The sequence below is a fragment of the Flavobacterium sp. H122 genome, from assembly GCF_004959765.1.
In the GTDB taxonomy this organism is placed as follows: Bacteria; Bacteroidota; Bacteroidia; order Flavobacteriales; family Flavobacteriaceae; genus Flavobacterium.
Genome location: NZ_SJZD01000010.1, coordinates 1 through 57,671 on the forward strand (window position 1 = coordinate 1; position 57,671 = coordinate 57,671).

General features: G+C 35.8%; 40 protein-coding genes and 3 tRNA genes (1 of these 43 running past the window's edge). 13 read left to right on the plus strand and 30 right to left on the minus strand.

Annotated features, from left to right (window positions below):
- Positions 1-739 precede the first annotated feature (739 nt).
- The 9 genes from EZM65_RS13500 to EZM65_RS13535 form a co-directional block, all read right to left on the minus strand.
- Positions 740-813, minus strand: a tRNA-Asn gene (locus EZM65_RS13500).
- A gap of 37 nt (positions 814-850) precedes the next feature.
- Positions 851-924 (minus strand) — tRNA-Asn (locus tag EZM65_RS13505).
- Between the two features lie 229 nt (positions 925-1,153).
- Positions 1,154-1,227 (minus strand) — tRNA-Asn (locus EZM65_RS13510).
- A gap of 71 nt (positions 1,228-1,298) precedes the next feature.
- Complete coding sequence (gene rseP, locus EZM65_RS13515) at positions 1,299-2,633, minus strand: RIP metalloprotease RseP (RefSeq protein ID WP_136669088.1); 1,335 nt, start codon at positions 2,631-2,633, stop codon at positions 1,299-1,301.
- 77 nt (positions 2,634-2,710) lie between these two features.
- Positions 2,711-4,681: a M1 family aminopeptidase gene (locus tag EZM65_RS13520; RefSeq protein WP_136669089.1), complete on the minus strand. Its 1,971-nt coding sequence runs from the start codon at positions 4,679-4,681 to the stop codon at positions 2,711-2,713.
- 201 nt (positions 4,682-4,882) lie between these two features.
- Positions 4,883-5,899 (minus strand): M1 family aminopeptidase, encoded by a 1,017-nt coding sequence (locus EZM65_RS15755; protein ID WP_248574872.1) that lies wholly within the window; start codon positions 5,897-5,899, stop codon positions 4,883-4,885.
- Positions 5,900-6,071: 172 nt separating this feature from the next.
- Positions 6,072-6,830: a hypothetical protein gene (locus EZM65_RS15760; RefSeq protein ID WP_248574873.1), complete on the minus strand. Its 759-nt coding sequence runs from the start codon at positions 6,828-6,830 to the stop codon at positions 6,072-6,074.
- 351 nt (positions 6,831-7,181) lie between these two features.
- Positions 7,182-7,934, minus strand: coding sequence for a hypothetical protein (locus EZM65_RS13530; protein ID WP_136669090.1), 753 nt, complete (start codon positions 7,932-7,934; stop codon positions 7,182-7,184).
- A gap of 241 nt (positions 7,935-8,175) precedes the next feature.
- The gene (locus EZM65_RS13535) at positions 8,176-8,508 is read right to left on the minus strand and encodes a single-stranded DNA-binding protein (protein WP_136669091.1); all 333 of its coding nucleotides are present in this window, start codon (positions 8,506-8,508) and stop codon (positions 8,176-8,178) included.
- Between the two features lie 177 nt (positions 8,509-8,685).
- On the opposite strand from EZM65_RS13535, the gene EZM65_RS13540 reads away from it, so the two are divergent.
- From EZM65_RS13540 to EZM65_RS13570, 7 genes are all read left to right on the plus strand, one after another.
- Positions 8,686-9,234: a YfiT family bacillithiol transferase gene (locus EZM65_RS13540; protein ID WP_136669092.1), complete on the plus strand. Its 549-nt coding sequence runs from the start codon at positions 8,686-8,688 to the stop codon at positions 9,232-9,234.
- A 74-nt stretch (positions 9,235-9,308) separates the two neighbouring features.
- Complete coding sequence (locus tag EZM65_RS13545; RefSeq protein ID WP_136669093.1) at positions 9,309-9,656, plus strand: hypothetical protein; 348 nt, start codon at positions 9,309-9,311, stop codon at positions 9,654-9,656.
- A gap of 11 nt (positions 9,657-9,667) precedes the next feature.
- Entirely contained in the window at positions 9,668-11,974 is a 2,307-nt protein-coding gene (locus tag EZM65_RS13550; protein WP_136669094.1) for a M20/M25/M40 family metallo-hydrolase, read from the plus strand.
- Positions 11,961-12,785: an NAD(P)-binding domain-containing protein gene (locus tag EZM65_RS13555; RefSeq protein ID WP_136669095.1), complete on the plus strand. Its 825-nt coding sequence runs from the start codon at positions 11,961-11,963 to the stop codon at positions 12,783-12,785. The genes EZM65_RS13550 and EZM65_RS13555 overlap by 14 nt, the downstream gene beginning before the upstream one ends.
- A gap of 43 nt (positions 12,786-12,828) precedes the next feature.
- A complete protein-coding gene (locus tag EZM65_RS13560; protein ID WP_136669096.1) occupies positions 12,829-13,755 on the plus strand; it encodes a DUF2167 domain-containing protein in 927 nt (308 codons plus the stop codon).
- A 42-nt stretch (positions 13,756-13,797) separates the two neighbouring features.
- Positions 13,798-14,727 (plus strand): DMT family transporter, encoded by a 930-nt coding sequence (locus EZM65_RS13565; protein WP_136669097.1) that lies wholly within the window; start codon positions 13,798-13,800, stop codon positions 14,725-14,727.
- A gap of 50 nt (positions 14,728-14,777) precedes the next feature.
- Positions 14,778-16,721, plus strand: coding sequence for a prolyl oligopeptidase family serine peptidase (locus EZM65_RS13570; RefSeq protein WP_136669098.1), 1,944 nt, complete (start codon positions 14,778-14,780; stop codon positions 16,719-16,721).
- Positions 16,722-16,777: 56 nt separating this feature from the next.
- On the opposite strand, the gene EZM65_RS13575 is transcribed toward EZM65_RS13570, so the two are convergent.
- The gene (locus tag EZM65_RS13575) at positions 16,778-18,817 is read right to left on the minus strand and encodes a M13 family metallopeptidase (protein ID WP_136669099.1); all 2,040 of its coding nucleotides are present in this window, start codon (positions 18,815-18,817) and stop codon (positions 16,778-16,780) included.
- 162 nt (positions 18,818-18,979) lie between these two features.
- Here EZM65_RS13575 and EZM65_RS13580 point away from each other — a divergent pair, with 162 nt between their 5' ends.
- From EZM65_RS13580 to EZM65_RS13590, 3 genes are all read left to right on the plus strand, one after another.
- The gene (locus EZM65_RS13580) at positions 18,980-19,648 is read left to right on the plus strand and encodes an SCO family protein (RefSeq protein WP_136669100.1); all 669 of its coding nucleotides are present in this window, start codon (positions 18,980-18,982) and stop codon (positions 19,646-19,648) included.
- Between the two features lie 65 nt (positions 19,649-19,713).
- Entirely contained in the window at positions 19,714-20,727 is a 1,014-nt protein-coding gene (locus EZM65_RS13585; RefSeq protein WP_136669101.1) for a leucine-rich repeat domain-containing protein, read from the plus strand.
- Positions 20,728-20,811: 84 nt separating this feature from the next.
- Positions 20,812-22,419 (plus strand): fumarate hydratase, encoded by a 1,608-nt coding sequence (locus EZM65_RS13590; RefSeq protein WP_136669102.1) that lies wholly within the window; start codon positions 20,812-20,814, stop codon positions 22,417-22,419.
- Positions 22,420-22,519: 100 nt separating this feature from the next.
- Here EZM65_RS13590 and EZM65_RS13595 read toward each other — a convergent pair whose 3' ends face one another.
- The 16 genes from EZM65_RS13595 to dprA all read right to left on the minus strand — a co-directional run bounded on the left by EZM65_RS13595 (position 22,520) and on the right by dprA (position 50,386).
- Entirely contained in the window at positions 22,520-23,779 is a 1,260-nt protein-coding gene (locus EZM65_RS13595) for an aminotransferase class I/II-fold pyridoxal phosphate-dependent enzyme (protein WP_211196219.1), read from the minus strand.
- Positions 23,780-23,922: 143 nt separating this feature from the next.
- On the minus strand, positions 23,923-25,692 hold the full coding sequence (locus EZM65_RS13600; RefSeq protein WP_136669103.1) for a DNA mismatch repair protein: 1,770 nt from the start codon (positions 25,690-25,692) through the stop codon (positions 23,923-23,925).
- Positions 25,693-25,973: 281 nt separating this feature from the next.
- Positions 25,974-27,137, minus strand: coding sequence for a class I SAM-dependent rRNA methyltransferase (locus tag EZM65_RS13605; protein WP_136669104.1), 1,164 nt, complete (start codon positions 27,135-27,137; stop codon positions 25,974-25,976).
- 91 nt (positions 27,138-27,228) lie between these two features.
- Positions 27,229-29,250, minus strand: coding sequence for a M4 family metallopeptidase (locus tag EZM65_RS13610; protein WP_136669105.1), 2,022 nt, complete (start codon positions 29,248-29,250; stop codon positions 27,229-27,231).
- Between the two features lie 152 nt (positions 29,251-29,402).
- Positions 29,403-32,627 (minus strand): GEVED domain-containing protein, encoded by a 3,225-nt coding sequence (locus EZM65_RS13615; RefSeq protein WP_248574874.1) that lies wholly within the window; start codon positions 32,625-32,627, stop codon positions 29,403-29,405.
- Positions 32,628-32,697: 70 nt separating this feature from the next.
- The gene (locus tag EZM65_RS13620; protein ID WP_136669106.1) at positions 32,698-36,330 is read right to left on the minus strand and encodes a GEVED domain-containing protein; all 3,633 of its coding nucleotides are present in this window, start codon (positions 36,328-36,330) and stop codon (positions 32,698-32,700) included.
- A gap of 666 nt (positions 36,331-36,996) precedes the next feature.
- Positions 36,997-40,443 carry a M4 family metallopeptidase gene (locus EZM65_RS13625; protein ID WP_136669107.1) on the minus strand — a complete coding sequence of 1,149 codons (3,447 nt, stop codon included), beginning with the start codon at positions 40,441-40,443 and terminating at the stop codon, positions 36,997-36,999.
- Positions 40,444-40,686: 243 nt separating this feature from the next.
- The gene (locus EZM65_RS13630) at positions 40,687-41,343 is read right to left on the minus strand and encodes a CoA transferase subunit B (protein WP_136669108.1); all 657 of its coding nucleotides are present in this window, start codon (positions 41,341-41,343) and stop codon (positions 40,687-40,689) included.
- A 2-nt stretch (positions 41,344-41,345) separates the two neighbouring features.
- The gene (locus tag EZM65_RS13635) at positions 41,346-42,047 is read right to left on the minus strand and encodes a CoA transferase subunit A (RefSeq protein WP_136669109.1); all 702 of its coding nucleotides are present in this window, start codon (positions 42,045-42,047) and stop codon (positions 41,346-41,348) included.
- A gap of 5 nt (positions 42,048-42,052) precedes the next feature.
- Positions 42,053-44,386 (minus strand): penicillin-binding protein 1A, encoded by a 2,334-nt coding sequence (locus EZM65_RS13640; protein WP_136669110.1) that lies wholly within the window; start codon positions 44,384-44,386, stop codon positions 42,053-42,055.
- A 2-nt stretch (positions 44,387-44,388) separates the two neighbouring features.
- Complete coding sequence (locus tag EZM65_RS13645; RefSeq protein WP_136669111.1) at positions 44,389-44,892, minus strand: gliding motility lipoprotein GldH; 504 nt, start codon at positions 44,890-44,892, stop codon at positions 44,389-44,391.
- The gene (locus EZM65_RS13650; RefSeq protein ID WP_136669112.1) at positions 44,867-46,108 is read right to left on the minus strand and encodes a regulatory iron-sulfur-containing complex subunit RicT; all 1,242 of its coding nucleotides are present in this window, start codon (positions 46,106-46,108) and stop codon (positions 44,867-44,869) included. The genes EZM65_RS13645 and EZM65_RS13650 overlap by 26 nt, the downstream gene beginning before the upstream one ends.
- Positions 46,109-46,335: 227 nt before the next feature.
- On the minus strand, positions 46,336-46,566 hold the full coding sequence (locus tag EZM65_RS13655) for a ferredoxin (protein ID WP_136669113.1): 231 nt from the start codon (positions 46,564-46,566) through the stop codon (positions 46,336-46,338).
- The gene (locus EZM65_RS13660) at positions 46,566-47,807 is read right to left on the minus strand and encodes a peptidase U32 family protein (protein ID WP_136669114.1); all 1,242 of its coding nucleotides are present in this window, start codon (positions 47,805-47,807) and stop codon (positions 46,566-46,568) included. The genes EZM65_RS13655 and EZM65_RS13660 overlap by 1 nt, the downstream gene beginning before the upstream one ends.
- 1 nt (position 47,808) lies before the next feature.
- Positions 47,809-49,203, minus strand: coding sequence for a rhodanese-related sulfurtransferase (locus EZM65_RS13665; RefSeq protein WP_136669115.1), 1,395 nt, complete (start codon positions 49,201-49,203; stop codon positions 47,809-47,811).
- 79 nt (positions 49,204-49,282) lie between these two features.
- Complete coding sequence (gene dprA / locus EZM65_RS13670; RefSeq protein ID WP_136669116.1) at positions 49,283-50,386, minus strand: DNA-processing protein DprA; 1,104 nt, start codon at positions 50,384-50,386, stop codon at positions 49,283-49,285.
- Between the two features lie 100 nt (positions 50,387-50,486).
- Between dprA and EZM65_RS13675 the strand changes: the two genes are divergently transcribed.
- Together EZM65_RS13675 and EZM65_RS13680 are read left to right on the plus strand one after the other, a co-directional pair.
- Positions 50,487-51,434 (plus strand): SPOR domain-containing protein, encoded by a 948-nt coding sequence (locus EZM65_RS13675; protein ID WP_136669117.1) that lies wholly within the window; start codon positions 50,487-50,489, stop codon positions 51,432-51,434.
- Between the two features lie 83 nt (positions 51,435-51,517).
- Positions 51,518-52,030 (plus strand): acyl-CoA thioesterase, encoded by a 513-nt coding sequence (locus EZM65_RS13680; protein WP_136669118.1) that lies wholly within the window; start codon positions 51,518-51,520, stop codon positions 52,028-52,030.
- Between the two features lie 34 nt (positions 52,031-52,064).
- Here EZM65_RS13680 and purD read toward each other — a convergent pair whose 3' ends face one another.
- Entirely contained in the window at positions 52,065-53,339 is a 1,275-nt protein-coding gene (gene purD, locus EZM65_RS13685) for a phosphoribosylamine--glycine ligase (RefSeq protein ID WP_136669119.1), read from the minus strand.
- A gap of 126 nt (positions 53,340-53,465) precedes the next feature.
- On the opposite strand from purD, the gene EZM65_RS13690 reads away from it, so the two are divergent.
- Positions 53,466-54,776: a phenylacetate--CoA ligase family protein gene (locus EZM65_RS13690; RefSeq protein ID WP_136669120.1), complete on the plus strand. Its 1,311-nt coding sequence runs from the start codon at positions 53,466-53,468 to the stop codon at positions 54,774-54,776.
- On the opposite strand, the gene EZM65_RS13695 is transcribed toward EZM65_RS13690, so the two are convergent.
- The 3 genes in view from EZM65_RS13695 to EZM65_RS13705 are tightly spaced (at most 2 nt apart) and all read right to left on the minus strand, a layout consistent with a single transcriptional unit that may run on beyond the window.
- On the minus strand, positions 54,773-55,525 hold the full coding sequence (locus tag EZM65_RS13695; RefSeq protein WP_136669121.1) for a glycosyltransferase family 2 protein: 753 nt from the start codon (positions 55,523-55,525) through the stop codon (positions 54,773-54,775). The genes EZM65_RS13690 and EZM65_RS13695 overlap by 4 nt on opposite strands.
- Positions 55,526-56,857 (minus strand): exopolysaccharide biosynthesis polyprenyl glycosylphosphotransferase, encoded by a 1,332-nt coding sequence (locus EZM65_RS13700; protein WP_136669122.1) that lies wholly within the window; start codon positions 56,855-56,857, stop codon positions 55,526-55,528.
- 2 nt (positions 56,858-56,859) lie between these two features.
- Positions 56,860-57,671, minus strand: partial view of a UDP-glucuronic acid decarboxylase family protein gene (locus EZM65_RS13705; protein WP_136669123.1) — the 3' portion only. The gene runs 172 nt beyond the window's last position; 812 of the gene's 984 nt are visible here — the last part of the coding sequence; the start codon falls outside the window, past its right edge; its stop codon occupies positions 56,860-56,862.

The following is a 57,671-nucleotide window of genomic DNA, read 5'->3' on the forward strand; positions in this document are numbered from 1 at the left end:
AAGTTTTTTGCTTTGTAGTTTCAGAGTCGCAAAACAGCAGAGTTGCCAAGTGGTTTTACTCTATTATATATATAGTGTACCTGCAAAAGTGTCCTTTCTCTATACCGGGGCTTGCGCGTGAGCGGCATTTCGGCTCCGCTCAATGGACTTAGAAAAGATATAGCGGAACGCGTGGTCCGGAGGAACGGAGAGAAACGCACAAATTGGATTGTTGGATTATTACACCTCCTAGAATGTTGGACTGATTAGACTGCCGGCTCATGGACCGATAAGTGGTGCGGCTGAATTTTAAAGAGCAGAAACAAACATAATAAATAAGTGCTCACAGGATTTTCAGAGTAATCATTCAAAAGCAGCAGTAAAAAGGTTTGTTTTATTGAAAATCAGAAATTAATGAGGCTTAACTCAAAACAAGAAGAACAGACAGGCTTAATAAACTCAATACAAAAGTTGTGAAGATATTAGAAAAGTTTTATTTGGTAATTAAAACCGGTTTTTTAATATCTTAAATAAGCAATTACTCCTTAAAATATATTAATATTAAAGGGTATTTTAATTAACTTAAAGCTGGAAGGTAAAGTAATTATTTTATGTGCGGAGGAAATCAATATGACACCCTAAGATTATTCTCAAGACAAAACTGCAGCCAAAAGATTATCGAAAGTATGCAGCTCAGGCTACTTATCATCCGGGACTATAAAATAAAAAAAGCCTGACAGTGCTGTCAGGCTTTTTTAAGCTCCCCCTCTTGGGCTCGAACCAAGGACCCTCTGATTAACAGTCAGATGCTCTAACCAACTGAGCTAAGGAGGAATCACCTAAAAAGGTTTATGTGTTTGCTAAAAAGTCGCTCCCCCTCTTGGGCTCGAACCAAGGACCCTCTGATTAACAGTCAGATGCTCTAACCAACTGAGCTAAGGAGGAAGATATCTATCTTTTTAGCGAGTGCAAATATAGGCGAATTTTTAAAATTGTCAAGAGTTTTTATAAAAAATTTAGAAAAATTTCTTTGAAATAATTTCCCAAATATCTTTCCCGAATGTTAATGCCATTAAACTCAACAATATAACCATTCCGATAGTCTGCACAATTTCGGCAGCTTTGTCGTTTAATTTTNTCACCTAAAAAGGTTTATGTGTTTGCTAAAAAGTCGCTCCCCCTCTTGGGCTCGAACCAAGGACCCTCTGATTAACAGTCAGATGCTCTAACCAACTGAGCTAAGGAGGAAGATATCTATCTTTTTAGCGAGTGCAAATATAGGCGAATTTTTAAAATTGTCAAGAGTTTTTATAAAAAATTTAGAAAAATTTCTTTGAAATAATTTCCCAAATATCTTTCCCGAATGTTAATGCCATTAAACTCAACAATATAACCATTCCGATAGTCTGCACAATTTCGGCAGCTTTGTCGTTTAATTTTTTACCGGTAACCATCTCTGCAATGGTGAAAATAGCATGTCCGCCGTCAAGTCCAGGAATAGGCAGCAGATTCATAAACGCCAATCCAATTGAGAACATAGCTGTAAATCCCCAAACAAATTCCCAATCCCATGTGGTAGGTAATTTTTGTGTGATACCTATAGGACTCATAACTTGTTTGTAAGCTTCTGTTTTAGGTCTTAAAATTAATTTAAACTGTTTTATATTATAGATAAACTGTGTATAGGATTCGTTGATGGCTTCCGGGATTGCCTGGAAGAAACTTAAATTATTAGTTATAATAAAATTTTCTTTGCTTCCGAAAACCGGTGCAAAACCGATTTTTCCTTCTTTGGATACATTTGGGTGCAAAACAAGCTCCTTGTTGTTTCTTGTTATTGTCAAATCAATTTTTTGGGATTTATTGGCTTTAAGAGCTTCTACCAGTTCATCATAAAACGTGATTGATTTCCCGTTTATTTTATTGATTTTATCGCCTTTTAAAAGACCTGCCTTAATAGCTTCTCCTTCAGGAAGTATAGAATCTACTTTAATATTGGATAACCTTGGAGAAATGAAACCTTTACCTTCGGAACCTAAAATTTTACTTTTTTGTTCATCAGTTATAATCAGCGTCTGTTTTTGCCCTTCTCTTTCAATTTCAACTTTATCGCTTAACAGCACATCAATAACCATTCTGTTGAACTTTGGCTGTACCTGCCCATCGACAGTTAAAATCTTGTCTCCGTTTTTAAATCCTGCATTAAGACCGGATTCTCCGAACATTAATCCGTTTTTTTGATACAGTTCTGTTGAGGCATATTTTTGCCCTACAGTAATATACATTACCGCATAAATTGCGATGGCCAGCAATATATTAATTGTAATCCCTCCCAACATAATAATTAAACGCTGCCATGCCGGTTTAGAACGGAATTCCCATGGCTGAGCCGGTTGCGCCATTTGCTCTTTATCCATGCTTTCATCCATCATTCCTGACAGTTTTACGTAACCTCCTATTGGCAGCCAGCCGATACCCCACTCAGTTTCTCCTATTTTCTTTTTAACCAGAGAAAACCATGGATCCATAAAAAGATAGAATTTTTCTACTTTAACCTTGAATAATTTTGCTGGTAAATAATGTCCAAATTCATGTAAAATAACTAAAACCGAAAGTATAAATATGATCTGGCCAATTTGTATTAATGTATCCATTTGTATTATTAGTATTTCTATGAAAAAAGCAAAAGTAAGACTTTCGCCTTACTTTTCTAACAATATACGTGCCTTGTTTATTTTTTTATAATTTTTTTATGAAAGTTGCCTTCATTCGTTTCAACTATTACTTCATAAGTACCACTTTTCAAACCAACTAAATCAATGGTTTCTTTTTTGGACTCTTTAACTTTTTGGCCTAACAAATCATATACTGTAACTTTTTCCAAAACCAGTGAACCACCAACATTCACAGTGACCAATTCGTCGTTTCCTGATGGGTTAGGGTAAATACTCACCAGATTTTCAGAGAGTCTGGCTGTTCCTGACGTTAATGCTGCAGTGCTGTATCTTGAAATGATATCTTTTTTAGGGTCAAAAACAATGCTTGATACGCTTGTTCCTGCTGGCAGGGAAATATTAAAAAGCTGACCGCTAAAAGTATTGTTTAGTTTCAAATCCAGAACACTGCCGTTACTCAAAGTAAGTCTGACAGGTACAGGCATCTCAAAATACGAAACGTAACCTATATGAGAAGTGTTGGTTATAGACCGTGTTTGTTTTACCTGGACTGTTGCCTGATTTGTACCAGAATTTGATACAGTGATGTTATATGTAGGATACCCCTCTTTATATACCCAGTCATTAAAAAATTCTTGAAGGCTACTACCATGAACGGCTTCAAGATGCGCTTGAAATTGCGGGGTAAGTGCGTATTTGTAAGCAAGTGCCGGATCGTTCAGGTAATTTCGTAATGCCTGATAAAAATTAGTGTCTCCCATTATATACCGCAGCATATGCACCACCATTGCCCCCTTATTGTATGTCATCTGACTGCTGAATATCCTGTTTGCATCTGTCAGTTGTGAGTCGTATAAATATAGATTACCGGTGGAAGTTGATGTTACACTGCTGATTTTAGAAGATTTCCAGCTTACAAAACTGGATGCCCCATCAAAATTCTCAACTACCGCTCCAGTCATATACTCTGACAATCCTTCATTCAGCCAAATGTCTTTCCAGGAACCGCAAGTAATCTTATCTCCAAACCATTGGTGCGCTAATTCGTGTGCTATCAGGCTTCTTCCAAAACTATTCATAAATGATACCGTTGTATGTTCCATGCCGCCACCCCAGCCAAATTGGGCATGACCATATTTTTCAGTATTGTAAGGATAAGCTCCCAACTTGGTTTCAAAAAAATTCAAAACCGGTATAGTCCGTGCCAGATTAGTGGCATTTGTTGTCGTATTGCTTTCAGGATAAATATAATCAATGATTGGAAAGGTTGGTGTTGCCGGAACATTGTTTCCCCCTGCAATCCCTGTATTTTTAACCACATAATTAGTCACCGCTATAGCAATCAAATAAGCCGGTATAGGATAATTATGCTTAAAATGGGTGGTCTTTTTTGAACCGCTTAAAACTTCAGATTGTTTTAAACCATTAGCCACACTCACATAGGTAGACGGGGCAGTGATGTATATGTCCACAGCATCTATTTTATCGTTCAAATCCTGCTTGCATGGCCACCAATCACGGGCACCGTAAGGTTCAGATAAAGTATACAGGACAGGTGTACCACTGTGTGTGCTTGTTGTAAAGGCCTGTTCGGCAGTAGATGGAGCGCCACCGTATGTTATTTCTGCACTTGCTGAATTTCCAATATTTAATGGAGATGGCAGATTAATAACCAGTTCATGTGAAGAATTATGGCTGAAAGTGGTTGAAATACCATTTATTTTTACCGATGTTATTGTAAACGGTGTTGTTTTTTTATACAAATCAAAAGTGACTGTATTCATGCTGGCCAGTGCCTTAAAAGTTAAAGTTACTTTTCCGGATATATTATACACAGCCGGATCTACTGTAAATTCAAGTTTCCCATAAGTCAAATCATAGTTTTGGGTGTTGGGATTGACCTTGAAATTCATTTTTTTTTCAGCCAAATGGCTTTCTATTTGGGCAATTCTCTCGGATTTGAATTCTTCGTGTTGCGAAAAAGCAATGGAAGAAAAAAGCAATAGTGCTTTTGTCAGTTTTTTCATTTGTTTATTTTTTTGAATAAAGCAGCTTAATATTTTAATCTGTTTTATTCGGGTTAGGTGGTTCAAATATATAAAAATTACATAGGTAATTTCTTACATTTATATTTTAAAAACCTATCAAATAAACACTTACAAAATCAGCATTGCGTAAAACAAAAAGGTAAGACAATTGTCTTACCCTTAAAAATAGATTTTATTCTTTTAGTTTTTTATAATCTTTTTAGAGGCCCTGCCTTTATCTGTTTCAACAATCAAATTATAAATACCAACTCCAATTTTTGAAACGTTAATTTTATTACTTACGCTTTCAATGATTTTTTTTCCTAATAAATCGTAGATAATAATTTTGTTCAGTTTCAAATTTGAAGGAATATCAATAGAAATTATTTCATTTACAGGATTTGGGTAAATCACAACCTCATCATTCAAAATAATATAATTATTGCTTAACGTAACCGCAGAACTGCCTGAAACTATCAAATCACTATTTGTGTTAAACTCTACTTTGGTTGCCTGTAAACCTTCAGGTAAATCCAAAACAAAAATCTGATCGTTTGAAGTGTTATTCACTTTTCTGTAAATCACAGAATTATCAGACAAGGTTATTTTAAACTCTAAGGGCATTTCAAAAAAAGAAACAGAAGGATCTGTCTGCGTTTGATTTACAACAATTCGTAATTGGCTTTCAGGAAGATTAGAAACAGAAATAGAATATACAGGCAATCCTTTACCGTACACCCAATCATTAAAAAACTCATTTAACGTTCCTATTCCATTCAAATTTTCCATCTCAGCCTTAAATTGCTCAGTTGTAGCATATTTATAAGCATATGAAGTGTTACTTAAATAGTTTCTCAAGCCATGAAAGAAATTATCATCACCCATTATATAACGCAGCATATGAGCTACGAGAGCTCCTTTATCATAGGTAATACGTCCACTAAAAATTCTATTTACATCCGACAATTGAGCATCTGTCAGATACAAATTACTATCAGATGCAGGCTGGAGATTAACATTTGCTATTTTGTTCTTTTTCCAATTAGTAAATGCTGAAGGATTTGTTGGAACATCGAAATTTTCGATAACACATCCAGACATATATTCTGTTATTCCTTCATTAAGCCAAATATCTTTCCAAGTCCCGCAAGTTACTTTATCGCCAAACCACTGGTGTGCTAATTCATGTGACAATAATTCCCTGCCATAATTTATCATAAAAGAATTGGTAGCATGCTCCATTCCACCTCCCCAGCCCCACTGGGTATGACCATATTTTTCTGTGTTGTATGGATATGGGCCTATTTTTGATTCGAAAAAATTGATAATAGGTGCAGTTCTGGCTAAGTTAATTGCATTTGCAGCCGTATCGCTTTCAGGATATATGTAATCAATTATTGGAAACGTAACACCTGTTCCTGCCGTTCCTGTATTTTTTTTTTGTATAGTTGGTAACTGCTATTGCCACTAAATAAGCAGGTATAGGGTAATTATGTTTAAAATGGGTAGTAGCATCGGAACCATTAATGGTTCTTGATACTTCAATACCATTGGAAGCACCCAGATATTGTGAAGGAGCAGTAATATAGACATCTATAGAATCTAATTTGTCTGTTAAATCCTGCTTGCATGGCCACCAGTCTCGGGCTCCGTATGGCTCGGATAAGGTGTAAATAACAGGAGTGGCCGGGCTTCCATGAGTACTCTTTGTAAATGCCTGTTCTCCTGTAGCAGGTGAACCACTATAATTTATTTCAATAGTTTCTGTGCTATCTGTTAATAATACAGAAGGCAATGTAATTACCAGTTCATTATTGGCATTTTGAATAAAAGAAAGATCGGTTACTCCTTTCTTAACTGATGATACTACTAATTGGTTAGTTAAATCAAAAGTAACCGTATTCATATCAGTCAGAGCCTTAAAAGTAAATGTTACTTTACCGGTTATATTATACACGGAAGGGTTTACGGTAAACTCTAATTTACCATGAGTCAAATCGTAATTTTGAGTATTTGGGTTTACTCTAAAATTCATTTTTTTTGCCGCCGACTTCATCTCAGCCTCGGAAATATGTCCTCCTTTAAATTCCACAACTTGTGAAAAACATAAAGATGTAAATATCAGTAATAAGCAGGTAATTTTTTTCATTACAAAAGAATTTCAGTAAAAATAAGAAATATTGTGAATTCTTTTAGAAACAAAAAAGCCTGTCTATAAAACAGGTTAAAAAACTTATAAAAGAATCAATTGATTTTTTTATTCATTCTATTCTTAACTCCTGAGAAAAACAAAATACATGTACGATGAGTGTCAGAATTACGAATTAACGAATTTTTATTTTTTACAGTTTATTTGTTTGTCTAATTTATGACGCAAAGCTAAACAAATTAGAATTCTTACTCATTATTAAGCAAACTAATTTACTGGTATACAATTAAAAAGAGGCTGTTCCGCATATGAAACAGCCTCTTTAAAGCGGCATGACCACTAAATTATCAACTATATTTTACCGTCAGTTTTCTTAATGATTTTTTCCATTCTGCCATCTAAGTCTTTTAACAATTGTTCCAAAGCACTCTCGCACATTGGCTGAATTTTTTCTACAGACATTACCGGTATTCCACCTACCATTACACTTGTCTCTTTAGAATTAGCTCCTTCAGTAATTGACCAAACTTTTTTACCTGTACTGTCATACAAAGCCATACGGACAAAAGCTCTCATTTTTACAGTAGCCATTCCTCCTATCCCGAAGTTTTTCACTAAACTGAAATGGATTTGTGTAAATAAAACACCATTTGCCTGAGTACTGAATACTTTAGCAATTCCTTCCTCATTAACCTTCCCGAACATCCCTTCATAAATATGCTTGTATCCGTTGTAATTGATGATACCGTTAATGCTTTCAGTATCTTTTTCTTCAAATCTTGGCTTAAAATCAATATATTCTTTATTACCTGTTACTTCTGCTTCCGGTAAAATTGCAAAAGGGAATTTTTTGGAATAATTATCAAAAAATGCCGTATGGTATTTTTCTAAAAGTGGCGTAAGATTAAAATTAGGATTGTTTTTTAAATCGAAAATTTTGTCTGCAAGTCCTTTAACCCCTTCCAAACCTAGTTCAGAAACTCCTATTGTTTTATCTGTATAAAAAGATACTACAGCTACTTTTTTATCCGTTTTGTCCTGCGCCTGAACAATAAAGCCAAAATTTAAACAGAATAACATTAAAAGTAAATTGATTTTTTTCATTTTTGAAAATTTTATAGTTTATAATTTGTATTCGCTAAGCATAAATAAAGCAACAAACCAAATAATGGTTTGCTGCTTTATTTTCATTTTTTTGTTTGCTAAAGTATTTACATATTTTTAGTTATCCTATCATTAAATTTAGTGATTAACATTTTTTTAACAAGTAAAAATAACTTACTCAAAACCAGATCCTTAATGCGTTTTTAGGGAAAAATATCTCAAAGTCAAGCCTTTATTTCAACTATTTTCCCAGCAAAAGCAATTCACTTACTACAACTTCGGTACTAGAACGTTTATCTCCGTTTTTATCTTCCCAATTGTTATAGGTCAATTTGCCTTCAATCATAATTTCTTTGCCTTTGTTTACAAAACTTTCAATGATTTCTGCTGTTTTCCCCCAGGCAGTAATGCTGTGCCATTGTGTCTCAGTTACTTTTTCCTTTTTATCGTTATAATAAACCTCGTTAGTTGCCAATGTCAGTTTAGCTAATTTTTTTCCTCCCTCTAGGATTTTAATTTCCGGCTCTTGTCCTACGTGTCCGATTAATTGTACTTTGTTTCTTAATGCATTCATGGCGTTTAAAATTTAAATGTTATTGTTAATTAAAATTGTTTAGTCATTCATTTTGACACTGCAAAGATGTATTCGTTCAAAAAAATTATTCGGTTATAAGTCGTTTAATTTCGATTGTAAGTGTTTGTTGTCGTTTGTAAGTAGGAATTTTATTATCTTTAAATCAAATAACAGACTATGAATCTTGAAGCACTTAAATTTCCGATAGGAAAATTTCAGTTTGATCCTGATGTATCAAACGAACAGGTACAGCAATGGATCAACACAATTGCTTCATTTCCTGAAAAAATTGAGGCAATCACAAAACCACTTTCTACTGAACAATTGAACTGGCGTTATCGTCCGGAAGGCTGGTCCATCAAGCAGGTAATACATCATTTGGCAGACAGCCACATGAATGCTTTAATACGAATCAAATTAGCATTGACAGAGAATGCACCTGTTATACGACCATATGAAGAATCACTTTGGGCACAATTGAATGACGGTTTAAATAATGATATTGGCGCTTCGGTAAAAATTATTGATGGTGTGCATGAAAAATGGGCATTCCTTTTAAATCATCTGATTGATCAGGATTGGAATAAGATGTATTTTCATCCACAGCATCAAAGATTGTTTTCAGTAAAAGAAGGCTTAGGTATATACGACTGGCATTGCAATCATCATTTTGCACATATCCAACAGGCTTTGGATACTCAAGGAAGTTTTGGCAGTACTGAATAACATCAAAAGACAAAATCAACTAAAACAAACTAAAAGTATTGGTTACTTTTAAGCGATCAATCAAAAAATGACAAATGAAAAATTGTTTAGAATGCGGGGAAAAAATTGTAGGCCGGGAAGATAAAAAATTTTGCAGCGATGGCTGCCGGAATGCCTACAATAACAAAATGAATAAAGATAGTACCAACTTAATGCGGAATATCAACAACAAACTACGGAAAAACTATCGGATTTTATGTGATATGAATCCCGAAGGAAAAGCCAAAACCAACCGGACAAAACTCACGGCAAAAGGTTTTGACTTTGATTTCTTCACTTCCATTTACACCACAAAAGCCGGAAACGTATATTATTTCTTATATGATCAAGGCTATATGGCAATCGAAAACGAACATTTTGTTTTAGTTAAAAAAGAATCCTAAACCCTACCACAATGCAAAAAACTACCAACTTCTCTTTTTTAAAACTTTTATTGTTAGTAAGTATAACCTTTTTAATTTTTTATGTGATGGTTCCTCAAACCGAGGAAACAAACACACCTATTAATGAATTCTCTACAGAAAGAGCTTTAGCTCACGTAAAGGCAATTACAAAAAAACCTCACTATATAGGTTCGAAAGGACATGAAGAAGCTGCCAATTATTTATATAACGAATTAAAAAAACTTGGCTTAAATCCGCAATTTCAGGAAGGTTTTACCTTATCTGACGGTGGAATTTTAGTGAATTCCAAAAATGTTTTGGCCAGAATTAAAGGAAAAGAACAAGGAAAAGCATTGTTATTACTTTCCCACTATGACAGTGCTCCTCATTCTAAATCGCTTGGTGCCAGTGATGATGCCAGCGGAATAGCAACAATTTTGGAAAGCGCAAGAGCTTTTTTAGTAAATAAACAAACACCTAAAAATGACATCATCATCCTTTTTACTGACGCAGAAGAAATAGGACTGAATGGTGCCGCTCTATTTGTTCAAAATCATCCTTGGGCTAAGAATGTTGGTGCAGTAATTAATCTTGAAGCCAGAGGCAGTTCAGGTCCGGGTTATATGCTTATGGAGACTAACGAAGGTAATGCAAAAATGGTGAATGCCTTCAGTCAAAGCAATCTTACAAGACCTAACTCCAACTCTTTGATGTACAGCATTTACAAAATGCTCCCTAATGATACCGACTTGACCGTTTTTAGAGAATTGGGAAAAATCCAGGGGTTTAATTTTGCATTTATTGACAACCATTTCAACTATCATACCGCACAGGACAGTTATCAAAATTTAGATAAAAGAACATTGGCACATCAAGGCTCCAACTTTTATCCTTTGATGGTTCATTTGGCTAATGCCGATTTATCAGAGTTGGATTCTCCAGAAGATAAAGTATATTTTTCTATTCCGTTTGGTTTTATCAGTTATCCTTTTGACTGGATACTGCCTATGCTGCTTATTGCAACTGCAATTTTTCTTTTTTTAATTTTTCTGGGATATTCAAAACGTGTCCTGGATCCTTCAGAAATCGCAAAGGGATTTTTAACCTTTTTTATAGCATTGGTTGTTACAGGTGGCATAGCTTTTTTTGGATGGAAGCTGTTATTAAAAGTTTATCCGCAATACAACGATATTCAGCAAGGATTCACTTACAATGGCCACGATTATATCTATGGTTTTGTAAGTATTGCATTGGCCATTTGTTTTCTATTATATCACAGTAAAAAAAGCAAACCGCAAGAGTACAATCAACTTATTGCTCCCCTATTCTTTTGGCTGTTAATTAATCTGGGTATTGCTTTACAACTTAAAGGAGCAGGATTTTTCATCATTCCTGTCTTATCAAGTTTACTTATGCTGGCTTGTTTTGTAGTAACACAAAAATCTAAATCTATACTTAATCTATTATTATCCATTCCTACATTGGTCATTTTAGTTCCTTTTGTAGAAATGTTCCCTATTGGACTTGGTCTGAAAATAGTATTTGTGAGCACCCTATTTGTAACACTTATTTTTGGTTTATTATTACCTGTTGTAGGTTCGTTCCAAAACAAAAAAGCCTATTTCTATTTATTTCTTGTCCTTGGAATCTGCTTTTTGGGAAAAGCGCATTATACTTCTGACTATAAAGAAAACAAAGCTAAACCTAACAGTTTGGTTTACATCCAAAAAGCAGACGAACGTAAAGCCTATTGGGCAACGTATGATAAAAATTTAGATGAATGGACTAAAGGATATTTAGGGGAAAAACCTTTAAATGCTACTATTTTAAATACCAACAAAATATACAGCAAATACAAATCTGAGTTTACTTTAATGACTCCTGCTCCCTATAAAAACATTCCTAAATCAACGGTAAATTTTGTACAGGATTCCATTATAGGAAATCATAGATATTTCAATATTGAATTGGTTCCTGCCAGAAAATTAAACCGAATTGATATATTTTTCAATTCCGGAAAATTAGATAATTTAAAAGCTAATGGTGTGATATCTTTAGATCTAAAAAGTGCTATCGGGAATGCTAAAGAAGATAAAGTACTTACTTATTATGTAGTTGACAGCACCTCTTTACAACTTAAATTCAGAATTCCAGCCAAAGCAAAACTGGATTTAAACATCAAAGAAAGTTCGTTTGATTTGCTAGAACACCCTAAATTCAGCATCGCAAAACGCAAATCATGGATGATGCCTACCCCTTTTGTTTTAAATGATGCTGTTATTGTTGAACACCGAATTTTTAGAAATGCAAAAAATTAGTATCCTGGGTTGTGGGTGGCTTGGCTTTCCATTAGCCCAAAAACTTGTAAAATCTGGGTTCAATGTTAAAGGTTCAACAACTTCGGAAGAAAAATTAAGTCAACTCAAAGAAGCTGGAATAAATCCTTTTCTTATTGCTGTAACAGAAAATAAAATAGAAGGAAATATGTCTGAATTTTTAAAAGATTCAGACATATTGATTATAAATATTCCGCCAAAATTAAGAAGTTCGAACATTGAAAATTTTGTGGATAAAATCAAGAATCTGATTCCGTTTATTGAACAGTCTACAATTGAGAAAGTACTCTTTGTGAGTTCCACTTCGGTATACGGAGATTTACCCCTTGAAAATAATCAGAAAGCTGTAGTTTTTTCTGAAGAATCAAATCCAAAACCTGATACCGAAGGTGGCAGACAGTTACTCGAAACAGAAAATCTTTTACTTAACAACAATCATTTTTCCACAACTGTATTGCGTTTTGGCGGATTGATTGGAGCTGAAAGGCAGCCTGTAAAACATTTGGCCGGCAGACAAAACCTAGAAAATTCAGATGCTCCGGTCAACTTGATTCATCAAACAGATTGTATTGCAGTTATCGAAAAAATAATTCTCAACAACAGTTTCGGGGAAGTTTTCAATGCAGTGGCACCATTTCATCCCAGTAGAAAAGAATATTACATTTCAAAAGCGAAGATGTTAGGCTTAACTGCCCCGCATTTTAATGAGAATACTATTTCGGAAGGAAAAATTATTAGTGCAGAAAAGATTACAAATTTGTTGAAATATAATTTCAATACAGAAAAATATTAGCCTTATTGTTTTCTATATTTGAAGAAACCAAAAACAAAACCTGATGAAAAAATTATTCACATTAGCTATTTCGCTAATTGTAACTTTAAGTGCATTTGCACAAACCGAAGAAGCCTATCTAAAGCAATTGGATTCCATAGAAAAAACTTTAAAATATGAACATGGAACCATTCAACTTGCCAATGGTATAGGTACCCTTAAAGTTCCTTCCGGTTTTAAATATTTGAATGGAGCTCAAGCTGAAAAAATATTAGTAGATGTTTGGGGAAACCCTAAATCTGAAAGCCCGTCATTGGGAATGATTTTACCAGATGCTAAAGGGGTAACTTCTTTAAACAGTTATGTTTTCAATATTGAATACGAAGAAATGGGGTATGTAAAAGATGATGATGCAAATGACATTGACTATCAGGAGTTACTAACTCAAATGAAGGAAGATTCAAAAACTGAAAACGAGGAAAGAAAAAAAGCAGGCTATGAGCCAATTGCGATTGTAGGATGGGCAGCAACGCCTTTTTATGATAAAGAGAGAAAAATTTTACATTGGGCTAAAAATTTAAAATTTGGTAAGGATCCAGTAAACACACTTAACTACAACATACGTATTTTAGGAAGAAAAGGAGTTTTAGTTCTTAACGCAATTAGTACAATGAATGAGCTTCCTTTAGTAAAAAAGGATATCAGCAAAGTTTTAGATATTGTTCAGTTTAATGATGGCTTTAAGTATGATCAATTTGATGCCAGTATAGACGAAGTGGCTGCCTGGTCTTTAGGAGGACTTGTAGCTGGGAAAGTATTGGCAAAAGCCGGTATACTGGCTGTGTTTTTAAAATTCTGGAAAATTTTAGCCGTTGCTGTTATTGCTTTATTTGCTAAATTTAAAAATCTGATTTTTAGAAAAAAAGAAGAAGTTATTCCACAAGTTGTAGAAAACAACGAAGATACGGACGAAGCTGATAAAAATTTATAAAATGATAAATTTTAAAGGTTGCCGGAAGCAACCTTTTTTTATATGAAAAAAATCAAATCACTAATTCAAAAGAAAAGCGAAAGCTTAGGACTTCCTTTTCTTGCTTTATTATGGGTATGTTTCTTTTGGGGCACCACTTGGTTAGCGTCAAAAGAAGGTGTAAAACACATGCCTGCCTTACAGCTTGCGGCAATTAGACAATTCTTAGGTGCGGCGTGCTATCTCACTTATTTTATGTTTAAAAAAACGCCTTGGCCCAAAGGCAAACAATGGAAAGCAATTTTCATTTTAAGCATTTTAAATTTTGTACTGAGTAATGGTTTGAGTACCTGGGGCGTAAAATACATCTCAAGTGGTTTGGGAGCGGTGATTGGCGCTATATTTCCGTTATGGATTGTGATAATCAGTTTATTTAATGGTGAAAAACTATCCCGATTATCAGTTTTAGGTTTATTGGTTAGTTTTGCAGGGGTATGTGTTGTTTTCTCTGATTATTTAGGAGATTTAATCAAACCTGATTTCCAGTTTGGCATCATCCTTTCAGTCATAGCAACATTTACATGGGCTGCCGGAAGTCTGTACACTAAAAAGAAAGCTAAAAACTTCAACCCCTATTTCAGTTTAGGACTGCAAATGCTTATTTCCAGCATTTTACTTTTTGCTTATACCGGTGCTACCGGGACTTCGGTCTCCGTTTTGCAGATACCTTCACAGGCATGGTGGTCTATAGCTTACTTAGTCCTTTTCGGTTCGATAACGACTTTTATAGCATTTATTTATGCCCTACAGCATTTACCCACAGAAGTCAGCAGTATTTATGCTTATATCAATCCAATTATAGCTGTGATACTAGGCGCAATTATTTTTAATGAACCTCTAACAGTGCCACTTGCTATAGGTGTTGCAGTAGTTTTAGCAGGAATCTATTTGGTTAATAAAGGAATAACAACCAGTTCTAAAGATAAACTGTAACAATTTGATTTACAACCATACTAATACAAAATAACATCAATCGATCAGCTATGAAAAAATTATCATTAAGTCTTTTGGCACTTACTTTCATTTGGAATGTGAGCGCACAAGACAAAAAAAACGCTGTACAGCCTAATGAAAACTTAATTGCAGAAAACATCGCTGCTATTCCAAAAGAACTTGCTCAAAAAGTAAAAAAATATGCTGAAACACGTGGTGCCTCTCTTGTTACTGTCAATCCGGTTAAAGACGAAATTATTGTAAGTACCCGTTTCGGTTCAACAAATCAATTGCACAAACTGGTACAACCCTTAGGCGCAAGAAAACAAATTACGTTTTTTGATGAACCTGTAGGAGGAGCAATTTATGAGCCTACAAAAGGGGAATATTTGATTTATTCAAGAGATGCCGGAGGCAATGAATTCGGACAGTTGTATAAATTGGATTTAAAGACACTGCAATCCACTTTGTTAACTGATGGCGGCCGTTCACAAAATGGAGGGGTAACCTGGAAAAAAGACGGCTCAGGATTTTACTTCTCCTCCACCAAAAGAAACGGTGGCGACCGTGACATTTATTTCATGAATCCCAATGATCCGTCATCGGTGAAACTTGTTTTGGAAGTAAAAGGTGGTGGCTGGGGAATACAGGATATTTCTGAAGACGGTAAAAAATTATTAATTGGCGAATATATTTCTGCCAACGAATCACATATCTGGGTATTAGACACCGCAACAGGAAAATTAACCGAAGTTACCAACAGAAACGATAAAAGCATAGTCCAAAGCGATGCCTCATTTTCTAAAAACCCAAATGAAATTTGGTTTACAACTGACAGAGACAACGAATTTCAGCGTTTAGCCACTTTTAATTTACAATCCAAAAAGATTACCTATTATACCTCTTCAATCCTTTGGGATGTTGAAGGGTATCAGTTAACCGAAGACAAATCAAAATTAGGATTCATTACCAATGAAGGCGGCTTACATAAAGTGTATATTATGGATACCGCTGCAAAAAAATTCAAGGAAGTCCCTAATCTGCCGATTGGTTTGTTTGGTGGTATGACGTTTACCAAAGACGGAAAAAGTGCCTTTTTTGCACAATCAACATACGACAGCACCAGCGATGTGTACAAGCTGGATTTACAGACCAATAAAGTAACACGCTGGACAGAAAGCGAATTAGGTGAAATTCAAAAAGCGGACATTTCAAAGCCTAAACTGATAGAGTGGAAAAGTTTTGACGGAATGAAAATATCTGGATTTTATTATCCTGCCGCAACTAAATTCACCGGTAAAAGACCTGTACTGATTAACATTCATGGCGGTCCGGAAGGACAATCGCTCGCTTCCTTTTTAGGTTCAAACAATTACTTTACCAGTGAAATGGGTGTAGCCCTGATCTTTCCTAATGTGCGCGGTTCGTCAGGTTTTGGAAAAACGTATCTGGCAAAAGACAATGGTTTTTTACGGGAAGATTCGGTAAAAGACATTGGTGCTTTACTGGACTGGATTGCACAACAGCCTGAACTGGACAAAGACCGTATTATGATTATGGGCGGAAGCTACGGAGGTTACATGACACTGGCAACCGCTTTCCATTATGCCGACCGAATCCGATGCAGTGTTGATGTTGTGGGAATTTCCAACTTTAATACTTTCCTGAAAAATACAGAGGATTACCGTCGTGATTTGCGCCGTGTGGAATATGGAGATGAACGTGATCCTAAGATGTATGCTTTCCTGGATAAAATTTCTCCTTTAAACAATACGGATAAGATAAAAAAACCAATGTTTATCATTCAGGGAACAAACGATCCCCGCGTACCGGTAACTGAAGCTACCCAAATGCGTGATAAATTAAAAGCACAGGGAAATGTGGTTTGGTATCTGGAAGCTAAGGATGAAGGACATGGTTTTAGAAAAAAAGCCAATGTGGATTTTCAGAGATTAGCTGTTATCAGATATATGGAAGAATATTTGTTGAAGTAATAAATCATAAAAAAACCCGGGCATTGCTCGGGTTTCTCTTTAGTAGTAATAAATAATTACCAAATTTTAATTCTATTTTCTTCTTTTACAAAAAGCTTATCTCCTTCTTTAATATCAAAAGCTTTATAAAAAGATTCCACATTTTGCAACGGTACATAAGCACGGTACATTCCAGGTGAATGAGGGTCAGTTTTTACCTGGTTTTTAATAGCCTCTTCTCTCATTTTTGAACGCCATATCGTTGCCCATGAGATAAAGAAACGTTGTTCCGGAGTGAAACCGTCAATATTTTCAGGTCTTCCGTTTTTCTTTAAGAACAATTGTAAACCATCATAAGCCGCATTTACCCCGCCTAAGTCACCAATATTTTCTCCTAAAGTAAATTTACCATCTACAAAAACTCCCGGTAATGGTTGCAACGCACTGTATTGAGCTGCGAAAGCTTCACCCAAACCAGTAAATTGTTTTAAATCGGCGTCAGTCCACCAGTTTACTAAGTTACCATCAGCATTATAACGAGAACCCGAATCATCAAAACCATGAGAAATTTCGTGTCCGATAACAGCTCCAATTCCACCATAATTTACAGCTTCATCAGCTTTATAATCATAAAAAGGAGGTTGTAAAATAGCAGCAGGGAATACGATTTCGTTGTATGATGGATTGTAATACGCATTAACTGTTTGAGGTGACATACCCCAACGGGTTTTGTCTACAGGTTTTTTAAGATCAGCTAAGTTTTCAGCATAGGCCCAACGAGATATATTTTTCATATTAGTAAAATAATCACCCCCGTTTTCTTTAGCCGCAATTTCTAATTTAGAATAGTCTTTCCATTTGTCAGGATAACCAATTTTTACGGTCGATTTTCTTAATTTTTCAATTGCTCCTTTACGTGTTTCCGGAGTCATCCATGGTAAATTGTTGATACGGTTTTCAAAAGCCAAAAATACATTATCGATCATCGCTTTTGCTTTTGCTTTAGCCTCTGCTGGAAATTTTTTCTCAACATATAATTTGCCTAGAGCCTCTCCTACAGTTCCATTTACAACCTGTAATGCTCTTTCTTCTCTTGGACGCTGTTTTAATGCACCTGTTAACGTTTTGCTGTAGAACTCCCAGTTTGCAGTTTCAATATCAGTAGTTAAAACACCTGTAGATTTATTTAGTAATGTCCAACGAAGATACGCCTTCCAGTCTTCTACTTTATTAGCTTTAAAGATACCGTCTAAAGCCTCCATGTATCTGGGTTGTGAAACAATTACTGAATCTATTTTCCCAATTCCAACACCTTGTAAGTATGCATCCCAATTTACAGAAGGAGTCAACTTTTGCAAATCAGCAACTGACTTTGGATTGTACGTTTTTCTTCGGTCACGACGTTCCACTCTGTCTAATCTTGGACGAGCCATTTCGGTTTCAAGCGCTAATACTTTTTCGGCTTGAACTTTTGCATCTGCAGGCTTCATACCTAAAAATTGTAACATTCTTGCTACATGTAGCAGATATTTTTCTCTCTTTTCTTTAGAATCTTTATCATCAGAAACATAATAATCACGATCTGGCAAACCTAAAGATCCTAAACCAATATAAACTACATTGCGATTACTATTTTTAGCATCAGGTCCCACACCAGCACCATAAAATCCTATACCTCCTTGCGGTTCCATTTCAATTAATAGTTTATTCACGTCATTAATTGACTTGACAGCATCAATTTTTGCTAAATAAGGTTTTAGTGGTTTTATGCCTAGTTTATTTCTTGAAATAGTATCCATGTACGTTCTGTACACATTTACTGCTTTTGCTTGGTCAGATTTTGGATCAAGATTTTTGTTTGCAACTGCTTCCTTCAAAATTGCTAAAGCGTCCTTATCTGTATTTTGACGCAATTCATCAAAACTACCCCAACGTGTTTTATCACTAGGTATTTCTGTTTTGTCAAACCAAGTTCCGTTTACATAACGGAAAAAATCATCACCAGGTTTTACGGACTTGTCCATAAAATTCAGATTAATCCCTGGCTTTTCTTGTGCTAAACCTGATGCTGAGGCTAAACTCAGTAAAGCGATAACACTCCAAGTAACTTTTTTCATTTTTTTATTTTTGATGGTTAGAGTTTTATATTTGTATCCAAATAAATTGAACCGTTACAATATTTGCCAAATTTAACACTTTCATTAAACCTTAAAATTAATTTAACACTGTATTGATAATTATAAGTCGGTTTTGATTTTTACCTTTGCAAAAAAATAATTATGCTGGAAAGATTAAAAAAATATAAAACCTTTATTATTACGCTTACAATAATATCAATTACCTGTATCTCTTTGTTTTATATTGCTTTAAAGCCCAAAAAAGCATTACCGGTTTATACCCCTTCCATGGTTAATCCAGAGTTGGTTGATACCACTATTCAATATGTAGCCAACAATCATTTTATCGCAGATTTTTCTTTTACGAATCAAAACGGAAAAACCATTACCCAAAAAGATTATGAAGGAAAAATTTATGTAGCCGATTTCTTTTTTACCACCTGCAAAACAATTTGCCCGTTAATGACAGATAATATGTCTTGGTTACAAGGGCAAATAAAGAACAATCCAGAAGTGATGCTGCTTTCTCACTCGGTTACGCCGGATATTGACAGTGTTCCTGTTCTAAAAAAATATGCAGTTGAAAAAGGAGCCATTGATGGAAAATGGAATCTGGTAACGGGAAATAAAAAAGATATCTACTACATAGCCCGTAAATCCTATCTGGCAGTAAAAACAGGACGCCCTGAAGAAATGTACGACATGGTTCATACAGAAAATTTTGTCCTGGTTGACCAAAAAAAACGTGTCAGAGGTTTTTATGACGGCACTAAAAGAGAAGAAGTTGAAAAACTGCTGGAAGACATAAACTTCTTGTCTTCAGAAGAATAATTTTATATTTCCATCCTCTAATTGGAAAAAATTTTTATTTTTACGGCACCCTAAATTTTCTGACTATGAAAAGCATAACTAGAGCCTTTGCCTTTTTTGCAGCTTTATTTGCTGTTACACTGCATGCACAGGAGTCAAATCAGCGTGTAGAAAACGATTTGTTTTGTGAAAATCCTGCTACCGTTAAAATCTTAGATTTATCCAACAAACAAATGACCAAAATTCCGCCTGAAATTGGGAATTTCGTCAATGTTGAAAAATTATATTTGAGAAATAATAAAATAGTTTCTATTCCGATTGAAATTACCAATCTGAAAAAACTGAAAGAAATTTATTTGAATAATAATCAGATTGTTCGTTTTCCAATTGAAATCTGCAGAGTGGCCAGTTTAGAAAAATTAGAACTAAGCAGAAATAACTTAGACTATGTTTCTCCGTCAGTTGCTAAACTAAGTAAATTAAAAAAGCTGGATGTAAGCAACAATAAAATTTATGAATTGCCGGTTGAAATGGCAGGAATGATTAGTCTGACAGAGTTAAATTTTTCAAACAATATCATCAAAGCATTCTTTCCGGGGATTGAAAACTTAAGAAACTTAAAAGTATTGAATGCTGAGAAAAACAAATTTGAAGTTATCCCGGTTGAGATAGGCAATCTGGCAAATCTTACAACTTTAACGGTTAACCAAAACAGAATTCTTGCCATCCCTGATGAGATAGGAAATCTAACCAAGCTGACGCATTTGAATGTTGAAAAGAATTTAATCAAAAAATTACCTTCAAGTGTTGGGAATTTGGTTAATCTGACTTATTTGGATTTGGATGAAAACCAAATGAGGACTCTTCCTGAATCATTAAACAATTTAGTGGTTTTAAAAGAATTGTATCTGGGCACAAATCCGTGGGTATCATTCCCGGAAAGCTTAAGACCTTTAATTGTAAAAATGCTTTACGGACAGTCAGATGCTGTAAAAAAATTATTGACAGCTCCTGCTCCGCAAGCTCCTGCTCCGCAATCACAGCAACCACAGCAACCACAGCAACCGGATACGCAGCAGACACAAACGCAACCACAGTAACAATAAATAATAAAGCCGATTCTCATCGGCTTTTTCTTTTATATTTTATATTAGTATCTTTACCCGACAAAATATATTACTTCAATGGACTTTATATACCAAGACCCGTATCCGATTTTAAAAGACGATACTGAATACAAAAAATTAACTTCAGATTACGTTAAAGTTGAACAATTAGGTGATAGAGAAATTCTAACCGTTGACCCGAAAGGTTTGGAACTATTAGCCGAAGAAGCCATGAAAGATGTTTCTTTTATGCTGCGTTCCGCTCATCTGGAAAAACTCCGTAAAATTATTGACGATCCTGAAGCGACCGATAATGACCGTTTTGTAGCTTATAATTTATTGCAGAATGCAGTAGTTGCTGTTGATGGTGAACTGCCTTCTTGTCAAGATACCGGAACTGCTATTGTAATGGGTAAAAAAGGAGAAAATGTTTATACAGGCGTTGATGATGGTGAATGGCTTTCAAAAGGGATTTTCAATACCTATCAAAACAAAAACCTGCGCTATTCTCAAATCGTGCCTATTTCAATGTTTGAAGAAAAAAACTCCGGTTCCAATCTTCCGGCACAAATTGATATCTATGCAAAAAAAGGAGCTTCTTATGAGTTTTTGTTTTTAACCAAAGGTGGTGGATCTGCAAACAAAACGTTCTTATACCAAAAGACAAAGTCATTATTGAATGAAAAATCGATGGATGAATTCATTCGTGAAAAAATCATGGATTTAGGAACCGCAGCCTGTCCTCCGTACCATTTAGCATTAGTAATTGGAGGTACTTCGGCAGAAGCAAATCTAGCGGCGGTAAAAAAAGCTTCGGCAGGATATTATGATAATTTACCCACTTCCGGAAACATGAGTGGTCAGGCTTTCCGTGATTTGGAATGGGAAGAACGTGTTCAAAAAATCTGTCAGGAGAGTCATATCGGAGCACAATTTGGTGGAAAATATTTAACACATGATGTACGTGTTATCCGTTTGCCCCGTCATGCTGCTTCTTGCCCGGTAGGAATGGGGGTTTCTTGTTCTGCCGATAGAAACATCAAAGGAAAAATCAATAAAGACGGTATTTTCTTAGAACAATTAGAAACAAATCCAAAACGTTTCTTACCGGAAACTGCTCCGCATTTGGAACCGGCAGTTGAAGTTGATCTAAACCGTCCAATGAAAGAAATATTGTTAGAATTGTCGAACTATCCTATTAAAACACGTTTAAAATTAAACGGAACATTAATTGTAGCCCGCGACATTGCACATGCTAAGATTAAAGAGTTATTGGATGCCGGTAAACCAATGCCGGAATATTTCAAAAATCATCCGGTTTATTATGCCGGTCCTGCAAAAACTCCGGAAGGAATGCCTTCAGGAAGTTTTGGCCCAACAACTGCCGGACGTATGGACGTATATGTTGATGAATTCCAGGCAGCCGGCGGCAGCATGATTATGCTTGCAAAAGGTAACCGCAGCAAAGATGTTATGAATGCGTGCCACAAATACGGTGGGTTCTATTTAGGATCAATTGGTGGTCCTGCGGCAATTTTAGCCAAAGAAAATATTTTATCTGTTGAAGTGGTTGATTTTGAAGAATTAGGCATGGAAGCTGTCCGCAAAATCGAGGTAAAAGATTTCCCTGCTTTCATTATTACTGATGATAAAGGAAATGATTTCTTTGCTGATTTAAGTCACTAGAAACTTTTAAAACTTAAAATAGTAAACCCTGAAAGAATTAAAATCCTTTCAGGGTTTATTTTATCACTTCAGTAATGAAATCCCAAGTCTTGGAGAATCTTTATAGTATCTGGTATTTTTTACCCAGATATTCCAAGGCATTTAACACAGTATCCAAATGCTCTTTGGTATGTTCGGCCATAATGCTTAATCTGATTCTTGAAAGACGCTTGGAAACAGCGGGATAAAGAACCGGATTTACATAAATATTCAGTTCTCTGCAAATTTCTTTTGTCAAAAAATCATTACCTATTATTATTGGAAAAATTGCTGTTTCACTTATACCGATATCAAAGCCTAAGTGTAACAGACCTTTTTTAAAATAATTGATATTATTCCAAAGACGCTCTCTAATTTGCGGTTCTTCTTCCACAACATCTAATGCAGTAATTACAGACCCTGCCACCTGAGGTGTCATCGCGCTGGAAAACATATAACCTCTTGAATAAAAATGCAGTAAATCAATCAGGTCACTGTTTGATGCTACAAATCCGCCAACACCTCCTAAAGCTTTTGAAAAAGTACCGCTGATAATATCTATTTTACCCGTTAGATTAAAATGTTCGGAAGTACCTCTGCCATGCTGCCCCAAAACACCTGTGGCATGTGCTTCATCAATCATAACATAGGCTCCATAATGTTTTGCCACTGCTGTAATCTGATCCAGACGGGCAATATCACCATCCATAGAATAGACACCGTCAATAACAACCAGCTTGGTTCTATAGGAATCTTTCCTTTTTTTAAGAATTGATTCCAGATCCTGCACATCGTTATGTTTAAAATACTTGACGTTTGTATTCCTGCAGCCGTCTATAAGACTGGCATGCGAAAGCATATCTACAATGGCCAGATCTTTATCGGTTAACATTGAAAGCAACGAACTGCTGTTTGAACCATATCCGGAAGTGTAGATTATGGCTTTTTCACATCCCTTGAATTTGGCAATCTTTTTTTCCAGTTCTATATGCAAATCAGTAGTCCCTCCTAAAAGCGGCGCACTTCCTGCTCCTGCCCCGTATTTTTTTAGAGCTTCAATCCCTGCTTCTTTTACCCTGGCATGATTTGTTAAATTCAAATAATCATTCGATGCAAAATATAACATTTCCCGTGTCTCACCCGTATAATTATCTTTAACCTGTCTTACCGCAGCAGAACCATTCAAAGCTATTCTCTTGTAATCAAAATGCCTGTTTTGGGTATTACCTTCAATATATTCTTTAAATTCACTTGCCCTGCCCATTATATCCAATTCCGGAAAATCATAATAATCTGCAAATGATTTTGGTGATTTTAGTGTTACTCCTGCTGTTTCCATCATATCCTTTTTTTAGGGGAAAAACCAATTGAAGAAAATCTGTTAAAAGAAGGCAGAATCAACCAAAGCAGGTTTCCTTTTTTATGAAAGACCCGCTTTGTCTGTAAAGTTAGTTTGTCCATTTTAGTTGTTTTAGTTTATTGATTTTAGAATATTTCCATCTTTTTCATAAGAAAAGTGGCGCTTTTGTTTTTACAGATTCCATCTCTAAGTCTGTAATCAAATGATAAATCATTGTTGATTATTTCAACTTCAAAGCATTTATTATAAAGTTTATCCTTATAATCATGTACCAATTGACAGACTTCCAGATCGTGAGTAGCGATACAGCCAATTGCTTTTTTAGACATAATTTTCCTGATGACTTCGATGGTACCTGTTTGTTTATCATCAGAATTTGTTCCTTTTAGGATTTCATCGAGCAGTACAAAACAAATTTCATTTTCCAGTTTCCCAATGATTTGTTTCAGCCGTTTAACTTCGGCGAAAAAGTACGATTCACCGTCTGACAATGAATCCGATTGCCTCATAGAAACTATTACATTCAATGGGTGAAGATTTGCGGCTGCCGCGCATACCGGTGCTCCGATTCCAGCCAAGACCATATTTACCCCCAATGTCCTGAGGAAAGTACTTTTCCCGGACATATTTGAGCCTGTAAGTATTATAAAATCCTGATTGTCAAAATACACATCGTTGCAGACTCTTTTAACAGATTTAATAAGAGGGTGACCAAGTCCTTGAAATTTAATCTGATGATTTTCATTTATTTCCGGAAAGACAAATTCCGGGTTATTAAACGAAAAATTAGCCAGACTGTTCAGGACTTCAAATGCTGCTATTATTTCCAGCCACTGTTTGATGTTTTTAGAATGTTCATTTTTCCAGTTGTATAGATTATTCAGAATATGTATGTGGTATAAAAAAATTCCGTTCACAAAAATTGAACCCATGACATTTTGGACACTATGCATGTTAGATACAATAGCAGACAGTTTTTTTACTGACAGATAGGCTGACCCCGATTCATTGGTCAAACCTTTCTTTAAAGAACTCAGTTTTTCACTGGTGAAATTTTGGTTTTCAATATTTTCAATGATTAGAGCATATTGAATTATCGGCTTCAGGATTTTATCTGAATTTGATATCTCTTTTTTAATTTTCTTGAGTTGGGAAAAAGTTACCAATAAATTACAGACAAATAAAGCGGAAGCTATGTTTTTAAATAAGGGATCAGGATTAAAAACGGCTAAAGCAAATGAAACAAGAAACAATAATGGCAGTAGATAAGAAACAATGATTAAAGCTTTAGGTAGATTGTTTTCCTGTTCATCAGCCCAGTTGACTAAATTATTATGTTTTTCTTTAGTATCTTCACTCAACCTTGCGAGTGCCAGAAAATACTGTCTCCATTCTATTTTTTCAGCTAACTCTTTTACAGCTTTCTGGTTTGTCCTTATATCTGAATTGCTTAATTTTTTTAAGAGGATATTTGCCAGCTTCTCCTTCCCTAAAAATGTAGCTGTCCTGTTCAAATTCTGGAATAATGATTTTTTATCAAAAAAGTCAAGATCGAAAGAACAAAAATGATTATGGTTTATAAATTCATGTCCGTTTTCAAAAGGTATTGATTCTCCGTTCAAATATGAAATTTCATCCTCGTTAACAGCAATTAATTTCTCTTGAATATCTTTTCTTCTTTTTATCTGTTCATGAAAACGAATTAAAAAAATAAAAATAATCAGAGAAATCAACCCTCCTCCCAGTAATAAAAAATTTCCTCCTTGAAAATACAGATAGGCAAGTGTTATAAAAACAAGTATCGACAACAGCCTTAAAAAGCTTATTGTGTTATACTTTTTATTTAAACGTAAATATTCTTCTGAATGTTTTTCTTTTAATTGGATATATATCATAAACATTATTATTAACAGTACAACAAAACACTATTCAATACAAATATTTGCTTTTATTGCCGATTAAATCAATAAATATATGAAAAGGCGTTAAATGTCTTTTTTGAATTTAACCTGTACAAAGAATTTTACTTTTACTAACTGTCAGCAGTAAATTTGAAATAAAAGAATTACACATAGGAATTTGTTTATTTATTTTGGTCAAAAATACTCCATTTATACTATTTGGGAACAGTATAAGTAAATAAATTCCTGCTTTTTACATAAAAATAACTTTTGAATTATTCTACATAAAGAATCAATCCTTTAAGATAATGTCCTTCGGGATGGTAAATGTTTGTAGGGTGATCCGGTCCCTGGCCCAACTTATGCAGTACTCTGATATTGCGGCCTGTTTCAATAGCTGCCGCTGCCACCGTATTGTAAAACAAAACATCATCAATTACCTGCGAACAAGAAAATGTAAACAAAATACCTTTAGGTGCCAAAGCTTTTAATCCGGCAATATTTAAACGTTTATAAGCTTGTGTTGCGGTATGTTTACTTTTAATACTTTTTGCAAAAGCCGGCGGATCCAAAACAATTACATCATAGACCTGATGGTTTTCTTTCATGAAATTAAATACATCATCAGCCACTGCTTTATGGTTGGATCCCGGGAAATTCAGTTCCATATTTCTGGCTGCCAGATCGACCGCTTTTTGAGAGATATCAACAGAAGTCACTAATTCAGCTCCGGCACTCATGGCGTAAATCGAGAAGCCTCCTGTATAACAAAACGTATTTAATACTTTTTTGTCTTTTGAGAATTCACCCAATAATTTTCGGTTATCCCTCTGGTCTAAAAAGAAACCTGTTTTTTGTCCTTCAACCCAGTTAACGGCGAATAAAATCGAATTTTCTTTGGCAACTGTTTCTGCTTTGTCGCCAAACAGGAAATAGTCGGTTCCTGTATTTGGTAAAGTGCCGCTGCTCTTACAGTAAACCGTTTCACAATAATCCGGGAAGCAAGCCTTAATGGCAGTGGCAATTTTTTCAATCTGGTAATAAATACCTGAAGAATGAGCCTGCAGTACCCAATTTTTATCATAATAATCAATAATCAAACCTGGAATTCCATCTCCTTCACCATGTATTACACGGAAAGCATTGGTAACATTCAAATCCAATAATTTCAACCGCAGTTCCCAGGCAGACTGCAGTTTTTCATTCCAAAAGTTTTCCGTGAAAGTTTCTTTCTCAAAAGTCAGCAACCGAACAACAATACTTCCTTTATCACTGAAATATCCGGTGCCAAGATGTTTGTTGTCTGAATCCACCACATCGACCATTTCACCATCATTTATTTCCTGGGTAACACCATAAACTGCTCCGCTGAAAACCCAAGGATGACGACGTTGAATAGATTTTTCTTTACCTTTTTTTAAGATGACTTTAGGATACATACTCTATAAATTAGGATGCAAAGCTATTGAATAAAAAGATTAAGACACAAAAAAAGCCGGATAAATCCGGCTTTTAATCTATTTTAATGAATTATTTTTTAATGAATTTTTGAGACAACACTACTTCGTCACCGTCATTCATTTCAATGTAATACATACCTTTAGTTAAACTTTCCACATTAATTTCTCCGGCAACTTTTCCTTGTAATACTTGTTGTCCTAATAAATTAACTACTCTGAAGCTTAATTCTCTTTCAAAACCGCCAGATACATTTAAAATGTTTTCAACCGGGTTTGGATAGATTTTAATTTCAGATGAGAATGCACTCGTTCTGTTAGCAGAAGCTGAAGACATTCTAGCTGTTGAAGTATATGCCGTTCCAACACCAACAGCATAGAAAGCATTAGTTGTAGCGATTACTTCCGGTGAACCTGCACCAAATAAATCAACTGCTGCCTGAATACCATAAGTTCTTGCATTAGCATAAGTTGAATTTGCAGATAGGTAAACACTTTCTAATCTGTATGCAATTTTAGCTGCCTTATCAATTCCGATTCCTGTTACACTATATGAACTTCCTTTATCATTTGTTCCAGATTTACCTTCAGTTAAAATATAGAACCAGTGATTCAATACTCCTGAGTTTGTGTGAACACCGCAATAATCATTCCTGTTAGAAGGTCTACATTTAGTTTGACTTACCCAGTATGTTCCTCCGTAAGTATCAGGCTGTCCTTCAGACTTAGGATTGCTCATTGAACGTAAAGCCAGATGTCCGCTTCTTCTTTCAATATCTTCACCTATTAACCAACGCTGTTTGTTTGGCGCTGCATAATACTCAATACAAGCTCCCCAGATATCAGAAAAACCTTCATTCATTGCTCCTGATTCTAATTGATATGCCAATCCTGCTGTTTTTTCACATACCGCGTGACCAATTTCGTGACCAGCAACGTCAATTGAAGTTAAAGCGTCGAAATATGTACCTGAACCGTCACCATAAGTCATTACACTACCATTCCAGTAAGCATTATCATAATTGTTTGCATAATGTACATAACTTTTTAAAGTAGTACCTAAATTATCATAACTGTTTCGTCCGTGAACATTTTTCCAGTAATCATACGTCTTTTCTGCCCCCCAGTGTGCATCAAGTGCCGCATTGTCTTTGTTGGCATTATTAAATTCGGCTGCTGTCCAGTTATTATCTGCATCTGTAAAATTAACTGCTGCTGAATACGTTGTTCCTTTTTTCATGTTTAAAGTAACAACACCGTTACCTCTCGTGTTTTCTGACAAAATATAAGAAGAACCGCTTAATGAAGTTTCAATAGTTTGAGTACCGCTGTAACGGGTAGCTGCATTTGCCGCAACCAACATAGAATTAGCCTTGAATAAATTTATGCTACTTTTTTGTGTAGCTGCTTTACCATGTGCATGCTCACCTACGTGCTTGATTGTCGCGTTGTAATATAATTCCTCACCAGTTAAAGCATCGATATAAATATCACCACGGCTGATTGGACTGGTTGCATAAATGTCAAATTTATATGCCAGTTTATGGTCAACAACTTTACCCGCTTCTTCAAAAATAGGTAGGATAACCAATTCTCCTTTAGGCTTGGAATAATTCATCGCAGAAGCTTCTGCAAAATTTTCCCATAAATATTGTTTGGCTCCAATATACGTTAATGCTTTGCTGAATGCTGCCTGAGCATTTAAAGATGGTCTGTTGCTTACTTTTCCAATATTTGTGTACTCCCCGCTCATTGCATTTACTTTCCCTGATTTTGAGTGTAAAGTATAGGTGGAAAATTCTACTTTTATACCTTGATGGTACAATTGGTACACATCATGGGTAAATCCCTGCGGATCAATTTCTGATTTTACCTTGTTAAAAGCCTGATTCGTTTTTAAACCAAGATGGTTTTGAAAAATAGATTGAAAATCTGAGTTTTTTAAATTTGAATCCTTCTTAAAAGTGATTAGAGACGGAGACCCGTTTTCACCAAGAATTCTTTCATTAACATTTTTATCCGTTTGCGCATTTAATGCCAGACTGAATAATGAGACTGCAAAAACGGTTTTTGCATTCAGTAGTTTTTTTTTCATGTTGTTTGGTTTTACAACAAAAATGTTGTTTAGGTTAATACATTGCAATTATATGAAATTATTTTCATTTTTTTAACAATAAATTGACTTTATATTAAAAAAAAGGATCGCCATACGGCAACCCTTTAATTTATTTACATATTTGATTTTTATTATTTCTTGGAAAATTTCTTAGAAATAGATTTCTGTCCGTCATTAATTTCCAAAACATACACTCCGGAAGCTAAATTTGCCACATTGATTTCGTTGCTTAACTTACCTGATTCCAATTCCTGTCCTTTTAAATCAAATATTTTATATGAAGCATTGCTGTTTTCCATAGAAGAAATATTTAAAATATCTTCAACTGGATTAGGGTACATTACTATTTCAAAAGAAGCGTTTTCTTTAGAATTAATTGCCGCAGAAGGCATTGCAGCAGCTCCAATGTTTACCGTATAATCTTCAACCTCTCCATAAGAAAAAGTTTCACAAGCTGTAGATGTTGCATTATATTTCATTTGAACACGCATTCTTGTCTGACCTGCTAAAGCTGTTGTAGGAACTGTGAAAGTTGCTGTCAAATTTGCTGAACTTGTTGAAGAAGTTGCTGCAACTTTTTCTGTAGATTCGAAAGTTCCATTTTGATTGTAATCAATCCATACTGACCAATATTCAGAATATGCACTGCCTGTGAAACCTGCACTGAAAGTAATCGTGTTCGAACCGTAAGGAACATTTCCAACCAGATTTGTAAAATCAGCGTAACCTGCATTAGCACCTGTAGTATTTGTAATACCGCCTAATGCCACATAGTCAATATACTCATCAGCAACACTGTTTCCTTTTGAAGCACAGTAGGTAATAGAAACGGCAGAAGTTGTTACATTTACTGCATTACTGTCTGCAGAAACATTTCCTGCTGCATCAATTGCTCTTACTGTAAACGAATACGTTGTTGAAGCAGCTAATCCTGTAACTGTTGCGCTGTTTGCAGTTGATGTCGCAACTAAAGTTGAACCACTGTAAATCCTGTATCCTGTAACTCCCACATTGTCAGTTGAAGCTGTCCAAGTTAGATTTGTTGAGCTCGATGTAGTTCCTGAAGCTGCTAAATTAGTTGGTGCTGAAGGTGCCTGCGCATCAGCTGTTGTGCTGATAGAAGCTCTCCAGATACCGCGTCCATATGTTGCAGCTGTAATATTATTATCCACGTAATTAATATCTAAATCGGTAACCGGTACGTTAGGTAAGTTGTTATCAAAAGGTTCCCATGAAGCTAAACTGTCATCTTTATAATAAACTCCTAAAGAAGTTCCTAGATATAAAGGATTTAAAGGATCATTAGCTTGGTGTACTATTACATTTTTACCTATTGATGGTAAACCATTACTCATACTTGTAAATGTAGCACCTGTATCCGTTGATTTGTAGACTAATCCCGAAGTTCCCTGAGTAACTGCATATAGTATTGAACCATTTGAAGAATGAACACGGATATCTTTTACAGTAGCCGGGAACGTATAAATTAAAGCAAATGTAACTCCTTTATCAGTACTTCTGTATAGCTTTGCAGCATCAGTTGCATACATGATATTGTTGTTTGAAGGATCTACAATAAGATTTTCCAGATTACTTGAAAAAGTTGTTGTACTTCCTACCCATGAAGTTCCATTAAGTCTGTACACTTTGGTATATCCGCCAAAAACCTCACCTGCTGCATTAATTGCCAATGGTGTTACCCAGTTTCCGGTTGCCGGACCTGTTACTGTTGAAGTCAGACTGTTACCTCCATTTGTTGTTATATACAAATTAGAACCACTTTGTATGAAGCCATAGTATTTACTGCTGTTATTAGGATCCACACCAGTATCCATACCATCAGCTCCATAATAATTTTTCCACTGATTACCGCTGTATGCATAACCTCCATTGTCCTGTAAACCACCTACCATATTAGCTGATGATTGTTTTGAAACCGCAATTTTATAGAACTGACCTATCTGCAGACCTGTGGTTAAACTTGAAAAAGAAGCACCGTTATCAGAAGAAACGTAAATACCTCCATCACTTCCACAGTATAGCTTATTTCCATAGTATCTTAAGAAGTGGATGTCAGCATGTGTATACGTTGCAGATGTAGGAGAACTCCAGCTGTTTACTTTAGTAAAAGAAGTTCCTCCATTAGTACTTTTCCAAACATTTAAACATCCTGTAAAAACTAATTCCGCATTTGTAGTGGATACTGCTAATGCCATATCATACCATGCCTGAGTTGATTCAAAAATATCAGTAGTCGAGCTTGTTTTTGTAAAAGAAGTTCCGCTGTTTGTTGAACGGTACAGTCCTTGAAAACCGTTTCCTGTAGTAGCACTTAAAACATAAACATACGCTGCGTTTGCCGGTGTAACATCTATTGCCAGACGGCCGGAACTAGCCGGTAATCCCGAAGTCACTGCTGCAAATGTTGTTCCTCCGTCTGTAGATTTGTAAAACGCCGAAGGTGTAACCGCGTAAATAGTATTAGGATCACCCGGTTTCAGCTTCATATCTTTAATATTACCGCTTAAAACATTAGTCCATGCGACACCGGCATTAGTCGTTTTATATAATCCGGCGCTGGTTGCCACCCATAAAACATTTGGATTGGTAGGGTGGATAAAAATTTCAGATGCTCTTGTTGATGTATTGCTGAAAGTAAGACCTGTAGTGTTCCAGGTTGCGCCGCCGTCAGTTGATTTTAATACACCAATAGAATATGTATCACCTGCATCTTTATCACCTGTTGCAATGTAAATTGTATTAGAATTGGTAGGATCTGTTACAATTCCGGAAACACCTATCTGTGGTAACTGATCCGACATAGGTGTCCAGCTAGAACCTGCATTTGTAGATTTCCAGATACCACCAGCCGGTGTACCCACATATAAAACACTTGAATTGTTAGGATCCACATAAACCATATTAACCCTTCCCTGACCCGCAGACCATGAACCTGTGATAGTATGTGAAAATGGTCCTACCGGCTGCCAGTTAGCTATTTTTGCTGTCAAACTGGTTCTGGTATTTTTTGCTTTCTTTTTTGATTTCCAGGCATTCCATGTTTCATCAGGAGTAATTAAAGTTCCATCAGGATGGACATTATTTCTCCAGTAATATTCCCAACGCATAAAGGGTTTATAACCCGAACCCTTCTTGTTTTTATCATGTTTTGACCAGTAGGTATCAAAAGATTTAACCATATCATCAATGGTAATTTCTTTTCCCTTTGCTTCTTTCGAAGCATCATTCATCCATGGTGCTTCGGTGTTAAACTGTGCCGAGACTTTTCCAGGTATTAAAGTAACAATACCTATAGCCATTAAAGAAGTAATTTTTCTTAATGTTTTAGTTTTCATTATAGTTAATTATTGATTAAAATTAAATTTTATAAAAGAGACCGAATTTATCGGTCCCTTTTTAAGCTGCTTATTTTTTAGAAAATTTCTTGGAAATTGATTTTTGACCGTCATTAACTTCTAAAATATACATTCCGGAAGCTAAATCAGAAACGTTGATTCCCTGTTGGTTTAATTTACCTGATTTTAAAGGTTGTCCCATCAAATTGAAAATTCTGTAAGAAACACTTCTGTTATCAAGCATTGCTATATTCAAGGTAGTCTGCGCCGGGTTAGGATACATTACTAAATCAAATACATTGGATTCATTGGTTATTTCTTCACCTGAATTTAATCCTGTAAGACCAGAAGCACCAATATTTACTGTATAATCTTCAACTTCACCATACGAAAATGTTTCACAAGCTGTAGAAGTTGCATTATATTTCATTTGAACTCTCATTCTTGTTTGTCCTGCTAAAGCAGTTGTTGGAACCGTAAATGTACTTGTTAAATTAGTTGAAGAAGATGAAGAACCTGTTACTACTTTTTCAGTTGTTTCAAAAGTTCCATTTTGGTTGTAATCAATCCATACCGACCAGTACTCTGTATAAGCAGATCCTGTAAAACCAGCACTGAAAGTGATTGTATTAGAACCATAAGGTACATTCCCCACTAAATTTGTAAAGTTACCGTAACCAGCATTTGCACCTGTTGCATTTGCAATACCTCCTAATGCCACATAATCAATATACTCGTCAGCTACACTATTCCCTTTAGATTCACAATAAGTAATTGTACCGGAAGTAATCACATTCACCACATTACTTGAAGCAGATACATTTCCTGCGGCATCTTTAGCTTTTACCGAGAACGTATAAGCAGTAGCCACTGTTAAGCCGGTAACTGTATAAGAAGTTGAAGTAACAGTTGCTTTTAAAACAGCACCTTGATAAACATCGTATCCTGTTACACCAACGTTGTCAGTTGAAGCTGTCCACGATAATACAGTTGATACAGCTGTAGTTCCAGAAGCTGCCAAACTTGTTGGAGCTGTTGGTGCAATAGTATCTGCTGATTCTGCTACTAAATTAACAGTATAATCCTCAACCTCACCATAAGAAATTGTCTCACATTGTGTAGGAATTCCATTGTATTTCATTGAAACTCTCATTCTTGTTGACCCAGTAACCGCAGTTGTTGGTACTGTAAAGCTTCCTGCAGCCGGTGTAGTTGTAGAAGCTGCTTTGCTCCATACCAATTCACCTGCATCATTAAAATCTTTATCGTTATTTAAGTCAATCCAAACTGCGTAACCTTCAGGATAAGTTGAACCAGTCCATGTAGGTGTCACAGTAATTGCAGTTGCACTTCCTTTAGTTACATTTGTAGAAAGACTTGTATAATCTGAATAACCTGTTCCACCTGCAGAAGCATTGTTGATTGATCCAATTTGTACTCTTCCAATGTATTCATCAGCTACGCTGTTTCCTTTTGAAGCACAATAGACAGCCGTTTCTGATAACGTTGTTACACTTACTGAACTGCTAAGCGCCGAAAAATTACCTGCTGCATCTTTTGCTCTTACTGTAAATGTATAAGTCGTAGCAGGAGATAAACTTCCAACTACAATAGAAGTTGCCGTTGAAGAACCAATTAAAGTTCCTCCCTGAAAAATATCATAACCGGTTACCCCCACATTATCTGTAGATGCAGTCCAGGTCAGGTTTGTCGATGTTGTTGTAGTTCCTGATGCTGCCAATCCTGTTGGAACAGTTGGAGCAATAGTATCTGTTGCTGTAGATGTTGTAAAGTTTACAGAAGAAGAGAAAGCAGAAGCTGTTCCTCCTGAACATAAACTTCTAACCTGTGCCTCATACGCTGTGCCTGCTGTCAATCCTGACAATACAGTTGATGCAGAAGGAGAAGCTACCGTAGACCATGTTGCTGCTGCAGTTTCTTTGTATCTTACTTCGTATGTAGCATTAGGCACAGAAGACCAATTTACTGTTGAAGAATTAGAAGTCACTGATGTTACATTAACTCCTGTTGGAACTGTTGCACTGCATGTTGCATTGTTGGTAATACCACTTACAACCAAACTGTAATTCTGACTGCCGCCCGTTAAACTGCCCTTGTGGGTAATTGTAATCGTATATTCACCCGAAGCTCCAGTCACTTCAACTCTTTCAAAGGGGTCTTTTGTATTATCCCCTAAACCATTTGCATTAACTCCTGTTAATCTCCATGGCAGATATGTAGTTCCTGATTTTGAAATTCTTATATCCAAATCATTTACTAATTTTGCAGTACCTGAATTTAATAAGGTACCTGAAGTTCCTGCCGGATCAGTCCAGCATATAGACGCGATCAGTTTATTAACTCCATCACTGTTTACATTAAGAGTATACGTTTGTCCCGGCTGTAAAGTAAGTTCGTTAATTATTGTTGATGTTCCCTTTGTTGAAATAGCCTGTGCAGCTTTTTTGGCATTTAAAAGACCCCATCCAAAAATTGCATCAGGTCCGCTTGCTCCGGCATCATCGGCAGTATGAAGTGCCAATCCCTTTAAAGTAGCCGATTTCATATATAAGCCGTTCAAACTGTTATAATGCTGCTGCAGTAATAATAATGTTCCTGTTACATTAGGTGATGCCATTGACGTACCGCTAATCGTACCGTAAGCACTGTCACTGGTTTCATAACTTGAATATACACTTGTACCGTTTCCTGTAATATCAGGCTTGATCCGTAAATCATCTGTGGGCCCTTGGCTGCTGCTTGAATTAATAGTCACCGATACTAAATTTCCATTTGTATCTATATTGGCATCATTAGCATTAGCAACTACCAGGTTGTTTTTTGAAGTTGCATGTCCGGTTAATTTATCATATTGCGGAAAGCTTGAATTTAAAGGAGAACCATTATAACTAGTCGACCCGTCATTACCTGCCGCCACGACCATTAAATAATAAGGAGCGTTATATAATAAATTATCCCAGTCTCTTGAATCGTCAATATAAGCACCAAAATAATAGTCCTCTACCAAATCTGAACGGTATCCGTAAGAATGGTTGGATAATAACATTCCGTTTGATGCCGCAGTTGTTGCCTCGGATAAATCGTTATTCCACATATAACCTCTTACTCTGGATTGCGGTGCCATTCCTTTAGCATTTGCAGTAAACCCGGAAGCAGTTATAGTTCCTGTTACGTGGGCTGCATGAAAGTTAAGTTTGGTTCCTCCTTCTGATGCAGCATCCTCAACAGTAACTCTGTTAGTCCCTCCGGTTCCGTCATATTCCTGATGCGAAACTCTGGCATGACCGCCATCCCATACATAAGCAGTCATATTCTGCCCGTTTAGATTAAGTCCTAAACTTCCGCCTGTGTGCAAATGATTTGCTCTGGTAGATTTTGCGGCGGCAACGTTAAAGGTTCTGTAATAAATGGGTTTGCCATTAACAATTTTTTGAAGTTCTGCAAAACCTCCATCAGTTAATTTTAAAGTTAAAGGCAAATTGTTTTTTTGAGCAAAATCGACAGCCTCTTCTTTTTGCTTTCTTTCTTTTGCTAAAAATTCCCTGGAAAGATTGGTAATTTTTTCCTTGTTGTAACCCGAAGATATTTTTGCTCTTTCAGTTGGAGTTTGCGCATAAATTTCAAATCCAGTTGACAGAGCACAAAATACAAGGAAGCCTTGAAAAATTGTGTTCTTTTTCATGGTTAATTAGGTTTGGTTAGGTTAATATTTGTTTATTTGATTTTTGAAATCGATGCGAATTTAGCTTTTTTTTGTAAGTATTTAACAAAATTTTAATCATCCATTAACCGTTTAATAATAATACTGTAAAAACCCCTGATTTTATTACCGTTCACATTTTTATTGTAATTTGTTAAAAATCAAACATTTACAAAATATAATTTTTAAACCCATATTATTTCATGCCGAATAGTCTAAATAAATTCTATCGTTTGCTGCAATTTGGGTCTGTTTCCGATTTAGTTTTTCCTACAAAATTAATTTCAGTTTTAAAAAGCAAATCAAGCTGTTTTAAACCTGTTGGAAAAAAACTTTACCGGAACCATTTTCTTTATATAATACCCAAACAGTATATATAAAATTCTATTACGGTTAAGGTTTCCGCTTCCATAACTCTTTCAGTTAATTAATACAACTTTGATTTTGACTCCTTGCTTTCTTTCAGATTTAAAACTGAATAGAATAATTATATTGGAAAACGAACAATAGCTTTCGGGGAATTTAAAATCTTTGAGAAAATCATTTATAGTTCTAATATCAGTTGTTATACATCGGAACATATTATAAAATAAAAAAGGCTGTCCTAAAACAAGGACAGCCTCTTCTTATTAAAATAAAAGCGTGTTTTTATTTCTTGGAAAATTTCTTGGAAATAGATTTTTGGCCATCATTAACTTCCAAAATATACATTCCAGACGCTAAATCAGAAACATTAATTTCCTGTTGATTCAATTTACCAGCTTTTAAAGACTGCCCCATTAAATTAAATATTTTATAAGACGCGCTTCTGTTGTCTAACATTGAAACATTTAAAATTGTTTCGGCAGGATTTGGATACATTACTAAATCAAACACATTTGATTCGTTAGAAATAGCATCACCCGCTGCAATCGCTGCAATTGCAGTTGAACCAATATTCACAGTATAGTCTTCTACTTCACCGTATGAGAAAGTCTCACAAGCTGTAGAGGTAGAACCATATTTCATTTGAACTCTCATTCTGGTTTGACCTGCTAAAGCAGTTGTAGGAACTGTGAAAGTACCTGTCAAGTTACCTGAACTAGAAGAAGAACCTGAAGTTACTTTTTCAGTTGTTTCAAAAGTTCCATTCTGATTGTAATCAATCCAAACTGACCAATATTCAGTATAAGCAGAACCTGTAAATCCAGCGCTGAATGTGATTGTATTTGATCCGTAAGGTACATTACCTACTAAGTTTGTAAAGTTACCGTAACCAGCATTAGCTCCAGTTGTGTTTACAATACCTCCTAATGCTACATAATCGATATATTCGTCTGCTACACTATTACCTTTAGAAGTACAGTATGTTACAGTAGTTCCAGAAGTTGTTACGTTTACAACATTACTTGAAGCTGAAACATTACCAGCTGCGTCTTTTGCTTTTACTGAGAAAGAATAAGCTGTTGAAGCTGTCAATCCTGTTACTGTATAAGAAGTTGAAGCGACAGTAGCTAAAAGTGTAGAACCTTGATATACATCATACCCCGTAACTCCCACATTATCAGTAGAAGCCGTCCATGATAAAGTTGTTGAAGAAGAAGTTGTTCCAGAAGCTGCTAAGTTAGCCGGAGTAGTTGGAGCTGTAGTGTCTGCAGAACCAGCTACTAAGTTAACTGTATAATCTTCAACTTCACCATATGAAAACGCTTCACATTGTGTAGGAATTGCGTTGTATTTCATAGAAACTCTCATTCTTGTTGTACCTGTGACAGCAGTTGTTGGCACAGTGAAACTTCCTGAAACAGGAGTAGTTGTAGAAGCTGCTTTGCTCCATACTAATTCACCTGCATCATCAAAATCTTTATCATTATTTAAGTCAATCCAAACTGCATATCCTTCAGCATAAGAAGAACCTGTCCATGTTGGTGTAACTGTAATTGCAGTAGTACTTCCTTTGGTAACATTTGTAGAAAGACTTGTAAAATCTGTATAACCAGTTCCTCCAGTAGAAGCATTGTTGATTGAACCAACCTGAACTCTTCCAATATATTCGTCAGCTACGCTGTTCCCTTTTGAAGCACAGTAAGTAGCAGTTGCAGCTGCAGTTGTAACGCTCACCGCATTGCTTGCTGCTGATAAATTACCTGCTGCATCTTTTGCTTTAACAGTAAATGAATAAGTTGTTGAAGCTGTTAATCCTGTAGCTGTATAAGTAGTTCCTGCAACAGTACCTAATAAAGTTGTTCCACTGTAAATGTTATATCCTGTTACACCAACATTATCAGTAGAAGCTGTCCAAGATAAATTAGTAGATGTAGATGTAGTTCCTGAAGCGGCTAAGCTTGTTGGAGCTGTTGGAGCTGTAGTATCTGAAGAACCTCCAGAATAAGCAGTACCAACACCTACTGCATACCATGCATTTGTAGTAGCTATCTCTTCAGCTGAACCTGCACCATATAGTTCTACAGCTGACTGAATTGAGTACGTTCTTGCATTAGCAAAAGTTGAATTAGCTGATAAATAATTAGCTTCTGTACGATAAGCAATTTTAGCTGCTTTATCTACTGTAATTCCTGTCACATTAAAAGCATTTCCTAAATCATTTGTCCCTGATTTCCCTACTGATAGAATATAAAACCAGTGGTTTAAAACCCCTGAGTTTGTATGTACACCACAATAATCATTAGATTGTGTAGGTGTACAGTTTGGGTTAATCCAGTAAGTTCCTCCGTAAGTATCTGGTTGACCTTCAGCATTTGGATTACTCATTGATCTCAATGCCACATGTCCAGATCGCATTTCAATATCTTCTCCTATTAACCAAGGTTGCTTTGTTGGTGCTGCATAAAACTCAACACAAGCTGCCCAAATGTCTGAAAATCCTTCATTCATTGCTCCAGATTCTTTTTGATAAGCAAGATCCGCTGTGTATGAACATACCGCATGACCTATTTCATGTGCCGCAACATCTAAAGAGGTTAACGCATTAAAACCTCCTGTACCGCTACCATCTCCATATGTCATTCTAGAACCATCCCAATAAGCGTTGTTATAACTTGAGCTATAATGCACATAGCTATTGATTTTTGCTCCTGCATTATTATAACTATTTCTTGAATGTACCGTACTAAAATAATCATATGTTTTCTCTGCCCCCCAATGTGCATCTAATGCTGCATTGTCTTTATTTGTGTTATTAAATTCGGCAGCTGTCCAATTATTATCTGCATCAGTAAAATTAACTGCTGATGAATAATTAGTACCTTTATTCATATTATATGTTTGCATGCCTCCTCCTCTGGTATTGTCGTGCAAAATATAAGACGAACCACTTAACAAAGTTTGAATAGTTTGAGTTCCGCTATAGCGAGTAGCTGCATTTGCGGCAACAACTATTGAAGGCGATTTGAATAAATCTAAAGAATTTGTCTTTGTTATATTCTTACCATGACTATGTTCTCCTAAATGCTTAATAGTTGCATTGTAAAATAAAACTTGTCCTGATTGTGCATCAACATACACATCGCCTCTGCTTAATGGTTTTGAGGTATAGATATCGAATTTGTATGCTAATTTAACTGTATTGTCAACTGGTAATAAAACCAATTCCCCTTTTGGCTTTGCATAGTTCATCATAGAAGCTTCTGCAAAATTATCCCATAAAAATTCAGTTGCTCCTGAATGAGCCATAGCTCTTTGTAAAGCGGCAGAAGCATTTAATGATGGATTAGTGTTTACATCCCCTATGTTGTAAAACTCTCCGTTCATTGAGTTTACTTTTCCATTTTTTGAGTGGATTGAATACGTAGCAAACTCAACTTTAATACCTTTATGAAATAGTTGGTATTTTTCATGAGTAAAGCCAAGCCCGTCTGCTTCCCCTTTAATTTTAGAAAATTTTTGATTCTCTTTAAGCCCCAGTTGCTCTTTGAAGATTACACCGGCATCAGAACTTTTGTAATTTGCAGATTCTTTAAAGGCAATGAAAGCAGGAGTGCCATTGCCATTCTTTTCTTTTTTGCTTACCAGTTTATCTGTCTCCTGTGCAAAAGCAGATAGTGTAAACAAAGATAAAGCCATCACCGAAGCAACGCTTTGTAATTGTTTTTTCATAAAAATGTTTGGTTAGGTTAATAAATGTTTATCTGATTTTCTAAATCGTGGCGAATTTAATACTTTTTTTGTAAGTCTTTAACAAAATTTTAAGCATTTAGAAACAATTCCTTAAAAATAATACAAAAACCTTGTCTTTATTGCTGTTAACAAATTTATTCTAATTTATTAAAAATCAAATAATTAAAAAAGCGATAGGGAATTTCCTATCGCTTTGTTTATAAATCACTATGTTTTGATGACTTAGAAAGCCATTTCAGGAATTTCACCTTCAATTATCAAATCTGCTTCTGTAGCTTTGACAATATCTTCAACTGAAACGCCCGGTGCTCTTTCAAGCAATTTAAATCCTTTTGGCGTTATTTCTAAAACTGCCAATTCGGTCACTACTTTTTTCACGCAGCCAACCCCTGTCAATGGCAAAGTACATTTTTTAAGAATTTTAGATTCTCCGGCTTTATTAACATGCATCATGGCCACAATGATATTCTCGGCAGAAGCAACTAAATCCATAGCTCCTCCCATTCCTTTCACCATTTTACCAGGAATTTTCCAGTTGGCTATGTCGCCGTTTTCTGAAACTTCCATTGCTCCCAGGATTGTCAAGTCAACTTTTTGAGCTCGGATCATTCCGAAACTAAATGCCGAGTCAAAAAAACTTGCTCCAGGCAATGTAGTAATAGTCTGTTTTCCTGCATTGATGATATCAGCATCTTCCTCTCCTTCAAACGGAAACGGTCCCATGCCCAAAACACCGTTTTCTGATTGAAACTCAACTGAAATATCTTCACGAACATAATTAGCTACCAGCGTAGGGATTCCAATTCCTAAATTCACATAGTAACCATCTTTAACTTCTTGTGCTATTCTTTTTGCAATTTCTTCTTTACCTAATGCCATGATTAACTTTTTTGTCTAACAGTACGTTGCTCAATTCTTTTTTCGAATTTCTCACCCTGAAAAATACGGTTTATCATAATTCCGGGAATGTGAATTTCGTTAGGATCCAAAGTACCGGCCGGTACAAGTTCTTCAACCTCTGCAATGGTAATTTTAGCTGCTCCTGCCATAGGGGCATTAAAGTTTCTTGCTGTACCTTTAAAAATCAAGTTTCCTGCTTCGTCCCCTTTCCATGCTTTGACAATAGAAAAATCGGCTTTAAACGCATGTTCAAGTATGTGCATTTTACCATTGAACTCACGTACTTCTTTACCTTCGGCTACTTCGGTTCCATAACCTGCCGGTGTAAAAAATGCTGGAATTCCAGCCTGAGCCGCACGGCATTTTTCAGCCAATGTTCCCTGAGGAGTTAATTCCACTTCCAATTCACCTGAAAGCATTTGGCGTTCAAACTCGGCATTTTCTCCTACATAGGAAGAAATCATTTTTTTAATCTGACGCTTTTGCAATAAGAGTCCTAACCCAAAATCGTCAACACCTGCATTGTTTGATATACAGGTTAACTCTTTTACGCCTTTATTTACTAATTCGGCAATACTGTTTTCCGGAATTCCGCAAAGACCAAATCCCCCTAACATGATGGTCATTCCGTCCTGAATTCCTTCCAGTGCATCTTTTACGTTGTTTACTTTTCTTGAAATCATTTTATTTATAATCCAAATTCGTCTGTGTTTTGTTCTTCTTCGGGTTTAATAGCTGTAGAGTCTTTACTGATACTGTCATTCTCCACCCGGGTATGAACCGGCGGCGTATAACAATCTACTTTTATACTAAGATTTTTTGGTTTTTCAAACGGTTCTTTGGACACATTTAAAGTAGGGTCGTTGTAACATTTTTTCATGAACAATCCCCAAATAGGCAATGCCATAGTTGCACCCTGACCGGCAGCCAGTGTTTTGAAATGCGCTGAACGGTCTTCATTTCCTACCCAAACACCTGCAGCTAAATTGGGCACCATTCCAATAAACCATCCGTCAGATTGGTTTTGAGATGTCCCTGTTTTACCGGCTATAGGGTTAGTAAACATGTAAGGATAACCTGTCACGCGGTTGTATTTCCAACCACCTCCCTGGGTACGTAATCTATCTCCTGAACCTGATTCAGTAACTCCTTCCAGAAGTTTTATCATTGCATACGATACATCTTTACTCAATACATCTTTTGATTCCAATTTTGGTTCAAAAATTACGTTACCGTTTTTGTCCTCTATTTTTGCAATAACCTGTGGTTTCAGATAAATACCCTGATTTGCAAAAGTACTGAAGGCAGCTACCATATCACGGACGGTAATATCAACCGCACCAAGCGCTATTGAAGGCTGTGACGGAATTTCAGTTTCCACACCTAATTTTCTCAATAAGGCGATAACCGCATCAGGTCCTGTCTTATCAATCAATTTTGCTGAAATTGTATTAACCGAATACGCCAATGCTCTTTTAAGCGTCATCATTCCTCTGTATTTACGGTCAGAGTTTCTAGGTTCCCAGTCTTCAGTCACATTATGTTTTCCTTTACGAATCATGAAAGGTCCGTCGATAATAGTATCACATGGTGACATTCCCAACTGTTCTATAGCTGTTGCGTAAACAAAAGGTTTAAAAGTTGAACCTACCTGACGTGCCCCTAAACCTACGTGGTCGTACTGGAAATAACGATAGTCTATTCCGCCTACCCAAGCCTTAACATGACCGGTTTGCGGTTCCATAGCCATTAAGCCCGGCTGCAAAAAATGCTTGTAATAACGGATGGAATCATAAGGAGTCATTACTGTATCACGGTCGCCTTTCCATGTGAAAACCGTCATTTTGGTTTTAATCTGGAAAGAAGCTTTTATTTCTTCCTCATCTTTACCGTTTTCCGATAAGATTCTCCAGCGCTCCGAATTGCGCATAGAGCGGTCCATTACTTTATCGATTTCAGTTTGCGTTATATTTACAAACGGAGCGGTTTTATTATTTTTCTGTTCGATAAAAAATTCCTGCTGTAAGTTAGCCAAGTGCTCGCGCATAGCTTCTTCTGCATACACCTGCATACGGGAATCGATAGTTGTATAAATTTTTAATCCGTCAGAATAAATATTGTAATCAGAACCATCTTCTTTTTTGTTTTCTTCCACCCATTTTTTCATATAATCACGCAGGTACTCACGGAAGTAAGTAGCGGTTCCTTCATTATATTTTTCCGGGGTGAATGTTAATTTAAGCGGTTTTGCCTGATAATTTTCTTTTTGTGTAGTCGTCAGGAATCCGTTTTTCTCCATTTGTTTTAAGACCACATTACGGCGTTCTTTTACTTTTTCCTCACGGCGTAACGGATTAAACAAAGACGGGTTTTTGAGCATTCCCACTAACATTGCCGCTTCATCTACTGTCAGGTTTTTAGGTTCTTTGGCAAAATAAACTTTTGCTGCCGAACGGATTCCTACAGCAGTATTGATAAAATCGGCTTTATTCAAATACATTGCAATGATTTCATTTTTCGTGTACTGGCGTTCTAAACGAATTGCGATGATCCATTCTTTTGCTTTTTGTACGATACGGAATGGTAAAAAGCGTGATCCTTCCCCGTGAAATAAAAGTTTCGCCAGCTGCTGGCTAAGGGTACTCGCTCCGCCGCTTGTTCCTGCACTTAAAACCGCTCTCATGGTTCCCCTGCCGTCGATTCCCGAGTGCTCGTAAAAACGTTCATCTTCTGTTGCCACTAAAGCATTTACAAGATGTTTAGGCAGATCCTCATAATCAACAGGAGTTCTGTTTTCATTAAAAAACTTTCCGATTACAACACCATCAGAAGATATAATCTCAGTAGCTAAATTTGATTCAGGGTTTTCTAATTCAGAAAAAGAAGGCATTGACCCAAAAAGGCCCCATGAAGCCAAAAGGAAAAACAAAAGCACGCCTCCAAAAGCATACATAAAGTATTTCCAGAACTTTTTCACATAAGGCGAAAAATCAGATTTTTTAGTATTTAATTTTTGTGCCATAATTATTTACTTTCTTTGATTGATTCAATTCTAAATCCTAATTCTGTAACTCCGTTCAACACTTCAACACCCTTAATCTTTCCGTTTTGTCTTACCGCCTGCTGGATACTTACTTTATATTTTCCTTTTTGAGGAAACTTATAGTTTTCTTTGTACCAAAGCTTGCTTTCCTTAACATCTGAAAAACCTTCACCCATGAGTGTCCCGTCAGGATTTGCCATTTGATATTCCAAAGTATCTACCAGAATTTTACCTTTAGGTTGTTCCAATTTTACAATTAAAAACAAATTGCTGAATTCATAATCATCATTGTTTCTGATATTAATGAACATGTTTAAAGGTTTTACCGAAGCTTCCTGTTCAAATTCAAAACTTACCGCTTCTTTTTTAGGCCATCCATTGTCAAAAGTTTTGTACTGATCAAAAACCTGTGAATCATCACAGGAAATAAGACACAATGAAGTCGCTGTAAATAAAAAACTATTTTTTAAAATCTTTTTTATCATTTTTATTTTTGAACCTGTTGGGTTTATTTTTTGGCTTATTGTTTTCCGGTTTTGGAGCTGGTGCTGTTTCGTTGTTTTCAACAGCCAGTTTTGGTTTTTTCTTTTTGGGCTTATTTTTCTTTTTGGGCTGATCAAAACGGGTTAAACTATCCTGACCCATAGCATTCTGGAATGTTTTTTCAACTTCTCCTTTATCTTCTTCAAATGCAAAATCTTCTAAAGAAGCAACCTTTTTCCCTTGCTTGTTTAATGCGAGTATTTCTTTTACTTCATTTACCTTAAGTACATGCCACACAGCATTATTGCCTATATAAGCAAACCACATTAATTCCTTGAAAATATCTACTTTCTGACAGATTGCCTCACCTTTTTCGGTATGCAGTTTTGTCTCCATGTCCGGAAAGTCCTTCAAGGCATCCATGTAAGTATCCAATTCATAATTCAAACAGCATTTTAACTTACCGCATTGTCCCGCTAATTTTTGAGGATTTAATGACAGTTGCTGATAACGGGCTGCTGCCGTATTTACACTTCTGAAATCTGTCAGCCAAGTGGAACAGCATAACTCACGTCCGCATGAACCTATACCGCCTAAACGGGCCGCTTCCTGACGGAAACCAACCTGTTTCATTTCGATACGGATCTTAAATTCAGATGCGTAATCTTTAATTAACTGACGGAAATCCACCCGGTCATTTGCCGTGTAGTAAAATGTAGCTTTTGAAGCGTCGCCTTGAAATTCTATATCTGAAATTTTCATTTCAAGATTCAAAGCAATTGCCAATTCACGTGCTCGAACCTTCATGGGTTCTTCCCTGTCACGCGCCTCGCTCCAGATATCAATGTCTTTTTGTGATGCTTTGCGGTAAATTTTAAGTACTTCACCTTCAGGATTTACCCCTTTCTTTTTCATTTGTACTTTAACCAGTTCTCCTGTTAAAGTTACAATCCCTACATCATGCCCCGGAGAAGCTTCAACTGCAACAATATCTCCTATGCTCAGAGTCATTTTTTCAGTATTTCTGAAAAACTCTTTTCTGCCATTTTTGAAACGTACTTCAACACAGTCAAAAGGTGCCTGGCCTCCTGGTAATGACATATTTGCCAACCAGTCGAAAACTGTTAATTTGTTGCAGCTATCGGTGCCGCAAGTCCCATTATTTTTACACCCCTTAGGCGCTCCGCCGGTCGAGGTTGAACAACTATTACATGCCATAACTTGAATATATATATTGGTCATCCCGTGAAATCACGGGACTACTACTGCCAATTTAGTTTAGAGCGTAAAGATACATATTTTTAAATTCCAAATCCTAAAAAACAAATTCCAAAAAAGTGTTTCCAAACAACCGGAAACAATTAATTTCAAATGCATTTTTCTTAAAAAGAAAAAACCCGTTACATATAAAACGCAACAGGTCTAATATAAATTATTCTTTCTGATTAAATTTCTTTGACAGAAATAATATGTACCGGACATGCTTTTTGAGCCAATTCACATGCCTCGAAAATAGTATGGTCGTGTGACTTTAAAGTATGAAATCCTTTAGTATCGATTGCTTTTATCAAAACAGATTTTCCGTCTTTTTTTGACATTTGAAACTGAGCAGGCGCAAATTCCACACAATAATTACACCCAATACATTTGTCTCTTTGTAAAGTAACAATTACCATTACGCCTCTACAATTTTATATAATTTGTCGGACAAACGGATTCTGAAAGGTAATTTAAAAGTACAGCTGTCTCCTCTGCCGGCTTTTTCAGAAACTTCATCATTAACATACATTTCGTCAATCACCATTTCCTGTGCTCCGGTACTTGGTCCTGTGATCAAAATTTTGTCTCCTTTTTTAATATCGTAGGCTTCAATTTTAAATTCGCCAATATTCGCTTTTGGAAAAAAATGAACTCCTTTACCTACATATACTTTCTTTTGGGTAGCATTGCTTCCAGAGTCTTTACTCCATTCCCCCAGTTTTTGTCCAAGATAGTAACCACTCCAAAATCCGCGGTTGTAAACCGTTTCAAGATCAGACATCCATTGTGTTATTTTTTCTTTTGAAAAAGTACCATCGTAATAGGAATCTATAGCATCTCGATATGTTTTTGTCACGGTGGCCACATATTCAGGAGCGCGTCCGCGGCCTTCCAGCTTTAGTACTTTGATACCCGAATCAATCACTTGATCCAGAAAATCAATCGTACATAAATCTTTTGGCGACATCATGTATTCGTTGTCTATTTCAATTTCAAAACCTGATTCCTGGTCGATTACTGTGTATTTTTTCCGGCAGTTCTGTTTACAGGCACCACGGTTTGCAGATGAATTATGCGAATGCAGACTCAAGTAACATTTCCCTGAAACCGCCATACACAATGCTCCATGACCAAAAATTTCTATTTCAACTGGATTACCACTTGGTCCTTTGATTTGTTCTTTCTCTATCAACTCGGTTATTTTCTTTACCTGACGTAAGCTGAGTTCACGCGATAACACGATGGTATCCGCGAACATTGCGTAGAATTTAACCGTTTCAATATTGGTCACATTCAACTGAGTTGAAATATGCACTTCCAAGCCAATCGTCCGCGCGGCCATAATCACTGCCTGATCCGAAGCAATCACTGCAGTAATATTAGCTTCTTTGGCTTTGTTTAAAAGTGTTTTTACTATTGATAAATCATGATCGTAAATAATCGTGTTCAATGTTAAATAGGTTCTAACATTTTTTTGCTGACAACGATTGGCAATTTCAGGTAAATCGTCTATTGTAAAATTTACCGATGCACGGGCACGCATGTTTAATTGCTCTACCCCGAAATAAACCGAATCACAACCATTATCAAGAGCTGCCTGCAAAGATTCAAAATTTCCTGCAGGAGCCATCAGTTCAATTTTTCCTGTGGCAGTCATTTTACTTTACTATTTTGAATAATTTATCAGAAGCTCTCACTTTAAAAGGTACTGAAAAAGTAATTTTATCACCTTCTTTAGCCACAGTTCCTTCTTGGCCGTTTACAAATAATTGCTCTACAATTAATTGTTTTTCACCGGTAGTAGGTCCTTGGATTAATACTGTATCCCCTGCTTTCAATTCATGGTTTGTTATGGTAAACTGACCCACTTGAGATTTAGAATAATAGTGTTCACCTTTACCCACCATTACTTTTTTAACCGCAATACGCTGACGAAGTGTTTTAGGTTTTTCCGTTGTCAGTTCATTAACGTTTGCTTCAAAATCTGTTGCTTTTGCCAAACTGATTCCGGTAAGTTCACCTGATTTTTTAAATTTCAGCGCTTCTGATTTTCCTTTACGGAAAATTTTATTTCCTACCTGAATCCCTTTTCTTAATCGAACCTGATCTTCCAGAGATAAATGCGTTGTTTCCAAACATTCGGTAGAACAGCAGTGTTCCATTTTTTCAGCACATTCATCGCATTGGATAAACAATAAATGACAGCCATCGTTAGCACAATTGGTATGATTATCACATGGTTTACCACATTGATGGCACTGTGAAATAATATCATCAGTAATTCTTTCACCTAAACGATGGTCAAACACGAAGTTTTTACCAATGAATTTACTCTCGATACCTTCCTCTTTTATCTGACGGGCATAATTAATGATTCCGCCCTCCAACTGATATACGTTTTTGAAACCCTGATGTTTAAAATATGCCGAAGCTTTTTCGCAACGGATACCACCGGTACAGTACATTACCAGATTCTTTTCTTCTTTGAAATCTTTTAATTGCTCATTAATGATTGGCAACGATTCACGGAACGTTTCCACATCCGGTGTAATGGCTCCTTTAAAATGTCCGACTTCACTTTCGTAGTGATTTCTAAAATCTACCACTATAGTATTAGGGTCGTCTAAAATATCATTGAATGCTTTTGCATTTAAGTGAACTCCTTTATTAGTTACATCAAAAGTCTCGTCGTTCAATCCATCAGCAACGATTTTATGACGCACTTTAACAGTAAGTTTGAGGAAAGAATGGTCATCGTGTTCTACAGCAACATTAATACGAATGCCTTTCATAAAATCGTAAGCTTCCAGTGTATCGCGGAATGTTTCAAAATTTTCGGCAGGAACACTCATTTGCGCATTAATACCTTCTTTAGCCACATACACACGGCCAAGAGCATCCAGCTTGTTCCAAGCTAAAAATAAATCGTTACGAAATTGTTGAGGGTTTTCAATGTGCGCGTATTGATAGAAAGAAATGGTAAAACGCTGCTTACCCGCCTGATCGATTAATTCAGCTCTTTCTTCTGCGCTTAAGGTGTTATACAGTTGCATGCTATAAACTTTAAGTGAGATAATAAACAATATGTTGTGAATTCTAAATGGAAGAATTCGGGGGCAAAGGTATTGATTTTTAAATTATTTCAAAATATTTCCCAGGCAAAGGTCTGACAACACCTTTTAGCTCCATATTCAATAATAACGAAGATAATTTAAAAACAGGCATTTGACAATCCAATGCTATAATATCCAAATGCTCCTTATTTAGTTTTTGCAAATAATCATATATGAGTTGTTCTTCATTGTCCAAAGAAATAAAAAGCTGTTTTTGAATTGCTTTAGAAGTATCTTTTTTCAAATCCCAATTCAAATGATAAATTAAATCAGTCGCATTTGTAATCAGTTGTGCCTTGTTGGTTTTAATCAAAAGATTACAGCCTTGGCTATACTTATCAGTAGTTCTTCCCGGCACAGCAAACACATCTCGATTGTATTCATTGGCCATATTTGCAGTTAGTAAAGAACCTCCTTGTTCTGCACTTTCTATGACAATTGTAGCTTCTGAAATACCTGCTACAATCCGGTTGCGTTTTACAAAGTTTTCCCTGTCAGGATTTGACGTACTCCAAAACTCGGTCATAAAACCACCGTTCTGTTCTATTTTGCGCATGTATTTTTTGTGAACTTTTGGATAAATCTGATTCAATCCGTGCGCTAAAACACCTATAGTCTGCAACTCATTTTCCAAAGCAGTCTGATGTGCTGCAATATCCACTCCGTAGGCAAAACCACTTACAATTATAGGATTTAAAGGCGCTAAATCATTTATAAGATTTTTACAAAAGTCAATTCCCTGAGGTGTTACCTGACGGGTTCCCACAATGCTAAGTATTTTCCTGTTTTCAAGATGTATATTTCCGGCAGTAAACAGCAAAACCGGAGCATCAAAACATTGCTTTAAGCGTTCAGGATACAACGCATCCTGATAGTACAAAACGTTTATATTCTCCTTTACAATAAATTGAAGTTCGTTTTCGGCTTCTTTAAAAAGTTGGGGGCTTTGCAGGTTTTTAATAATGGCTGCTCCAATCCCGTCAATTTTTGCCAATTCGTTGGACTTGGCTTTAAAGACTTCTTCGGGAGAACCTAATGCAGTAATTAATTTTTTGGCAATCACGTCGCCAATACCTTCTGCTTTCAGCAGTGCTAAGGCAAATAATAAATCTTGATGTAACATGGCGTATAAATAATAAACACAAAGAAATGAATTTTTAAATTGTTAATAACATTTGTTGATAAAATTTTTAATTCGGCTTGCATTCGTTACTTTTGTTCTTATGAATATCGAACAATACATCTCGCAGTTATTGTACCGTTATGCTTGTGTAACGGTGCCTAATTTTGGTGCATTTTTAACAGAAACTATATCGGCAACCATTCAGGAAAGCACTAATACATTCCTTCCGCCGAAAAAAGCAGTGTCTTTTAATTCGTACATCAAAAACAATGATGGATTGCTTGCCAATCATATTGCTCTGGCAGAAAAAATTTCTTACGAGGAAGCAGTTCATAAAATTGACGTGGTAGTAAACGAATGGTTTTCTAAATTACAAAATCGTGATTTTGTGATTTTAAAAAACATTGGCCTGCTTAAATACAATGTTGAGAACAATATTGTATTTGAAGTTTTTGAACACACTAATTATCTTACTGATTCTTTTGGGTTATCTTCATATGTTTCTCCTATGGTTAAACGTGAAGTTTTAAAAACCGTTGTTACAGATGAAACTGTTCAGGAAGAATTAGAAAAAGAACCGGTTAGTTTTGAACCAGCAAATAGAAATCCGTTACGCAGTTTTGCAAAATACGCAGCAATTGTGACGATAATTATGGGCGGAGGAACTTTGGGCTATGTGGGTTACATCAACCAACAGGAACAAAGTGAAACTTTAATTGTTCAGGCAGAAGTTCAAAAAGAAGTTCAGGCTAAGATTCAGGAGGCAACGTTTTTCATAAGCAATCCGACTCCGGAAGTTACTGAAAATAATATTCGACCATTCCATTTAGTGGCGGGCTCTTTCAGAAGTGAACAAAATGCACAAAAAGCAGTTGATGAATTAATTGAGAAAGGTTTTGCCGATGCCAGGATAATGGAAAAAAACGATCAGGATTTATATCCGGTTTTTTATGGAAGTTTCACAACCTATGCAGAAGCACAACAAGAACTTACTCAAATCCAGGCTAAGGACAATCCGGAAGCTTGGTTATTGATAAAAAATATGTAATTCGCAAAATGCCTTTCAATTTGAAAGGCATTTTTGATAAATATTCAATACAAACATTATATCTTTGTAAAAAATTAAATTTTATGCAACCTAAATTCCCGTCAGATTCATTAACTACATTAACTGATTTAGTTTTACCTGGTGAAACCAATCCACTTAACAACTTATTTGGAGGCGAATTACTGGCTCGTATGGACAGAGCTGCAAGTATAGCTGCAAGACGTCATTCACGCCGTATTACAGTTACCGCATCTGTGAATCACGTAGCATTCAACAGAGCTGTTCCTCTGGGGAGTGTTGTTACGGTTGAAGCAAAGGTTTCAAGAGCTTTTACAAGTTCGATGGAAATTTATATAGATGTGTGGATTGAAGACCGTGAATCAGGACAAAAAACAAAAGCCAATGAAGCTATATATACTTTTGTGGCAGTAGATGAAACCGGAAGACCGGTAGAAGTTCCTCAGGTAATTCCACAAACGGAAGAAGAAAAAGCAAGATATGATGCCGCTTTGAGAAGAAAACAATTAAGCTTGGTTTTAGCCGGTAAAATGAAACCCAGTGAAGCAACTGAACTGAAAGCTTTATTTATAGAATAATAAAAAAGCCGCTTTCAAAGCGGCTTTTTTAGTTTTATAGTAAATCCTTACCAATATCTTTCCTAAAATACATTTTTTCAAAAGTAATTTTAGAAATACTTTCATACGATTTTTTCAATGCTTCAGGGAATGTTTCTCCATAAGAAGAAACCGCTAAAACGCGTCCGCCGCTGGTTACAACTGCATCACCTTCAGTTTTTGTACCTGCGTGAAAAGCAATTGAATCTGTAACCTGATCCAAACCGGAAATTACTTTCCCTTTTTCATAATCCTCAGGATAACCTCCGGAAGCCACAATTACAGTTGTAACTGCTCTTTCGTCAATTTCCAAAGTTGCTTTATCCAATTCCTGGCTTCCTACTGCCTCAAATAATTCCACTAAGTCCGATTTGATTCGAAGCATCACCACTTCAGTTTCCGGATCACCCATACGAACATTGTACTCAATAACCATTGGTTCACCTTTCACATTGATCAGTCCAATAAAAACAAATCCTTTGTATTCAATATTGTCTTTTTGAAGTCCTTCAATAGTTGGTTTAACTATTCGGTTTTCCACTTTTTCCATGAAAACAGCATCAGCAAACGGTACCGGTGAAACTGCACCCATACCTCCCGTATTTAAACCTGTATCTCCCTCGCCGATTCGTTTATAGTCTTTGGCTGTTGGAAGTATTTTATATGATTTACCATCTGTTAAAACAAAACAGCTCAATTCGATTCCGTCAAGAAATTCCTCGATTACCACTTTTGAAGAAGCATCTCCAAATTTGGCATCAACCAACATGTTTCTTAATTCTTGTTGTGCTTCAGCTAAATCGTTTAAAATTAAAACTCCTTTTCCAGCTGCAAGTCCATCGGCTTTTAAAACATAAGGTGCATCTAAAGTTGTTAGAAACTCACATCCCTGCTCAACAGTATCTTTTGTGAAACTTTCATAACGTGCTGTAGGAATATTGTTTTTTACCAAAAACTGTTTGGCAAACTCTTTACTTCCTTCCAATTGCGCTCCAACTTTCGAAGGTCCAATCACAGGAATGTCATGTAATTGTGAATCATTTTTAAAGAAATCGTAAATCCCGTTCACTAATGGATCTTCAGGACCTACCACAACCATACTAACTTTGTTTTCCAGTACAAAGTTTTTAACCGATTCGAAATCAAGTGGATTTAAAGCAACATTAACAGCAATTTGAGCTGTTCCTGCATTACCAGGTGCCACAAAAAGCCGCGAACATTTTTCACTTTGAAGCATTTTCCAAGCCAAGGCATGTTCTCTACCGCCTGAACCTAATAATAAGATTGTCATTGTTGTGTTGTTTTATTACGCTGCGCTCCATACAGTTCGGCTGCGCCTCGAGTTGTTGTGCAAAAATAGTTTGTTTAAAACGAATATGAAAACAGTTGTTTTCTTATTTTTGGTGAAACAGCAAATATGATTCGGTTTTTTGATTGGTCCCTGAAATTAAATGGTTTCCGCATGAAGGAATCCCAAGCCGAGTTTAACGCTATCCTGTGTCTTTCTCCTGAAGAACATGAACAATTCATTGAACAAAAAAAGATAGAAATTCTAGAATATCATTTACAAAACAATTCCTATTACAGACATTTTGTTGGAAAATCAGAAATTGAAAACTGGAATGATGTTCCGGTAATGACTAAAAAAGATTTTCAAAAACCATTGACAGAAAGGCTTTCACGAGGTTTTACCGAAAAAACTGTTTTTAAAAACAAAACTTCGGGTTCCAGCGGTGACCCTTTTATTTTTGCCAAGGATAAATATGCACATGCCATTACCTGGGCTTCGATTATTTACAGATTTGGCTGGTATGGAATTGATTTCAACAAATCATATCAGGCCCGTTTTTATGGAATTCCGTTAGATTTTATTGGTTATACCAAAGAACGGATTAAAGATTTTTTAGGGCAGCGCTATCGGTTTACTATTTTCGATTTATCCGATGCTGTGCTGGAGAAAGTACTTCAAAAATTCAAAAAAAAGAAATTTGATTACATCAACGGTTACACCAGTTCAATAGTATTGTTTGCCAAATTTTTACAGAAAAAAAATATCATTTTAACCGATTTTTGTCCGACACTCAAAGTCTGCATGGTTACTTCTGAAATGTTGTTTAAAGAAGATAAAGTCTTGATGGAAAAACAGTTTGGGATTCCTGTGGTAAACGAATATGGTGCTTCCGAACTGGATTTGATTGCTTTTCAAAATTTGGATGGAGAGTGGCAGGTTAATGCTGAAACTTTATTCGTTGAAATTCTTGATGAAAACAATCAATCCGTTCCTAATGGTACTGAAGGTAAAGTAGTGATTACCTCATTATACAACAAAGCACATCCGTTTATCCGTTATGACATAGGTGATATTGGTATTTTGGATGAAAGAAGTACACTTGATCATCCTATTCTTAAAAAACTCATTGGTCGGACAAATGACATTGCGGTTTTGCCAAGCGGAAAAAAATCGCCTGGATTAACCTTTTATTATGTCACCAAAAGCATTATTGAGGATGATGGAAATGTAAAGGAATTCATCATCAGACAAACAAAAATTGATGCTTTTGAAATTGATTATGTGAGCGAAAAAGAATTAATGGCAACACAAATTGATAAAATAAAACAAGCCATTGATTTGTACTTGGAACCTAATTTAAATTTCACTTTTTACAGAAAAGAATCTTTGCAAAGAACCGCTAGAGGAAAACTGAAACAATTTCAAAGTTTGATTTAGTTTCTATACTTCAAAAAACCTCTGACCATCCAGTGAATCATATAGTAAGCTGATTCTAAAATTGATAATTTTTCAACTTCGCGGTAAAATTGCCACTGGTATTTTAACAATGCTTTTTTGTCTCTTGAAAGAGAATTTTCTCGAATACGGTAAATAGCTTTGGGTTCCTGAATTCCGTGAGCAAACGGAATTTCTTTCAAGTATTTTAACCACAACCCCATATCCTGTCTTTTACGTATATCCGGCATTGATTTTACGCCAAGTTTTTTTACGTCTATAAAAGCGGTCAGGCAACTTATAGAATTGGTTTTCAAAATATCAGTATACGTCACTTTTTGTGGGACGATAAAGTCTGAATACACAAATTCAAGATTTTCATTTGATCTTCGGTAAGAAGAAAATACAAACGGAATTCCGGTATTGTTTATAGTGGCAATACTATTTTCTATAAAATCAGAAAACCAAATATCATCAGCGTCCAAAAAAGTCATATAATCACCATTAATTTCATTTATGGCTTTATTTCTGGCCTTGGATGCTCCTGAATTTTTATTCAACCGGATTAAATGAATGCGGTGATCATCTTCCATAAAATGCTGAATAATATCAACCGTTTTATCAGAAGAGCAATCGTCAACGATTAACATTTCCCAGTTTTGGTACGTTTGATTTTGTACCGATTGAATGGTTTCAGTTATGAATTTTTCTGAATTGTATGTTGGAGTAATTATAGATACCAGCCCGTTCATTTAATACGCTTTTTCGTCGCCTAAAATAAAATTTTTAATTGTAATCAATATTATTTTAATATCAAGAAATAAGGTCCAATTTTCAATATAATATAAATCAAATTTCAAACGATTTTCTACATCTTTATCTGTAAGCACTTCACCTCTAAAACCATTTACTTGTGCCAATCCTGTAACCCCTGGTCTTATATAATGCCGTTCCATAAATTTATCAAAACGCTGAGCATAATCTTGATTAACACTCAACATATGCGGACGTGGTCCAACAACTGACATGTCACCTAAAAGAACATTGATAAACTGCGGCATTTCATCTATACTTGACTTGCGTAAAAATTTACCAAGTCTGGTAATTCTTATGTCGTTTTTAGAAGCTAATTCGGTATCTGCCGTTGCATTTACTGTCATTGATCTAAACTTGATGCATTCAAATTCTTCATTATCCAGTCCGTGACGCTTTTGTTTAAAAAAGACCGGTCCTTTTGAATCCATCTTTATTAGCAAAGCAACTATTGGGATCAACCATGAAAGGACAAAAACAATTATCAATAATGAAAAAACTAAATCAAATATCCGCTTAACCCAATAATTAAACCATATCTCAAGCGGTGTTTTCCTGATGGAGATTAAAGGAATATATCCATAATAATCCAAAAACATATTATGCGACAACGCCGAATTATCAGGAATCAATTTTATGGTTTTGAAATTACTGTGTGCAAAAGCAATTATTTCATCGGAACAATCTTTTGAAACACTGTTAAGATCACAGTATATTTCGTCAGTTTTATTTTTGGAAATATATTGTTCAATTTCAGTAAATGAAATCCCGTTCGAAAAAAGCATTTGCAATTTGTATCCAAAATCGCCGTTCTTATTAAAGAAGTCTGACAATTCCTGACTTTTTTCACTTTGCCCTATAATGATTACATTCCGGTAATTTCCCCCTAATATTTTGCGGTACTTTCTTAGCAGATAATAAATTCCGAATTTGAAAAAGCTTACCAATAGTGTAAGCAATATCAAATATTTAATAACTACAGCTACTGAAACTGTTCTTTGTGTAGTAAATAAAAGCGCAATAAACACTAGCGAAAACAATGCTAACTGTTTAAAAATTTTAGCAAGAATATTGCTTTGAGCCGTAAAGCGGTATACTTCATAAAAGTTGGTGTAATTAGCTATAACCGTCCATAAAAAAAGAAGCAATAGTGTGCTTTTTATACCAAAATAAGCATCATGAAATGTAAAAAGCAATAACCAGACAATCAAAAGAAAGTCTACCAGATAAGATATAGGTCTGATGTATTTAGAATACCTGCCTACTGCCATTATTACTTAATAAAATCTTTAAAATCTTTATGTGCTTCTCTTAAAAGTTCATCTTTAGGCAATGCTTTAAAATATTCGTACGTTAACTTCATTCCCTCAGCACGTGAAACTTTGGCTTCCCAACCCAATATTTTTTTAGCTACAGTTGTATCCGGCTGTCTTTGCAGCGGATCATTTTCCGGCAGCGGATGATATACAATTTTTTGATTGGTTCCTGTTAACTTAATAATCTCCTCCGCAAAATCTTTTATAGTAATTTCATCTGGATTACCAATATTTACAGGATATGCGTAATCTGAAAGCAATAATCTATAAATTCCTTCCACCTGATCATCTACATAACAAAACGAACGCGTTTGCATTCCGTCTCCAAAAATAGTAAGATCTTCACCTCGCAGAGCCTGACCAATAAATGCCGGAATTACACGGCCGTCATTCAGCCGCATTCTTGGTCCGTAGGTATTAAAAATACGGACAATACGTGTTTCCAGACCATGAAAACGGTGATACGCCATGGTTATAGATTCCTGAAAACGTTTTGCTTCGTCATATACGCCACGTGGTCCTATGGTATTTACATTTCCAAAGTAATCTTCAGTTTGAGGATGAATTAAGGGGTCTCCATATACTTCAGAAGTTGAAGCAATTAATATACGCGCCTTTTTTACTCTGGCCAGTCCTAATAAATTGTGAGTTCCTAACGAACCAACTTTTAAGGTTTGGATAGGGATTTTTAAATAATCAATTGGGCTTGCCGGTGATGCAAAATGCAGAATATAATCCAATTCTCCCGGAACATGAACAAACTTCGATA

Excerpts from the sequence above, each read along its gene's own strand:
- rseP (WP_136669088.1), bottom strand. The coding sequence starts at position 2,633 with ATGGATACATTAATACAAATTGGCCAGATCATATTTATACTTTCGGTT.
- EZM65_RS13520 (WP_136669089.1), bottom strand. The coding sequence starts at position 4,681 with ATGAAAAAACTGACAAAAGCACTATTGCTTTTTTCTTCCATTGCTTTT.
- EZM65_RS15755 (WP_248574872.1), bottom strand. The coding sequence starts at position 5,899 with ATGATAAATTATGGCAGGGAATTATTGTCACATGAATTAGCACACCAG.
- EZM65_RS15760 (WP_248574873.1), bottom strand. The coding sequence starts at position 6,830 with ATGAAAAAAATTACCTGCTTATTACTGATATTTACATCTTTATGTTTT.
- EZM65_RS13530 (WP_136669090.1), bottom strand. The coding sequence starts at position 7,934 with ATGAAAAAAATCAATTTACTTTTAATGTTATTCTGTTTAAATTTTGGC.
- EZM65_RS13535 (WP_136669091.1), bottom strand. The coding sequence starts at position 8,508 with ATGAATGCATTAAGAAACAAAGTACAATTAATCGGACACGTAGGACAA.
- EZM65_RS13540 (WP_136669092.1), top strand. The coding sequence starts at position 8,686 with ATGAATCTTGAAGCACTTAAATTTCCGATAGGAAAATTTCAGTTTGAT.
- EZM65_RS13545 (WP_136669093.1), top strand. The coding sequence starts at position 9,309 with ATGAAAAATTGTTTAGAATGCGGGGAAAAAATTGTAGGCCGGGAAGAT.
- EZM65_RS13550 (WP_136669094.1), top strand. The coding sequence starts at position 9,668 with ATGCAAAAAACTACCAACTTCTCTTTTTTAAAACTTTTATTGTTAGTA.
- EZM65_RS13555 (WP_136669095.1), top strand. The coding sequence starts at position 11,961 with ATGCAAAAAATTAGTATCCTGGGTTGTGGGTGGCTTGGCTTTCCATTA.
- EZM65_RS13560 (WP_136669096.1), top strand. The coding sequence starts at position 12,829 with ATGAAAAAATTATTCACATTAGCTATTTCGCTAATTGTAACTTTAAGT.
- EZM65_RS13565 (WP_136669097.1), top strand. The coding sequence starts at position 13,798 with ATGAAAAAAATCAAATCACTAATTCAAAAGAAAAGCGAAAGCTTAGGA.
- EZM65_RS13570 (WP_136669098.1), top strand. The coding sequence starts at position 14,778 with ATGAAAAAATTATCATTAAGTCTTTTGGCACTTACTTTCATTTGGAAT.
- EZM65_RS13575 (WP_136669099.1), bottom strand. The coding sequence starts at position 18,817 with ATGAAAAAAGTTACTTGGAGTGTTATCGCTTTACTGAGTTTAGCCTCA.
- EZM65_RS13580 (WP_136669100.1), top strand. The coding sequence starts at position 18,980 with ATGCTGGAAAGATTAAAAAAATATAAAACCTTTATTATTACGCTTACA.
- EZM65_RS13585 (WP_136669101.1), top strand. The coding sequence starts at position 19,714 with ATGAAAAGCATAACTAGAGCCTTTGCCTTTTTTGCAGCTTTATTTGCT.
- EZM65_RS13590 (WP_136669102.1), top strand. The coding sequence starts at position 20,812 with ATGGACTTTATATACCAAGACCCGTATCCGATTTTAAAAGACGATACT.
- EZM65_RS13595 (WP_211196219.1), bottom strand. The coding sequence starts at position 23,779 with ATGATGGAAACAGCAGGAGTAACACTAAAATCACCAAAATCATTTGCA.
- EZM65_RS13600 (WP_136669103.1), bottom strand. The coding sequence starts at position 25,692 with ATGATATATATCCAATTAAAAGAAAAACATTCAGAAGAATATTTACGT.
- EZM65_RS13605 (WP_136669104.1), bottom strand. The coding sequence starts at position 27,137 with ATGTATCCTAAAGTCATCTTAAAAAAAGGTAAAGAAAAATCTATTCAA.
- EZM65_RS13610 (WP_136669105.1), bottom strand. The coding sequence starts at position 29,250 with ATGAAAAAAAAACTACTGAATGCAAAAACCGTTTTTGCAGTCTCATTA.
- EZM65_RS13615 (WP_248574874.1), bottom strand. The coding sequence starts at position 32,627 with ATGAAAACTAAAACATTAAGAAAAATTACTTCTTTAATGGCTATAGGT.
- EZM65_RS13620 (WP_136669106.1), bottom strand. The coding sequence starts at position 36,330 with ATGAAAAAGAACACAATTTTTCAAGGCTTCCTTGTATTTTGTGCTCTG.
- EZM65_RS13625 (WP_136669107.1), bottom strand. The coding sequence starts at position 40,443 with ATGAAAAAACAATTACAAAGCGTTGCTTCGGTGATGGCTTTATCTTTG.
- EZM65_RS13630 (WP_136669108.1), bottom strand. The coding sequence starts at position 41,343 with ATGGCATTAGGTAAAGAAGAAATTGCAAAAAGAATAGCACAAGAAGTT.
- EZM65_RS13635 (WP_136669109.1), bottom strand. The coding sequence starts at position 42,047 with ATGATTTCAAGAAAAGTAAACAACGTAAAAGATGCACTGGAAGGAATT.
- EZM65_RS13640 (WP_136669110.1), bottom strand. The coding sequence starts at position 44,386 with ATGGCACAAAAATTAAATACTAAAAAATCTGATTTTTCGCCTTATGTG.
- EZM65_RS13645 (WP_136669111.1), bottom strand. The coding sequence starts at position 44,892 with ATGATAAAAAAGATTTTAAAAAATAGTTTTTTATTTACAGCGACTTCA.
- EZM65_RS13650 (WP_136669112.1), bottom strand. The coding sequence starts at position 46,108 with ATGGCATGTAATAGTTGTTCAACCTCGACCGGCGGAGCGCCTAAGGGG.
- EZM65_RS13655 (WP_136669113.1), bottom strand. The coding sequence starts at position 46,566 with ATGGTAATTGTTACTTTACAAAGAGACAAATGTATTGGGTGTAATTAT.
- EZM65_RS13660 (WP_136669114.1), bottom strand. The coding sequence starts at position 47,807 with ATGACTGCCACAGGAAAAATTGAACTGATGGCTCCTGCAGGAAATTTT.
- EZM65_RS13665 (WP_136669115.1), bottom strand. The coding sequence starts at position 49,203 with ATGCAACTGTATAACACCTTAAGCGCAGAAGAAAGAGCTGAATTAATC.
- dprA (WP_136669116.1), bottom strand. The coding sequence starts at position 50,386 with ATGTTACATCAAGATTTATTATTTGCCTTAGCACTGCTGAAAGCAGAA.
- EZM65_RS13675 (WP_136669117.1), top strand. The coding sequence starts at position 50,487 with ATGAATATCGAACAATACATCTCGCAGTTATTGTACCGTTATGCTTGT.
- EZM65_RS13680 (WP_136669118.1), top strand. The coding sequence starts at position 51,518 with ATGCAACCTAAATTCCCGTCAGATTCATTAACTACATTAACTGATTTA.
- purD (WP_136669119.1), bottom strand. The coding sequence starts at position 53,339 with ATGACAATCTTATTATTAGGTTCAGGCGGTAGAGAACATGCCTTGGCT.
- EZM65_RS13690 (WP_136669120.1), top strand. The coding sequence starts at position 53,466 with ATGATTCGGTTTTTTGATTGGTCCCTGAAATTAAATGGTTTCCGCATG.
- EZM65_RS13695 (WP_136669121.1), bottom strand. The coding sequence starts at position 55,525 with ATGAACGGGCTGGTATCTATAATTACTCCAACATACAATTCAGAAAAA.
- EZM65_RS13700 (WP_136669122.1), bottom strand. The coding sequence starts at position 56,857 with ATGGCAGTAGGCAGGTATTCTAAATACATCAGACCTATATCTTATCTG.